The organism is Leucobacter tardus, from assembly GCF_017583045.1.
Lineage (GTDB): Bacteria > Actinomycetota > Actinomycetes > Actinomycetales > Microbacteriaceae > Leucobacter > Leucobacter tardus.
On record NZ_JAGFBF010000002.1, the window covers coordinates 57,672 to 102,167 of the forward strand.

At 68.5% G+C, this 44,496-nt stretch carries 38 protein-coding genes, 2 tRNA genes and 1 pseudogene (1 of these 41 cut by a window edge); 26 read left to right on the forward strand and 15 right to left on the reverse strand.

Features of this window, described 5'->3' with window-relative positions:
• The 5 genes from J4H85_RS04890 to J4H85_RS04910 form a co-directional block, all read right to left on the reverse strand.
• Positions 1-1,494, reverse strand: the 5' portion of a protein-coding gene (locus J4H85_RS04890) for a thiamine pyrophosphate-requiring protein (protein WP_208237460.1). It extends 291 nt beyond the left edge of the window; only the first 1,494 of its 1,785 coding nucleotides appear in the window; the start codon lies at positions 1,492-1,494; its stop codon lies off the left edge, out of view.
• Between the two features lie 81 nt (positions 1,495-1,575).
• Entirely contained in the window at positions 1,576-1,758 is a 183-nt protein-coding gene (locus tag J4H85_RS04895; protein WP_208237462.1) for a hypothetical protein, read from the reverse strand.
• 155 nt (positions 1,759-1,913) lie between these two features.
• Positions 1,914-3,167 carry an alpha-hydroxy acid oxidase gene (locus J4H85_RS04900; protein WP_208237464.1) on the reverse strand — a complete coding sequence of 418 codons (1,254 nt, stop codon included), beginning with the start codon at positions 3,165-3,167 and terminating at the stop codon, positions 1,914-1,916.
• Positions 3,168-3,216: 49 nt separating this feature from the next.
• Positions 3,217-4,539: an MFS transporter gene (locus J4H85_RS04905; protein WP_208237466.1), complete on the reverse strand. Its 1,323-nt coding sequence runs from the start codon at positions 4,537-4,539 to the stop codon at positions 3,217-3,219.
• Positions 4,540-4,699: 160 nt separating this feature from the next.
• The gene (locus J4H85_RS04910; protein ID WP_243893468.1) at positions 4,700-5,395 is read right to left on the reverse strand and encodes a FadR/GntR family transcriptional regulator; all 696 of its coding nucleotides are present in this window, start codon (positions 5,393-5,395) and stop codon (positions 4,700-4,702) included.
• Between the two features lie 111 nt (positions 5,396-5,506).
• On the opposite strand from J4H85_RS04910, the gene J4H85_RS04915 reads away from it, so the two are divergent.
• Together J4H85_RS04915 and J4H85_RS04920 are read left to right on the forward strand one after the other, a co-directional pair.
• Positions 5,507-6,400 (forward strand): ABC transporter ATP-binding protein, encoded by an 894-nt coding sequence (locus J4H85_RS04915; protein WP_208237468.1) that lies wholly within the window; start codon positions 5,507-5,509, stop codon positions 6,398-6,400.
• On the forward strand, positions 6,397-7,257 hold the full coding sequence (locus J4H85_RS04920) for an ABC transporter permease (protein ID WP_208237470.1): 861 nt from the start codon (positions 6,397-6,399) through the stop codon (positions 7,255-7,257). Before J4H85_RS04915 ends, J4H85_RS04920 begins: the two co-directional genes overlap by 4 nt.
• Here the strand turns inward: J4H85_RS04920 and J4H85_RS04925 are convergent.
• The gene (locus J4H85_RS04925; RefSeq protein WP_208237472.1) at positions 7,229-8,788 is read right to left on the reverse strand and encodes a peptide MFS transporter; all 1,560 of its coding nucleotides are present in this window, start codon (positions 8,786-8,788) and stop codon (positions 7,229-7,231) included. The two genes, J4H85_RS04920 and J4H85_RS04925, sit on opposite strands and share 29 nt — an antisense overlap.
• 82 nt (positions 8,789-8,870) lie before the next feature.
• Between J4H85_RS04925 and J4H85_RS04930 the strand changes: the two genes are divergently transcribed.
• From J4H85_RS04930 to J4H85_RS04940, 3 genes and pseudogenes are all read left to right on the forward strand, one after another.
• Complete coding sequence (locus J4H85_RS04930; protein ID WP_208237475.1) at positions 8,871-10,226, forward strand: sensor histidine kinase; 1,356 nt, start codon at positions 8,871-8,873, stop codon at positions 10,224-10,226.
• Complete coding sequence (locus tag J4H85_RS04935; protein WP_208237477.1) at positions 10,223-10,870, forward strand: response regulator; 648 nt, start codon at positions 10,223-10,225, stop codon at positions 10,868-10,870. The genes J4H85_RS04930 and J4H85_RS04935 overlap by 4 nt, the downstream gene beginning before the upstream one ends.
• A 50-nt stretch (positions 10,871-10,920) precedes the next feature.
• A pseudogene (locus J4H85_RS04940) lies at positions 10,921-12,609 on the forward strand (amidase); the annotation flags it as partial.
• A gap of 418 nt (positions 12,610-13,027) precedes the next feature.
• On the opposite strand, the gene J4H85_RS04945 reads toward J4H85_RS04940, so the two are convergent.
• Positions 13,028-13,624 (reverse strand): MarR family winged helix-turn-helix transcriptional regulator, encoded by a 597-nt coding sequence (locus tag J4H85_RS04945; RefSeq protein ID WP_208237481.1) that lies wholly within the window; start codon positions 13,622-13,624, stop codon positions 13,028-13,030.
• Between the two features lie 132 nt (positions 13,625-13,756).
• On the opposite strand from J4H85_RS04945, the gene J4H85_RS04950 reads away from it, so the two are divergent.
• The 3 genes from J4H85_RS04950 (at position 13,757) to J4H85_RS04960 (ending at position 16,310) form a co-directional block, all read left to right on the forward strand.
• Positions 13,757-13,828: transfer RNA gene (locus J4H85_RS04950), tRNA-Gln, on the forward strand.
• A 60-nt stretch (positions 13,829-13,888) separates the two neighbouring features.
• The gene (glmU, locus tag J4H85_RS04955; RefSeq protein WP_208237483.1) at positions 13,889-15,328 is read left to right on the forward strand and encodes a bifunctional UDP-N-acetylglucosamine diphosphorylase/glucosamine-1-phosphate N-acetyltransferase GlmU; all 1,440 of its coding nucleotides are present in this window, start codon (positions 13,889-13,891) and stop codon (positions 15,326-15,328) included.
• A gap of 4 nt (positions 15,329-15,332) precedes the next feature.
• Positions 15,333-16,310, forward strand: a complete 978-nt coding sequence (locus tag J4H85_RS04960; protein ID WP_208237485.1) for a ribose-phosphate diphosphokinase — start codon at positions 15,333-15,335, stop codon at positions 16,308-16,310.
• 222 nt (positions 16,311-16,532) lie between these two features.
• Here the strand turns inward: J4H85_RS04960 and gnd are convergent, their stop codons facing one another.
• Positions 16,533-17,981, reverse strand: coding sequence for an NADP-dependent phosphogluconate dehydrogenase (gnd, locus tag J4H85_RS04965; RefSeq protein ID WP_208237487.1), 1,449 nt, complete (start codon positions 17,979-17,981; stop codon positions 16,533-16,535).
• A 278-nt stretch (positions 17,982-18,259) separates the two neighbouring features.
• Here gnd and J4H85_RS04970 point away from each other — a divergent pair, with 278 nt between their 5' ends.
• The 3 genes from J4H85_RS04970 (at position 18,260) to mfd (ending at position 23,338) form a co-directional block, all read left to right on the forward strand.
• Positions 18,260-18,877 carry a 50S ribosomal protein L25/general stress protein Ctc gene (locus J4H85_RS04970; RefSeq protein WP_208237490.1) on the forward strand — a complete coding sequence of 206 codons (618 nt, stop codon included), beginning with the start codon at positions 18,260-18,262 and terminating at the stop codon, positions 18,875-18,877.
• 202 nt (positions 18,878-19,079) lie between these two features.
• Complete coding sequence (gene pth / locus J4H85_RS04975; RefSeq protein ID WP_307863428.1) at positions 19,080-19,670, forward strand: aminoacyl-tRNA hydrolase; 591 nt, start codon at positions 19,080-19,082, stop codon at positions 19,668-19,670.
• Positions 19,667-23,338: a transcription-repair coupling factor gene (gene mfd / locus J4H85_RS04980; protein ID WP_208237492.1), complete on the forward strand. Its 3,672-nt coding sequence runs from the start codon at positions 19,667-19,669 to the stop codon at positions 23,336-23,338. Before pth ends, mfd begins: the two co-directional genes overlap by 4 nt.
• Positions 23,339-23,375: 37 nt before the next feature.
• On the opposite strand, the gene J4H85_RS04985 is transcribed toward mfd, so the two are convergent.
• Together J4H85_RS04985 and J4H85_RS04990 are read right to left on the reverse strand one after the other, a co-directional pair.
• The gene (locus tag J4H85_RS04985) at positions 23,376-24,599 is read right to left on the reverse strand and encodes an acyl-CoA dehydrogenase family protein (protein ID WP_208237494.1); all 1,224 of its coding nucleotides are present in this window, start codon (positions 24,597-24,599) and stop codon (positions 23,376-23,378) included.
• Between the two features lie 103 nt (positions 24,600-24,702).
• Positions 24,703-25,200 carry a hypothetical protein gene (locus J4H85_RS04990; protein WP_208237496.1) on the reverse strand — a complete coding sequence of 166 codons (498 nt, stop codon included), beginning with the start codon at positions 25,198-25,200 and terminating at the stop codon, positions 24,703-24,705.
• A gap of 140 nt (positions 25,201-25,340) precedes the next feature.
• Between J4H85_RS04990 and J4H85_RS04995 the strand changes: the two genes are divergently transcribed.
• The 11 genes from J4H85_RS04995 (at position 25,341) to J4H85_RS05045 (ending at position 36,007) form a co-directional block, all read left to right on the forward strand.
• On the forward strand, positions 25,341-26,336 hold the full coding sequence (locus J4H85_RS04995) for an MBL fold metallo-hydrolase (protein ID WP_208237497.1): 996 nt from the start codon (positions 25,341-25,343) through the stop codon (positions 26,334-26,336).
• Between the two features lie 99 nt (positions 26,337-26,435).
• Positions 26,436-27,311 carry an SDR family oxidoreductase gene (locus J4H85_RS05000; protein ID WP_208237498.1) on the forward strand — a complete coding sequence of 292 codons (876 nt, stop codon included), beginning with the start codon at positions 26,436-26,438 and terminating at the stop codon, positions 27,309-27,311.
• Positions 27,311-28,099, forward strand: a complete 789-nt coding sequence (locus tag J4H85_RS05005) for an enoyl-CoA hydratase (RefSeq protein WP_208237499.1) — start codon at positions 27,311-27,313, stop codon at positions 28,097-28,099. The genes J4H85_RS05000 and J4H85_RS05005 overlap by 1 nt, the downstream gene beginning before the upstream one ends.
• 58 nt (positions 28,100-28,157) lie before the next feature.
• On the forward strand, positions 28,158-28,937 hold the full coding sequence (locus J4H85_RS05010) for a MazG nucleotide pyrophosphohydrolase domain-containing protein (protein WP_208237500.1): 780 nt from the start codon (positions 28,158-28,160) through the stop codon (positions 28,935-28,937).
• Positions 28,938-29,129: 192 nt separating this feature from the next.
• A complete protein-coding gene (gene hisS, locus J4H85_RS05015) occupies positions 29,130-30,443 on the forward strand; it encodes a histidine--tRNA ligase (protein WP_208237501.1) in 1,314 nt (437 codons plus the stop codon).
• Between the two features lie 148 nt (positions 30,444-30,591).
• On the forward strand, positions 30,592-31,026 hold the full coding sequence (locus tag J4H85_RS05020) for a VOC family protein (protein ID WP_208237502.1): 435 nt from the start codon (positions 30,592-30,594) through the stop codon (positions 31,024-31,026).
• A 69-nt stretch (positions 31,027-31,095) separates the two neighbouring features.
• Positions 31,096-32,394, forward strand: a complete 1,299-nt coding sequence (eno, locus tag J4H85_RS05025; protein WP_208237504.1) for a phosphopyruvate hydratase — start codon at positions 31,096-31,098, stop codon at positions 32,392-32,394.
• A gap of 5 nt (positions 32,395-32,399) precedes the next feature.
• Positions 32,400-32,906, forward strand: a complete 507-nt coding sequence (locus J4H85_RS05030; protein ID WP_208237506.1) for an FtsB family cell division protein — start codon at positions 32,400-32,402, stop codon at positions 32,904-32,906.
• Positions 32,903-33,400 carry a DUF501 domain-containing protein gene (locus J4H85_RS05035; protein WP_208237508.1) on the forward strand — a complete coding sequence of 166 codons (498 nt, stop codon included), beginning with the start codon at positions 32,903-32,905 and terminating at the stop codon, positions 33,398-33,400. The genes J4H85_RS05030 and J4H85_RS05035 overlap by 4 nt, the downstream gene beginning before the upstream one ends.
• A gap of 159 nt (positions 33,401-33,559) precedes the next feature.
• Complete coding sequence (locus J4H85_RS05040) at positions 33,560-34,909, forward strand: NAD(P)/FAD-dependent oxidoreductase (RefSeq protein WP_208237510.1); 1,350 nt, start codon at positions 33,560-33,562, stop codon at positions 34,907-34,909.
• A gap of 96 nt (positions 34,910-35,005) precedes the next feature.
• Positions 35,006-36,007, forward strand: a complete 1,002-nt coding sequence (locus J4H85_RS05045; RefSeq protein ID WP_208237512.1) for a methyltransferase family protein — start codon at positions 35,006-35,008, stop codon at positions 36,005-36,007.
• Here J4H85_RS05045 and J4H85_RS05050 read toward each other — a convergent pair whose 3' ends face one another.
• The gene (locus J4H85_RS05050) at positions 36,008-37,492 is read right to left on the reverse strand and encodes a helix-turn-helix transcriptional regulator (RefSeq protein ID WP_208237514.1); all 1,485 of its coding nucleotides are present in this window, start codon (positions 37,490-37,492) and stop codon (positions 36,008-36,010) included.
• 115 nt (positions 37,493-37,607) lie between these two features.
• On the opposite strand from J4H85_RS05050, the gene J4H85_RS05055 reads away from it, so the two are divergent.
• Both J4H85_RS05055 and J4H85_RS05060 read left to right on the forward strand, forming a co-directional pair.
• A complete protein-coding gene (locus J4H85_RS05055) occupies positions 37,608-39,452 on the forward strand; it encodes a phosphoenolpyruvate carboxykinase (GTP) (protein WP_208237517.1) in 1,845 nt (614 codons plus the stop codon).
• Positions 39,453-39,630: 178 nt separating this feature from the next.
• Positions 39,631-39,704, forward strand: a tRNA-Leu gene (locus J4H85_RS05060).
• A 4-nt stretch (positions 39,705-39,708) separates the two neighbouring features.
• On the opposite strand, the gene J4H85_RS05065 is transcribed toward J4H85_RS05060, so the two are convergent.
• Positions 39,709-40,680 (reverse strand): MFS transporter, encoded by a 972-nt coding sequence (locus J4H85_RS05065; protein WP_208237519.1) that lies wholly within the window; start codon positions 40,678-40,680, stop codon positions 39,709-39,711.
• A 14-nt stretch (positions 40,681-40,694) separates the two neighbouring features.
• Here J4H85_RS05065 and J4H85_RS05070 point away from each other — a divergent pair, with 14 nt between their 5' ends.
• A complete protein-coding gene (locus J4H85_RS05070; protein ID WP_208237521.1) occupies positions 40,695-41,081 on the forward strand; it encodes a DeoR/GlpR family DNA-binding transcription regulator in 387 nt (128 codons plus the stop codon).
• Between the two features lie 8 nt (positions 41,082-41,089).
• On the opposite strand, the gene J4H85_RS05075 is transcribed toward J4H85_RS05070, so the two are convergent.
• Positions 41,090-41,398, reverse strand: a complete 309-nt coding sequence (locus J4H85_RS05075) for a hypothetical protein (RefSeq protein ID WP_208237523.1) — start codon at positions 41,396-41,398, stop codon at positions 41,090-41,092.
• A gap of 195 nt (positions 41,399-41,593) precedes the next feature.
• Between J4H85_RS05075 and J4H85_RS05080 the strand changes: the two genes are divergently transcribed.
• Entirely contained in the window at positions 41,594-42,943 is a 1,350-nt protein-coding gene (locus J4H85_RS05080) for an MFS transporter (RefSeq protein ID WP_208237525.1), read from the forward strand.
• 49 nt (positions 42,944-42,992) lie between these two features.
• On the opposite strand, the gene J4H85_RS05085 is transcribed toward J4H85_RS05080, so the two are convergent.
• Both J4H85_RS05085 and J4H85_RS05090 read right to left on the reverse strand, forming a co-directional pair.
• Positions 42,993-43,718 carry an amino acid ABC transporter ATP-binding protein gene (locus J4H85_RS05085; RefSeq protein ID WP_243893470.1) on the reverse strand — a complete coding sequence of 242 codons (726 nt, stop codon included), beginning with the start codon at positions 43,716-43,718 and terminating at the stop codon, positions 42,993-42,995.
• Complete coding sequence (locus tag J4H85_RS05090) at positions 43,715-44,389, reverse strand: amino acid ABC transporter permease (RefSeq protein WP_208237527.1); 675 nt, start codon at positions 44,387-44,389, stop codon at positions 43,715-43,717. Before J4H85_RS05090 ends, J4H85_RS05085 begins: the two co-directional genes overlap by 4 nt.
• Positions 44,390-44,496: the final 107 nt, after the last annotated feature.

Consider the following 44,496-nt stretch of genomic DNA (forward strand, 5'->3'; position numbering starts at 1 on the left):
CTGCGATGCGGCGAAGCGCGGCTGCGACTCCATCTCGCGCTGCTCCCAGCTCACCTCGGCCAGATCGAGGTTGTGCAAGACGAGCACGATGAACCGCGGGTCGCTCCAGCCCGTCCAGCGTTCGGCGACCGTGATGAGATCGCTGATCCCGAGCATCTGCATCGCACCGTCGCCGGCGACGACCGCGACCGGTCGATCCGGCGCGGACTCCTTCGCGCTGACGCCGAACGGCACGCCGCAGCCCATGCTCGCGAGCGTGCTCGAGAGGTGCGCGGGCACGCCGCGCGGCAGCCGCATCTGACGTACGTAATGGTAGACCGAGCTGCCCACGTCGATCGCCATCCGGCTGTCGGGGGTGAGGCGCTCGCCGAAGCGGCGGACGACAAGCTCGGGGTTCAGGGGGTCCGCGGCAACCTCGGCGCGCAACCGGGCGATCTCCCGCCAGTTCTCGACGTGCCGCTCGACCTCCGTGCGCCACGGAGTGCGGCCCCGCTCCACCAGTCGTGCGATCAGCGCATCGACCGTCGGCCCGCTCTCGCCGATGAGACCCGTCTCGACCGGGTATCGGTTCGCGATGATGGCGGGATCGATGTCGATCTGCACCGCCCTCGCCTGCTCCGGGGCCGGGTAGAACTCGGTCCACGGATCGTTGGACCCGATGATGATGAGCGTGTCGCACTCCTGCAGCACACGGGCCGAAGCCGAGGTGCCGAGATGGCCCATGGTGCCGGCGACCAGCGGATGGGTCTCATCCACGTACGGCTTGCCGAGCAGGCTCGTGGTGACACCGGCTCCGAGGTGCTCGGCGAGCGCGATCACCTCGTTCCAGGCGTGCCGCATGCCCCGGCCGGCGAGAATCGCAATGCGGGCGCCGGATTCGATGACCTGTACCGCGGCGTCGAGATCCTCGTCTCGCGGCCGGACGTGCCCCGTCGTCCAGCGGGGGGCGGTGACGACCTCGCCGTGCGCCTGCCCGAGATCGGGAGCGGGCGCCTGCTGCACGTCATGCGGCAGGATGATGACCGCCGGTTGACGGTTCGCGAGCGCCGAGCGGAAAGCGCGATCGAGCACCATCGGCAACTGCTCGGGCGCGGAGACCTGCTGCACGAAGGGCGAGGCCACGTCGTGGAACAGGTTCGGCAGGTCGATCTCCTGCTGGTAGTCCGAACCGAGCACGCTCGTGTGCTGCTGCGCAACGAGCGCCACGACCGGCGCGCTGTCGAGCTTCGCGTCGTAGAGTGCGGTGAGAAGGTGCACCGCTCCGGGGCCCTGGGTCGATGTCACGACGCCGACGCTCCCGGTGAACTTCGCTTCACCCACCGCCATGAAGGCCGCGCTCTCCTCGTGCTTCGCCTGGACGAAGCGGGGGCCCTGCTGGGCGCGCTGCAGCGCTCCCAGCAGGGGGTTGTTCCCGTCACCCGGGTAGCCGTAGAGGCGCTGCACGCCCCAGTCAGTCAGTCGTGCGACGATGAGGTCTGACGTGGTCTGCTGCATGCCCCTCATCGTCGCAACTGATGACCGCGAGGACGAGGCCCTTGCGTCACACCACGCCGACTGATTGACTGCCGCGTCTGCTCAGTAGTGCGCGGGAGGATCGCTGCTCGGGAAGGATTCCTCGCCCCACTCGTCCGCGAGTTCGTCGTCGCTCTGCACGGCGCCGTCGTTCTGCTGGTCCTCGGTCGTGCCCGGGCGCTCGGCCTGATCGTCCCTGGCCTCCTCGGGAACGCCCTCCGGCGTCGTGTTCGAGTCGTTGCTCATGTCGCACCTCCGTGGTCGATGCGGTCGCGACCCGATTCGTCCGGTCGTGATCCGCGTATCCCTGAGCGTACCGGTGGGCATGCGGGGAGGACACCGTGAGTGGCACGCGTTCGCCCAGAGGAGAATGCCTGCCGCTCACGGCTGGTCGATCCGGATCAGGCGAACTCGTGCGCGTCGTGTCCGGCGACCGGCGTGAGGCGTCGCAACTGCGTGACGTGACGGGGCTCGAGCTCTTCGAGGGAGGCCACCCCGAGGAGCGTCATGGTCCGCTCGATCTCGGTGCGCAGGATCTCGATCGTGTGGTCGACGCCCGCGCGACCACCCGCCATGAGTCCGTAGAGGTACGCGCGCCCGATGAGGCTGAACTGCGCGCCGAGCGCGACGGAGGCCACGATGTCCGCGCCGTTCATGATGCCCGTGTCGACCATGACGGTGGCGTCTCGCCCGACCTCGCGCACCACCTGCGGCAGCAGGTGGAAGGGCACGGGGGCCCGGTCCAGTTGGCGGCCGCCGTGGTTCGAGAGGACGATGCCGTCGACGCCGTCGTCGATGAGGCGCACGGCGTCCGGAAGGTTCTGCACGCCCTTCACGACGAGCTTGCCCGGCCACATCTCTCGGATGATCTTGAGATCCTCGTATGAGATGGTCGGGTCCATCGCCGAGTTCAAGAGTTCACCGACGGTGCCACCGGTGGAGGACAGCGACGCGAACTCGAGCTTCGGCGTGGTGAGGAAGTCGACCCACCACCACGGTCTCGGGATCGCGTTGAGGATGGTGCCGACCGACAGCTGCGGCGGAATCGAGAACCCGTTGCGCTTGTCGCGCAGACGCGCACCGGCGATCGGGGTGTCGACCGTGAACATGAGGGTGTCGAACCCGGCCTGCGCCGCCCGCTCGACGAGGCCGTAGGAGATGTCGCGATCCCGCATGATGTACAGCTGGAACCAGTTGCGTCCGTCGGGGTTCGTCGCTCGCACGTCCTCGATCGAGGTCGTCCCGAGCGTCGACAGGGTGAACGGAATGCCGGCGGCACCCGCCGCTCCGGCGCCGGCGATCTCGCCCTCGGACTGCATGAGTCGCGTGAACCCGGTCGGTGCGATGCCGAACGGCAGCGCTGAGGCGCCGCCGAGAATCCGGGTCGTCGTATCGACCCGGTCGGCCGGCCGCAGCACGTCGGGGTGGAACTCGATGTCCGCGAATGCCTGCCTGGCGCGATGGATCGAGACTTCGCCCTCGGCGGCGCCGTCGGTGTAGTCGAAGGCGGCGGCGGGGGTGCGGCGCTTCGCGATCTTCCGCAGGTCTGCGATGGTGAGCGCCGCGTCGAGCCGACGCTTCTTCCCGTCGAGCTGCGGCTTCTTGAACTGCATGAGCTCGAGGAGTTCTGCGGGCTTCGGGAGCTGACGCTGCATGGGATGGGTCCTTTCGATGCTGGAGCGGGGAGGGGAGGATCGCACGCGGTCAGACCGCTGCGGCCTCGACGGTCTCGGTGTGAGCGACGCGCGAGATGAAGCAGGACGCGACGATCGAGATGCCCGCACACACGCCAACGTACACCGCGATCGGCCACCACTGCCCGCCGCTGATCTCGAGAAGCCAGGCGCCGATCAGTGGTGCGGTGCCGCCGAAGATCGCGGCGCCGAGCTGGTACCCGAGCGAGGCGCCGGTGTAGCGGACCTCGGGTGCGAAGTTCTCGGCGATGAGCGTGCCGAGGATCGCGTTCACACTGCCCCACAGGAACCCGAAGCCGATGATGGTGGCGACGAACAGCGCCCAGGTCTCACCGGTGTTGAGGATCAGGTAGTAGGGCACGATGAGCACGATGGTGGTGATCGCCGACCAGCGGTAGAGCAGGGCGCGCGACACTCGGTCGGAGATGCTGCCGAAGATCGGCATCCAGATGGTGGCGACCAGTGCCGCCGCCGCGATGGCCAGCAGCACGACGTTGTCGCGGGCTCCGAGGATCCCGGTCGCGTACGCCACGACGTAGGTGCCGAAGATGTAGAAGGGGCCGGTCTCCGCCGCCTTCGCTCCGATCGAGACGAGCACGGCGCCCCAGTGCTTCGTGACGACCTCCTTGATCGGCAGCTTCAGTCGCGCGCCGGTCTCGCGGACGCGCCGGAACTCGGGGGTCTCGTCGAGGCCGTTGCGAATCCAGAGTCCGATGAAGACGAGCACGATGCTGGCGACGAACGGAATGCGCCACCCCCAGGTCATGAACTGACCGTCGGGCAGTTGAGTGAGGAGCGCGACGACACCCGCGGCGAGGAGCATGCCCAGGCTGATTCCCATCTGCGGCACGGCACCGTAGAGCCCGCGGCGGTGCTTCGGCGCGTACTCGTAGGCGAGCAGCAGGGCGCCGCCCCACTCGCCGCCGATGCCGAGGCCTTGGAGGATGCGGAAGCAGATGAGCAGGATCGGCGCGGCGATGCCGATCGCCGCGTAATCGGGGAGGAGACCGATCGCGACGGTGCCGCCGCCCATGAGTGTCAGCGTGATGAAGAGCGTCTTCTTGCGCCCGATGCGGTCGCCGATGTGCGAGAAGATGACGCCCCCGAGCGGGCGGAAGAAGAACGTGAGCGAGAACGAGACGAAGGCGAGCATGGTCGAGATGAATTCGCTGTCGCTCGGGAAGTAGAGCTTGTTGAAGACGAGCGCTGCGACGGTGCCGTAGACGAGGAAGTCGAACCACTCGATCACGCTGCCGCTGAGGCTGCCGAGGAGTACCCGATAGTTGAGCTTCTCGGTGGGTTGTGCGCTGTCTGGGGGTGCGGTGGTGGTCACGGTTCTCTCCTTTGAGACAGGTTCATCGGTGAACGGCCGGAAGCGGCGGAATGCGCGAAACGAGGATTGTGTGGTCGAACCATGTGGTCAAACCACAAGGAGTGTACGTCGACGCCGTTCGATCCGTCAACTCATGCTCGATGTCGTGCAGTCGGATCGCTCAGGACTCGAGCGCGGCGGCCGTCTCCTCGTAGTACCCGCGGATGTGCGCGCGGAGCAGCTCGGTGGCGCGTGCGGCGTCGCCCTCGCGGAAGCTGACGAAGATGGCGCGATGCTCGGCGCGGAGCCGCTCCGCGGTGCGCTCCCAGTCGGGGAGCGAGCGGGCGCGAGTAAGGGTGTGATCGGCGATGGAGGTGCGCAGCGCATCCATCAACGTGCTGATGAGGGGGTTTCCCGCCGAACGTGACAGCGCGATGTGGAACTCCGCGTCGAGCTTCAAGAACTCGTCGACGGCGGGGCCCGCGTCGTCCATGAGCGCGAGCGTCCGCTCGGCGTCGCTCCAGTCGCCGCCGACGTGGTCGGCGTGCGACGCCGCCCAGGTCTCGAGGAGCAGACGTACCTCGTACACATCGGCGTGCTGCACATGACTCGTGGCGAGCTGCAGATTGAGCGCCAGGGTGAGGGCCTGCTCCGGTGCTGCCGTGATGACCGTGCCGGACCGGGGGCCGGAACCCGTCGACGTGCGGATCGTGCCCAGCGCCTCGAGCACCCGGAGTGCTTCGCGCAGCGAACCTCTGGAGACCTCGAGCGTCTCTGCGAGGGCGCGCTCGCCAGGCAGATGATCGCCGATGCGCAGGCGGCCGCTCCTGAGCTCCTCGGTCACCCAGCTCATCACCGTCTCGTGCGCCTTCATCATCGGCGATTATCCCAGGCGCGGGTGCGAAAACCCGCATCCACCGACCGGTGGATGCGGAAATCCACCTCCTCACCGCTGCCGCACCGAGCTCTGGACGACGATGCTGGAATCATGGAGACGAGAGACACGGAGTCGACCTCCGCTATTCGGGTGCGCGGGTTGCAGAAGCGCTACGGGGATCGTGTCGTGCTGGATGGCATCGACCTCGACATCGCGCCGGGGGAGACGTACGCGCTCCTCGGTCCGAACGGTGCCGGGAAGAGCACCGCGATCGAGATCCTGGAGGGGCTCAGGCGACCGAGCGCCGGCGAGGTGTCGGTGCTCGGTCGCACCCCGCTCTCGGCGCCGCGATCGTGGCGCGGGCGCATCGGTATCGTGGCGCAGCAGACCGGCGACCTCGGTCCGTTCACGGCCCGCGAGCTGGTGGCGCGGTTCCACCGCGTGTATCCGAACCCGCGACCGGTCGACAAGGTGCTCCACCTCGTCGGACTCACCGAGCGCGCGGGCGTGCGCGCGACGAAGATGTCCGGCGGGCAGCAGCGGCGACTCGATGTCGCGCTCGGGATCGTCGGACGCCCGGACCTCCTGTTCCTCGACGAACCCACGACCGGGTTCGACCCCGATGCCCGACGCCAGTTCTGGAGCATGCTCCGCACGCTGACCGAGGAGGGCACCTCGATCCTGCTCACCACGCACTATCTCGATGAGGCGGCCCACCTCGCCGACCGGGTCGGGGTGCTGTCCGCCGGTGCGATCGTCGCCGAAGCGCCGCCCGAGAGCCTGGGCGGGCCGGAGGCCCGGATCCCCGAGGTGCGCTGGCGCGACGCGAATGGGCGGCAGCGGATCGAACGCACCGACGCGCCAGGGCACCTGGTCGCTCGGCTGCAGCGCGAATGGGGAGCGCAGGAACCACCGGAACTCGAGATCCGGCGCCCCAATCTCGAAGACATCTATCTCGACCTCATCGGTGCGGATGCGCCGGGCCGACAGGGAGTCCCATCATGACCATCGCATCGCATCGCTCATCTCTCGCAGCGACCGACGGGCGCACGCCCGGTGTTCTCCGCGTCGGCGTCGACGCGGTCGGGCACGAGCTCCGCGCCTACTTCCGCACCCCGGACACGGTCTTCTTCACGTTCCTGTTCCCGGTGCTGCTGCTCGGCATCTTCGGGGTGGCCTTCGAGTCGTCGGGCGACGTCGGCGCACGTCCAGACGGCACCGGGGGCATCTCCATGGCGGCGTACTACTTGCCCGGCATGGTCGCTGCCGGACTGCTGCTCACCGGGGTGCAGAACCTCGCCGTCGACATCGCGCGCGAGAAGAGCGAGGGGTGGCTGAGACGTCTCGGCGGGTCCCCGATGTCGCCCGTCAGCTACTTCATCGGCAAAGCCGGGCTGGTGCTCGTCACCTCGCTCGCGCAGCTCGCGCTGCTGCTCGTCTTCGCCGTCGTCGTGTTCGGCATCGACTTGCCCGATGATCCCGAACGCTGGATGCGCTTCGCCTGGCTCTTCTCGCTCGGCATCGTGACGATGACGCTGATCGGCATCGCCCTGTCCGCCGCGCCCCGGTCCTCACGCAGCGCCACCGCCGTCGTGCTCCCGATCGTCCTCGTCCTGCAGTTCATCTCGGGCGTCTACCTGCAGTTCAGCATGCTCCCCGAGTGGCTGCAGAACATCGCATCGCTGTTCCCGTTGAAGTGGTTGGGGCAGGGCATGCGCAGCGTCTTCCTGCCCGAGCACTTCGCCGGTGCGGAAACCGGTGGCGACTGGGATCTCTGGCTCGTCGCGGCGAACCTCATCGGGTGGCTCCTGGTCGCGCTCGTGATCTCGCTGCTCACCTTCCGCTGGGTGCGTCGCTCGTGAGACCGGTCCCGAGTACGCGATGCAGGGGGCGAGCGGCCAGCAGCAGCACTGCACCCGCGAGCACGGCGCCGCCGCCGATGACCGGGAAGAACACCTGCTCGGGCAACCGGGTGTACAGCGTCGCGAACATCGCCGAGAGGGTGGACCCGGCGCCGAGCGTGAGGATCTTCAACGCGACGAGCTGCGTGGCGAAGCGCTCGGGCGCGATCCGCGTCACCACGGAGAACCCGATGGGGCCCACGAACACCTCGGAGACGCCCGCGATGACGAGCGCGATCACCATGAGCCACGGCGAGACGTTCCGCCCGGGAACGAACACGATGCTGATGAGCAGCAGGTACGCGAGTCCGATGCCGCCGAACCCGATCGCGAACTTCTGGATCGGCGGGAGCCGTCCGATCCAGCGCTCCTTCCACGTTCCGGCCACGAGCGGGATCACGAGCACCAGCGCCACGGTTCCGATCACCGCGAACCAACCCTCCGGAAAGGTCCAACCGCCGAGATCGAGGTCGACGCGGGTCGAGACGATGAGCGGCACGGTGGTGAAGAGTTGCAGGTAGAACCCGTAGTACAGCGTCTCGGCAAGCCACATCGGCAGGTATCCGCGCACGCGCATCCGCTCGGCCCGCTCCAGGTGGCGCGAGCGGAGCATCACCGTGAAGTAGGCGGCGGCCGCAGCAGCGATCACGATCCCGACGACCGTGCTCAGATTGTGTGCCCGGACGACCCCGAACGCGATCAGGACGCCGAGCACCAGGGCGCCGATGGCACCCCAACCGACGGCGGCGATGAGCCCGGCTCGGCGGATCGGGTTCGGCACGACCGCCGTCTCCGGCGGCAGCGCGCGCATGCGCACCACGTACTGCACGAGGGCGATCGACATGCCGACCGCTGCGGCGCCGAACGCCCAGTGGAACCCCGCGCTCGACTGCAGCCACCCGGTCGCCAGGGGCCCGAAGATCGCTCCGAGATTGATCGAGAGGTAGAAGTACGAGAATCCGGCGTCGCGGGCGCCCCGTGGCCACCCCCCGAACAGCACACCGATGATGGACGTGATGTTCGTCTTCAGGAGACCGGTGCCGACGGCGATGCAACTGAGGCCTGCGGCGACCCCCGGCGTGCCTGGCAGCAGCGCGAGCGCGAGATGACCGCAGGTGATGACGATGGCGCCCGTCAGCACGAGATGCCGCGCCGGAGCCACGCGATCGGCGAGCCACGCACCGAGCAGCTGCGCCAGGTAGAGGCAGCCGCCGTAGGCGCCGACGATACTCACCGCCACGGTCGGGTCGAGGGCCAGACCGCCATCGACGACCGGGAAGATGAGGTAGTAGGCGAGTACCGCCTGCAGTCCGTAGTAGCTGAAACGCTCCCACATCTCGACGAGCGCGAGGTTCCAGAAGCCGGTCGGTTGCGCCGTCCGACGGCCGCGGGCCTCGGGGTCGCCGGCGACGATCGCCACCGTGCCGGTCGCGAACGCTGCGTCCGCTCCTCGCTCCGGCGGCTCCGCTGGTGCGGAAGCGCGATCCTGCATGCTCGATCATCCTTCCGCCGTGTGCGCGAACCATCATCCCACGCACCGGACCGATCCGACCTGCGCGTGAGAGAGTGAGACCATGAGCGGAGCGGCCGACGACACCCGGATGAGCGGCCGTGCCGCTCGGCCGAGTTCATTGCGGTGGTGGGACGCCGGGGTCGTCACGATCGTGCTGTTCCAGTCCGTGGTCGTCGTGCTCGACGGAGCGCCGGGAGTCACTTCGGCGCTCGGAATCGCATCGGAGTCCGCGCGCATCGCGCTCGTGCTCGCGCCGCTGGCGCTGCTCGTGCTCCTCTATGCGCTGATCGGTCGACGCGCACTCAGGCGCGGCAAGGAGGATGCGCCGCTCGGACCGCTCGGGGCGCTCTTCCTCGTCCTGCTGATCGCCGTGCTCGCCCTGGCCGTGTTCCTCGCTCCGATGAACGCGATTCTGCAGGCGCTCGTCTACCCCATCGTGTGGACCGTGGCGGTGCGATACCGGGAAGCGGTCGCGTGGTCCGGGGCGACCGCGATCTCCATCGGAACCACCATGTACGCGGGGCTCGCACTCGGCGGTGCGTCCGGAGCCGTGTTCACCGCCCTGCTCACCATGGTGAGCTCGTTCGTGTTCGCCGTGGTGATGGGAACCTGGATCACCCGGGTCTTCGAGCAGGGCGAGCGATTCCGGCTCGTCGCCGACCAGTTGCGACAGGCGCAGGGCGAAGTCTCGGCGCTGTCGGAAGCGGCAGGTGCCGCTGCCGAGCGCGAGCGCCTCTCGCGTGAACTGCACGACACCCTCACTCAGACGCTCACCGGTCTCGTGATGCTGAGCGAGCGCGCCGAACGCGCACTGGACGTCTCGGACCTCGACGCGGCACGCGAACGCATGGCCCAGGTGACGTCCGCCGCGCGCACCGCCGTCGGAGAGACGCGGGCGCTCGTCGCCACCGCGCATCCGCTCGCGGACGGCGGTCTGGAGCAGGCCATCGAGCGGCTCGTCGCCCGCATGCGCGCGGAGACCGGGATCGCCGTCGACTGCGCCGTCGCACCGATCGAGTGCGGACGCGAGCAGCAGGTCGTGCTGCTCCGTGCGGCGCAGGAGGGCCTCGCGAACGTCCGCACGCACGCACGCGCTACCGAGGCGAGGGTCACCCTGCGACTGGGGGAGTCCCTCGGACCGCGGTCCGCGCCGACCCGGATCGCGGTGCTCACCGTCGACGACAACGGTGCGGGACCGGGGGAGCGCGCGGCGCACGACCGAGCGGGCGGCGGCTACGGCATCACCGGGCTTCGCGATCGCGCCAGGCACGTGCGCGGTGATCTCAGCTTCGGGCCAGGACCGCGCGGCGGAGCGCGGCTCGAACTCCGACTTCCGGTCACGTCGGCGGAGCGGCCCGCCACCGAACCACCGCGGAACGACCCGCCGCACCGAGCCGAGGAGCCTGACCCCGTATGATCCGACTGCTGATCGCCGACGACCACCCGATCGTGCGAGCGGGAATCGTCGGCCTGTTCGCCGACACCGACGGGTTCGACGTCGTCGCCGAGGCCGCCAGCGGGGAAGCGGCGGTCGCGCTCGCCGCAGCACACCGACCCGCCGTGGTCTTGATGGACCTGCGCATGCCGGGCATCGGCGGCGTCGCCGCGACCCGGGAGATCGTGGCCGCATCCGAGGCGCGGGTGCTCGTGTTCACCACCTACGAGGACGACGACCAGATCCTCGCCGCCATCGAGGCGGGCGCGAGCGGATACCTGCTGAAGGCGGCGCCCGCGGCGGAACTGCTCGCCGGCGTCAACGCGGTCGCCGGCGGCCACACGGTTCTCGCCCCAGAGATCGCCGCGCAGCTGGTGGCGCGGGCGAGCGGTGCCGGTCGCGCGATGAACGCCGAGCCGATCCCCCGTCTCACGTCGCGAGAGGTCGAGATTCTCGACCTCGTCGCTGCGGGGCACAGCAATCCAGGCATTGCCCGACTGCTGTGCATCGGCGAGTCCACCGTGAAGACCCACCTGCTGCACGCCTTCGAGAAGCTGGCGGTGCGCGACCGCACCCGTGCGGTGACGCGCGCCCTCGAACTCGGCATCCTTCCCCGCCAGCCCTGAGCGCTACAGTGGTGACGCACGCGACTCGCGCGAGAGAGACGAGGACTTTCATGACCGCCACGCCGACGCCGTTCACCCTGCTCGAGGCGAGCATCGAACAGATCCTCGAAGCGCTGGCGTCCGGCCGCATCACGAGCGTCGAACTGACCGCGCGGTATCTGTCGAGGATCGGGGCGTTCGACCGCGAGGGCATCCGGCTCAACGCGATTCCCGTCCTCAATCCCGCCGTGCTCAGCGAGGCCGCGGAATCCGATCGTCGTCGTCGCGAGGGGTCGGTCCGGCCGCTCGAGGGGGTGCCGTTCACGGTCAAGGATTCGTACATGGTCGAGGGGCTGACGGTCGCATCGGGGTCGCCCGCCTTCGCGAAGCTCATCGCGCAGTGGGACGCGTTCTCCGTCGAGAAGCTCCGCGACGCAGGGGCGGTGCTCATCGGCAAGACCAACATGCCCCCGATGGCCGACGGCGGCATGCAGCGCGGCGTCTACGGTCGCGCCGAAAGCCCCTACAACCCGCAGTTCCTCGCCGCGGCGTACGCCTCTGGCTCATCGAACGGCTCCGGTGTCTCGACAGCGGCGAACCTCGCGGTCTTCGGCATGGGAGAGGAGACGGTCTCCTCCGGGCGCAGCCCCGCGTCGAACAACGGCCTCTGCGCCTACACGCCGTCGTGGGGCGTGCTGTCGATCCGCGGCAACTGGCCGCTGTTCCCCGCGCGCGACGTCGTCGTGCCGCAGACGCGGTCGATGCCGGACATGCTCCGCGTCCTCGACGTCCTCGTGCAGGACGACCCCGTGACCCGCGGTGATTTCTGGCGCAATCAGAGCGTCGTCGAGCTGCCCCTGCCGAGCGCGCATCGACCCGGCACCTACCTGTCCGCGCAGGATCCCGAGGCGCTCCGCGGCAAGCGCATCGGCGTGCCGAAGATGTACCTCGGGCTGGATCGGGCGTTCCCGATCTCGGTACGACCCTCCGTGACGGTGCTGTGGGAAGCGGCCAGGACGCGACTCGAGGCGCTCGGCGCCGAGGTCGTCGAGGTCGACTTCCCGCTCATCGAGCAGTACGAAGGCGATCACCCCGGCGGCGAGAACGTCGGCAGCCTCGGCGTGCTCCCCGACGGATGGATGGACACCGAGTTCAACCATTTTCTCGCGTACGGGTGGAACGACTTCCTGCTCGCGAACGGAGACCCGTCCGTGCCGTCGCTCGCGACGGTCGACGCCGACCAGATCTTCCCGACCCCCGAAGGGGCGCTCCCCGACCGCTACGAAGAGGTCGAGGACTACGAGAACCGCTACCGAGCCACGGTGGCGCTCGCCGAGGCCGGGATCCCCGACCCGCGTGACCGACCCGACTTCGCCGAGGGACTGCGGGCGCTCGTGCGGCTGCGCGAGTCGCTCTTCGAGGAGTGGCTCGTGGAGCGCGGACTCGACGCCGTGGTGTTCCCGGCCAACGCGGACGTCGCGGCCGAGAACAGCGACATCGACCCGGAGGCCGCCGACCAGGCGTGGTCGAATGGCGTCTTCTTCTCCAACGGCAACTACGCGCTCCGTCACCTCGGCATTCCGACCGTCACCGTGCCCATGGGGCAGATGGCCGACATCGCGATGCCCGTCGGTCTCACCTTCGCGGGAGCGGCGTACTCCGACCCGGCGCTGCTCGCGTACGGGTACGCCTTCGAGCACGGCGGAACCGGATCGTTGCGCCCGCGGCCCGCGTTCGCCCCGGAATTGCCCGGCGACCGGGTGCGGGGGGTCCTCTCCGAATCGCGCGCCGTCGAAGCCGATGTCGATGAACGTACGGCTGACAATGGCGCGGCCGAGCCGATCGCGACGCCCGAGCTCTCGCTCGAAGCCGCACTCGATCCGAAGGACTACGTCGACGGGGCGACGCTGCTCGTGATCGCCGGTGAGCTTCGCGGCGCCGACGCCGGGTCGCTCCGCGTCACCGTCAACGGGGTCCCGGTCGCCGCGACCGCGATCGACGGACACTGGTCGGCCACTGCGGTGCTGCCGGGAACCGTGCACCGCAGCGGACCCGGCACCAACCCGCGCGCCTCGCGGGCACTGGTCGTCGCGGTCGCCGGCGGGGCCGAGCACGGCGTCCCGGCCGTCGGAGCGTACGTCGAGCTGTAGGCCGGGGACCCTGCTGGAGGGCGGCCGGTTACGGTCGTTCGGGGTTCGCGCTGTCCGGCTCGGGTGCCGGCGCCGGAGCGCCATCGACCGGCGCCGGCTCGTCGGGGTCTGCTCCCGCCGCGAGTGGACCGAAGTGCTCGACGCTGAGCGACAGGCGGCGCAGCAGCGTGGCGAGGCGATCGCGTTCGGCGCGGGGCACGCCGCCGAGCAGCAGATCCTCGGCATCGCTCAACCGGGTCATCGCTGCGTCGACGAGCGTCTGACCGCGGGTCGTCATCTCGACGAGCACTCCGCGGCCGTCGTTCGGGTCGGTCAAGCGCCTGACGAGTTCGCGCTGCACCATGCGGTCGATGCGATTCGTCATCGTGCCGCTCGAGACCATCGTCTGCTGCACCAGACGCTTCGGGCTCTGTCGGAACGGGTGCCCGCCGCGGCGCAGGGCTGCGAGCACATCGAACTCCCACGAGGCGAGCCCCGACCGCTCGAACGCCTGCGCCCTGGCTCGGTTCAGGTGCTTCGTGATGCGCGTGATCCGCGAGAAGACCGCCAGCGGCGCGAGATCGAGATCCGGTCGCACGGCGCCCCACTCGGAGAGAATCTGGTCGACCTCATCAGGCTGCTTCATAGCGTCATTATGTCGTCTCGGACGCCGAAAAGCCCGAGAAACCGCCGGTGGACGGCCGTACGGACGGCACAGCGGCCGGTCAGCAGACCCAGGCCGAATCTGGCAAACTGTACAGGTGCCCGCGAGGGACGATCCGCCTTAGTGTAATGGCAGCACGGCAGCCTTTGGAGCTGTAAGGTCTAGGTTCGAGTCCTAGGGGCGGAGCGGCGGTCCGAGTGACCGCGGAGCCAGCGGCTCGGGTATCCGAAGGAAGGACCACACCACATGGCAGAACGGTCGCTCGCGGTCGTCATCCTGGCCGCAGGCCAGGGCACCCGCATGAAGTCCTCGACACCGAAGGTGCTGCACCCCATCGGCGGGCGCTCGCTGATCGCGCACGTGCTCGACGCCGCAGCCGGCCTCGACCCCCGTTCGATCGTGGCGGTCGTCAGGCACGAGCGCGCCCGCGTCTCCGACGCGATCCTCGACCACGCCCCCGACACCGTGATCGTCGATCAAGACGATGTTCCCGGAACCGGCCGCGCCGTGGAGCAGGCCGTCGCCGCGCTGCCGGCCGACTTCGACGGAACCGTGGTCGTGCTCTCGGGCGACGTCCCCCTCATCGAGACGTCGATGCTCGAGCGGCTCGTGCGCGGCCACACCGAGGGCGGCCGCGCCATGACCATGCTCTCCGCGATCTTCGACAACCCCACGGGCCTCGGACGCATCCTGCGCGACGCGTCCGGAGCGGTGACGGGCATCGTCGAAGAGAAGGACGCCTCGGACGCCGAGCGCCGTGTGACCGAGATCAACGGAGGCGTCTACGTCTTCGCGCGTCGCGCCCTCGAGCAGGCACTCGCCGAGATCACCACCGAGAACGCGCAGGGCGAGAAGTACCTCACCGACGCCGCAGCCCGGATCCTCTCCGTGGGAGGCGCCGTCGAGGCCGTGGCGACCGACGACCCGTGGCTCATCGCCGGGGTCAACGACCGCGCCCAACTCTCCGAGGCGGGCCGCGAACTCAACCGCCGCGTCGTGCTGGCGCACCAGCGAGCGGGCGTCACGGTGCAGGATCCGCACTCGACCTGGATCGACGCCGATGTCGCGATCGAGCCGGACGTCACGATCCTGCCGGGCACGCATCTGCGCGGCGCGACGAGTATCGCGACCGGTGCCACCGTCGGCCCCGACACCACGCTCGTCGACTGCGAAGTCGGTCCGGGAGCGCACGTGCGGCGCAGCGAAGCCACCCTGGTCGTCATCGGCGCCGGAGCAGACGTCGGCCCGTTCGCCTACCTGCGACCGGGCACCGAGCTCGGTGCCGCGGGCAAGATCGGCGCGTTCGTCGAGACCAAGAACAGCGTGATCGGCGACGGCAGCAAGATTCCCCACCTCAGCTACGTGGGCGACGCCACGATCGGCACGGGCACGAACATCGGCGCCGGCACCATCGTCGCGAACTACGACGGCGTGCAGAAGCACCGTACCGAGGTCGGCGACGCCGTGCGCATCGGCTCGGACAACGTGCTCATCGCCCCCGTCGCGATCGCGGACGGCGTTTACACCGCCGCCGGCACGGTCGTGCGCAAGAACGTTCCCTCCGGCTCACTCGCCATGAATGTCGCGCCGCAGCGCAACATCGAGGGCTGGGTGGCCGAGAACCGACCGGGGACGACCACCGCTGAAGCGGCCGACCGTTCACAGCACAACACGGGAGAGAAATAACAGCATGAGCGCTATCGAGATGGCCGGGCAGAAGAAGCTGGTCCTCATCTCTGGCCGGGCATACCCGGAGCTCGCAGAGCACGTCGCAGGAGAACTCGGCGCGGAGCTCGTGCCGACCGACTCGCGCACGTTCGCCAACGGCGAGCTGTACGCGAGGTTCGGGGAGAGCGTCCGCGGTGCGGACGCCTTCGTGATCCAGTCGCACACCCACCCCATCAACGAGTGGCTCATGGAGCAGCTCATCATGGTCGACGCGCTGAAGCGCGCCTCGGCCAAGCGGATCACCGTCGTGGCCCCGTTCTACCCGTACTCCCGTCAAGACAAGAAAGGCCGTGGGCGCGAGCCCATCTCGGCCCGTCTCGTAGCCGACCTCTTCAAAGCGGCCGGCGCGAACCGCATCATGACGATCGACCTGCACGCCGCACAGATCCAGGGCTTCTTCGACGGCCCGGTCGACCACCTGTTCGCCATGCCGGTGCTGATGTCGCACTTCCGCAAGACGCTCAATCGAGACGATCTCACCATCGTCTCGCCCGACATGGGCCGGGTGCGCGTCGCCGATATGTGGAGCGACAAGCTCGATGCCCCCCTCGCGATCATCCACAAGCGTCGTGACCCGAAGGTCGCCAACGAGGTCTCGGTGCACGAGATCGTCGGCGACGTGAAAGATCGCTGGTGCCTGCTCGTCGACGACATGATCGACACCGGCGGCACGATCGCGAAGGCCGCCGAGGCGCTCAAGGCGAACGGGGCGCGCGGCGTCACGATCGCGTGCACCCACGCGATCTTCTCGGGCCCGGCGAAGGAACGCCTGTCTGCCGAGTTCATCGATCAGGTGGTCGTCACCGACACGCTGCCGCTCACCGACGAGAAGCGGTTCGACAAGCTCACCGTGCTGTCGATCGCGCCGTTGCTCGCCCAGGCGATCCACGAGGTGTTCGAGGACGGCTCGGTGACCTCGATGTTCGAGGGCGCCGCGTAGGCGAGGCTCGGCTCCCGCGTCGGCGCCGCTCCGGCTCCCGCGCCGGCGCCGCTCCGGCTCCCGCGCGGCTCCCGCCCCCGGTTCTGTGCGGGGTTCTGTGCCGTATTCCGCCGATGAACGCACAAAACCCCGCACTGAAGCGATCAGCAGCGCCGGGTGCCACCACGACGAAACGGGGCGGCCCCACCGTGAGGTGGGACCGCCCCGTTCGTGCGTCCGGCGCTACTCGGAGATCTGCGTCTCCGAGCGGTCGCCCGACCACTCGGTGTGGAACACGCCGGGGCCGTCGACCCTGCGGTAGGTGTGCGCGCCGAAGTAGTCGCGCTGACCCTGGATGAGGGCGGCGGGCAGGCGTGTGGCGCGCAGGCCGTCGTAGTAGGCGAGCGACGACCCGAAGCCCGGGGCGGGCACGCCCGCGAGTGCCGCCGTCGACACGACGCGGCGCCACGAGTCCTGGGCGCGGCCAGTCGCGTCGGCGAAGAACGGCGCCGTCACCAGCGCGACGAGGTCGGCATCGGCCCGGTAGGCATCGGCGATGCGACCGAGGAACCGCGCCTGAATGATGCAGCCGGCCCGCCAGATCTTCGCGATCGCCGAAGGATCGATCCGCCACCCGTACTGGCGCGCAGCGGTGCGGATCACATCGAAGCCCTGCGAGTACGCGACGATCTTCGACGCGTACAGCGCTTGCCGCACGTCCTCGACGAACGCGTCGCGATCCTCGAGCTCGACGGACGTGCTCGGGCCCGCAAGGCGGGCGCCGGAGAGTCGCTGCTCCGGATGCGAGGAGAGACCGCGGGCGAAGACGGCCTCGGCGATCCCGCTGATGGGCGTGCCGAGCGTGAGTGCGGACTGCACCGTCCACGTGCCCGTGCCCTTCTGGCCAGCCTGGTCGAGGACGACGTCGACGAACGGGCGGCCGGTGCGCGTATCGATCTGCTTGAGCACCTCGCCGGTGATCTCGATGAGGTAGCTGTCGAGCTCACCGGTGTTCCACTCGGCGAACACGTCGGCGATCTCCGCCGGCTCGAGGCCGCCGACGCGGCGGAGCAGATCGTAGCTCTCCGCGATGAGCTGCATGTCGGCGTACTCGATGCCGTTGTGCACCATCTTCACGAAGTGACCGGAGCCATCGCTTCCGACATGGGTGACGCACGGTTCGCCGTCGTCGGCGCGGGCCGCGATGGACTCGAAGATGGGGCCGACGGTGGCGTAGGCCTCATCGGAGCCGCCCGGCATGATGCTGGGGCCGTTGAGCGCCCCCTCTTCTCCGCCGGAGATGCCGGCGCCGACGAAGTGCAGTCCGCGCTGACGCATCTCGTGCTCACGGCGGATCGTATCGGTGAACTGGGCGTTGCCGCCGTCGATGATGATGTCGCCGGGTTCGAACACCGCGGCGAGCTCCTGGATCACGGCGTCGGTCGCCGACCCCGCCTGGACCATGATGATCGCGGTGCGGGGCCGGGTGAGGCTGGCCGCGAACTCCGCCATCGACTCGGCCGGGACGAAGTTCGCCTCGGGGTGGGCGTCGACGAGGGTGCGCGTGCGCTCGGGGGAGCGGTTGACCACTGCGACGCGGTTGCCCTCGCGGCTCGCGAGGTTTCGTGCGAGGTTGGCGCCCATGACGGCCAGGCCGACGACTCCGATGTTTGCTTCGGGCGGTGATGTCATGTCTGTCGTTCCATTCCGAGGTAACCGGGTGCGCTGGTCGGGCGCGCGTGAGCGCGCTCCCTATTCACCCTACTGGGTTGCTGCGCGCGGGGTCACTCTCCCCGGCGGGATCGTGTAGACTGGGCCGCTGTACTTCGGCGAGGGATGCGCGAGCATCCGTAATCGACGCGGGACGGGCTGCTCCGAGCGAGCATCGCTGCCGCGAGAGTGCGAATCAACATCGAACCGGGCGGCAGTGCCGCCCCGATGGGCGCGAGCCCGCAAGAAGGAGAACCACGATGAGCGAGCAGTACGATCTCGACGGCGCGGTCCGCGAGAGCTTCGGCAAGGGAGCGGCGCGCAAGCTCCGCGCCGCGGGTCAGACCCCTGCGGTCGTCTACGGCCACGGCACCGACCCGCTTCACGTGTCGGTCAACACCCACGCACTCGGTCTGATCGTCCGTCACGCCAACGCGCTGATCGACCTCGCGGTCGATGGCAAGAAGCACCTGGTGCTGGTGAAGGACGTGCAGAAGGATCCGGTGCGCCAGATCATCGAGCACGTCGACCTCGTGGTCGTGCGCCGCGGCGAAAAGGTCGAGGTCGAGGTTCCCGTGCACGTGACCGGCGAGCCGTTCGCCGGCACCAACGCGCTGCAGGAGCTCACCGGTCTGACGCTCAGCGTTCCGGCGACGTCGATCCCCGATGCGCTCGAGACCTCGGTCGAGGGCTTCGAAGAGGGCACCCAGGTGCTGGCCGGCCAGATCGAGCTGCCGAAGGGCGCCGAGCTCATCGACGATCCCGAGCAGCTCGTCGTCCACATCGTGGTGCCCCGCGCCGCGGTCGCGGAGGAGGACGAAGAGGGTGCCGCCGCCGAGGAGGCGGAGAGCACTTCCGAGGAGTCGGACTCCGAGTAAGCGTTCGTCGCTCACTGTCGGGCCCGTCGGGGTGGTCGTTCGGCCGCTCCGACGGGCTTTGACGTTGACCGGGCGATGACGGGGCATGTCAGAGGTGGGTGAGAAGATGTTGCGGGGTTGGATGGATCGGCTCTTCGACCGCCGGAACGCGGCGAATGAAGACCGGAGGAGCGCCGACGAGCGCAGAACTGAGGGAGATGTCGTGAGCAGCGATGCGTGGCTCGTCGTCGGGCTCGGGAACCCGGGTGCCCGCTACGAGGCGACCCGGCACAACGTCGGTCAGATGGCACTCGACGTGCTCGCCGACCGCATCGGCGCGCGCTTCTCATCCCACCGGACCAATGCCCGCGTCGCCGAGGGGCGTGTCGCTCCCGGCGGCCCGAAGTTCATCCTCGCCAAACCGAACAGTTTCATGAACACCTCGGGCGGACCGGTGTCGTCGCTCGTGCGCTACTTCGACATCGATCCCGAGCGCCTCATCGTGCTGCACGACGAACTCGACCTGCCGTTCGATGCGCTGCGGTTGAAGCGGGGCGGCGGCCACGGCGGACACAACGGCATCCGCGACATCGCTCGTGCGCTCGATACCCCCGAGTTCTCGCGTGTGCGCATCGGGATCGGTCGCCCACCCGGCCAGCAGAGCGCTGCCGATTTCGTGCTGAAGCCGTTCGCTTCGGTGGAGCGCGAGCCGCTCGGCGTGCTGCTCGAAGATGCGGCCGATGCGGCGGAGGCCCTGGCCAACGACGGTCTCACTGCGGCGCAGCAGCGCTTCCACGGAAAGCAGGCGAAATGAGTCTGGCGGGTCTCGACCGCATCCTCGAACGCTCCGATTCGTTCGCTCGCGCCTTGGACGCAGCGGATCGCGACACCGAGTTCGCGGTGACGGAAGGGATGCGCGCACCGCTCGTCGCCGGACTCGTGCGCCGGCGACGCGAGCAGGGACACACCGGTCCGCTGCTCGTCATCGCAGCGACGAGCCGGGAGGCCGACGCGCTGCGCGAGGCGATCGGGTCGGTCCTGCCCGAGGCGGAGACCACCGAGTTCTCGGCCTGGGAGACCCTGCCGCACGAGCGGCTCAGCCCGAGCGCCGAGACCGTGGGGCGCCGCTCGGCGGCCCTGCGTCTGCTGCGCGAGCACGACGGGTCCCGTCCGCTCGTGATGGTGGCCTCGGTGCGCGCGGCGTTGCAGCCGGTGTCCCCGCACGCGTCGGCGGCCGAGCCGGTCGTGCTCACCGCGGGTGAAGACTCGGTCGGCCTCGACAGCATCGCGCGACGCCTCGTGGAGCTCGCGTACACGCGCGTCGACATGGTGACGCGACGCGGTGAGTTCGCGGTCCGCGGTGGGATCCTCGACGTCTTTCCGCCGACGTCGGATCAGGCGATCCGTGTCGACTTCTTCGGCGACGAGGTGGATCAGGTGCGCCGCTTCGGCGTCGCTGATCAGCGCAGTGCCGGCGATCCGCTGCCCTGCGTCGAGCTCTGGCCCGCTCGCGAGCTGCTCCTCACCGACGATGTGCGCGCCCGCGCCGCGGACCTGCTGCCCCGGTTCCCCGCGCTGAGCGGACTGCTGGAGCGCATGAGCGAGGGCATCGCCGTCGAGGGAATGGAGAGCTTGCTGCCGCAGCTCGTGCCCGGTCTGACGCCGCTGACCGGTCTGCTGCCCGCGGGCGGAGCGATCGTGGTGGCGTCCCCCGAGAAGGTGGCGAGTCGTGCCGTGAGTCTCGCCGAGACGAATCGCGAGTTCTTGGAGGCCGCATGGCACGCGGCGACGGCTGGCGCGGACGCGCCCGTGCCGACGGACGACAGCGGGATGTTGACGATGGAGGAGCTGCGCCGGGCCGCTGATGGGCCCTGGTGGAGCGTCTCGAGCTTCGTGCACGATGAAGATCCAGAGTCGCCCGAAGCGCTCGACACCGGCGCCGACGACGGCATCGGCAATGCGCGTCTGCTCCGCACCGAGCTGACGGTGAGCGGGACACCCGTCACGAAGCGGCCGGGAACCGACGCTACGCAGGCGGCGGTGTCGTTGCTGCGCGAGCGCGCGGACGCCGGGTGGGCCGCGGTCGTCTCAGCGCAGGGCAGCGGATACGTGGAACGGGCACGAGACCTGCTCGCCGAGGCGGGCGTCGCGGCGCGTATGGTCGATGAACTGCCGGACGACCCGGAGACGGGGGTCGTCTTCCTGGTCAGGGGTACGGCGTGGACGGGCTTCGAGAGCACCGAGGCCCGAGTGATCTTCACGACCGAGGCCGAGTTCTTCGGCCGCACCGTGTCGAGTCAGGCGCAGACCGGGCAGAAGCTCGCGAAGCGCCGCGGCAAGAACGTCGTCGATCCGCTCAAACTGACTCCCGGCGATTACGTCGTCCATGAGACGCACGGCATCGGCCAGTTCGTCGAGCTGACGCAGCGGATGGTCCCCAACGGTATCGGCAAGAACGCGACGAAATCGCTGCGCGAGTACCTGGTGCTCGAGTACGCCTCGTCGAAGCGGGGGATGCCGAAGGACAAGCTCTACGTGCCGACCGATCAGCTGGACCAGCTCTCCCGCTACGTGGGCGGCGAGGCGCCGGCGCTCTCGAAGATGGGCGGCGGCGACTGGGCCGCGGCGAAGAAGAAGGCCCGCAAGGCGGTTCGCGACATCGCCGTGGAGCTCGTCAAGCTCTACTCGGCGCGCATGGCCTCGAAGGGGCACGCGTTCTCGACCGATACGCCGTGGCAGCACGAGCTGGAGGAGGCCTTCCCCTACGCCGAGACCGTCGACCAGCTGACGACCATCGACGAGGTGAAGCGCGACATGGAGCGCCCCCTTCCCATGGACCGTCTGCTCGCGGGGGACGTGGGCTTCGGCAAGACCGAGGTCGCCGTGCGCGCCGCATTCAAGGCCGTGCAGGACGGCAAACAGGTCGCGATACTCGTGCCGACCACCCTGCTCGTGAATCAGCACATCGAGACGTTCCAGAACCGGTTCGCCGGCTTCCCGGTCCGTATCCGGGCACTCAGCCGCTTCCAGACCGATGCCGAGTCGCGCGACACCTTCGAGGGGCTCGCCGCGGGCACCGTGGACGTCGTCATCGGCACGCACCGTCTGCTCGCGGACAGCATCGTCTACCGCGACCTCGGCCTGCTCATCGTGGACGAGGAGCAGCGGTTCGGCGTCGAGCACAAGGACGCGCTGAAGAAGCTCAAGACGGGTGTCGACATCCTCGCGATGAGCGCGACCCCGATCCCGCGCACGCTCGAGATGGCGGTGACGGGCATCCGCGAGATGTCGACGCTGGCGACCCCGCCCGAGGACCGGCATCCGATCCTGACGTTCGTGGGTGCGCGCAGCGACAAGCAGATGGCGGCGGCGATCCGTCGTGAGATGCTGCGCGAGGGGCAGGTCTTCTTCGTGCACAACCGCGTCTCGTCGATCAACCGGGTCGCCGCGCAGCTCGCCGAACTGGTGCCAGATGCGCGCATCGCGGTCGCGCACGGCAAGCTGTCGGAGTCGCAGCTCGAGCGCGTCGTGCTCGACTTCTGGGAGCGGAAGTACGACGTGCTCGTCTCGACCACGATCGTCGAAACCGGTCTCGATATCGCGAACGCGAACACCATCATCATCGACAACGCCGATAAGTACGGTCTGAGCCAGCTGCACCAGCTCCGCGGGCGCGTCGGGCGCAGCCGCGAGCGTGCGTACGCCTACTTCCTCTACGACCCCGACCGGCCGCTCACCGAGACGGCGCACGAACGTCTCGAGACGCTGGCGACGAACAACGAGCTCGGGTCGGGCATGCAGGTCGCCCTCAAAGATCTCGAGCTGCGCGGCGCGGGCAACCTGCTCGGGGGCGAGCAGTCCGGACACATCGCTGGCGTCGGTTTCGACCTGTATCTGCGCATGATCGGTGAAGCCGTGAGCACGTTCAAGGGCGAGGAGACGCCGGGCACCACCGAGCTCGTGCTCGAGCTGCCGGTCGATGCCCACATTCCCGAGGACTACGTGGAGAGCGAGCGACTCCGTCTCGAGGCGTACCAGAAGTTCTCGGCGGCGGCGCATCCGCAAGCACCAGACGATCACGTCGATCTCGTGCTCGAAGAGCTCACCGACCGCTACGGCGAGCCCCCGGCCGAGGTACGCCAGCTGGCCGCCGTGTCGATGCTCAGGCGGCAGGCATCGCGACTCGGTCTCTCGAAGATGGTCGCGGCGGGTCCAGCGCTGCGCATGGAGCCGGTGGAACTGGCGGGCTCACGCAAGATGCGCATGAATCGCATGTACCCCGGGGCGCGGTACACCGAGACCACGAAGGCGCTGCAGGTGCCGCTCCCGACCGCGGTCGAGTCGAGTGCTGGATCGCGCAGTCCCCTCGCCGGTGTCGCAGCCGGCCGCGGCGCCGACACTGCGGCCGACGGAGACATCGTGGGATGGGCGAGTCGCGTGCTCACACTGCTGCTCGCGGAGGAGGCCCCGGCGTCGTCGTGACACCGGGGCCACGAGCCGGCTCCAGCCGGCTCGCCCGTCAGGCGAAGGCTGACAGGCCGGTGATCTCGCGTCCGATGATGAGCGCCTGTACCGTCTCGGTGCCCTCGTAGGTGTGGATCGCCTCGACATCGGCGAAGTGACGCGCGACGCGGTTCTGCAGCAGAATCCCGTTGCCGCCCAGCAGGTCGCGCGCGTTGCGCACCACGTCTCGAGCGGTGCGCGTCGCAGTGAACTTGCCGAGGGATGCGCCCGGTGCGGTGAGGTCGCCGGCGTCTTCCGCTCGCGTGAGCTGCACGAGCAGCGTCTGCAGTGTGGTCACGGCGCTCAGCATCTCGGAGAGCCGCGTCTGCACCACCGGTGACGCCGCGAGCGGACGTCCGAACTGGATGCGCTGACCGGCGTAGTGAACCGCGGTCTCATACGCGGCGGTGGCGTGGCCGAGCGCGGCCCAGCCCACCCCGAGGCGGGTGGCCCGCAGTACCTTGCCGGTGTCGGCGAACGAGTTCGCCCCCGGCATCTTCGCCGACGCGGGGAGTCGCACGCCGTCGTACGTGATGTGGGCTTGCCAGATCGCCCGCAGGGATCCCTTCCCGGCGATCACCTCGGCACGGTACCCGGCGGTGCCCTGCGGCACGAGCACGCCGTGGACCTGCCCGTCGTCACCGCGGGCCCAGGTGACGGTGACACCGCCGAGGGTGCCATTGCCGATCCACTTCTTGTGCCCGTCGACGATGAGCTCGTCGCCGTCGGTCCGTGCGCGGGTCTCGAGACTGACGGAGTCCGATCCGTGGGTCGGCTCCGTGAGGGCGAACGCGCCGTACTCGGTGCCGCGCGCGAGCGGTTCGAGCCAGCGATCCCGCTGCGCGTCGGAACCGCACATCGCGATCGATCGCAGAGCGAGGCCGCCCTGCACGCCGACGATCGTGCCCACCGATCCGTCTCCGCGACTCAGTTCCATCGCGACGAGGCTCGCGGCGAGCAGGCTCTGCTCCTCGAATCCGGGCACCTGCACACCGTCGCGCAGCAGGTCGAGTTCGCCGAGTCGGCGGATGAGGTGCAGCGGGTAGTCTGCGCGCTCCCAGGCGTCGCCGATAATGGGGCGCACCTCGTCCTGGACGAAGGCGCGCGCCCGGTCGCGGAACGCGCGATCCGCTGCGGGGATGTCGCGGAAGACTCCGGAGACGTCGGGGTCGAGAGGCTCCCACAGATCGTACTCGGGCTCGACCGTGCCGAGAGCGGTGTGAGTGGGCGTTCGCGTCATTGCGGCTCCTCGTGCGAAGGTTCGGGGATCTGAGCGGAATGCGGGGGAGACGAGGGTGGAGCGCCCCCTCGCGCGTCACCGGCGAGGGGGCGTCCGGATACCGTCAGGCGCTGCAGACCTCGTTCAGCTCGGTCGTTGCCGACTGGATGTTCTCGGTGTGGGTCTGCATGGCGGTCTGCAGTTCGGCAGCCTGCGCCTGCATCTCTTCGGCCTGAGCCATCGCCTCGGGGTCGGTGGGGTCGAAGTCGGCCATGTTCGGGATGTCCAGGCCGCTCAGCTCCTCCGTGAGGCCCTGGATCGACGTCGCGAAGTTGTCGACGACCGGCTTGACCTCGTCGTTCGTGACCTCTTCCTGGGTCTTCGCGAGCGCATCGTTCACGGGGGCGAAGAGGCTGTCGAAATCGACGTCCTCGCCGTTCATCATGCCGTCGACTGCGGCCTGCGAGTTGTCCTGGACCTCTTGCTGCACTTCGGCGAAGTTGTCGTTGGCGATCTTGCACGCGTCGGCCGTGCTCTGGCCGCCGGCGCACCCGACGAGCGCGATCGCGAGCCCGGTGGCGGCAATGAGTCCGCTCGCGCGGCCAATCTTCTGGGTGTCCATGGTTTCTCCCCGTGTGTATGAATATCGAGAGCGTGTGACCCGTCCGGCAACGCTCGTGCGGCAGTTTACTGACTTCTGGACGCTTTGCGAATCGCGCGGTCGAATATCGGACCGGCCGGCCGACGATTAGCATGGCTCCAATGACCGTCGTGCGCCCCACTAGTGAATCGCAGCGCCGCGCCTTCTCGCGCGGCGAGATCCCCCCGGTTGAAGAGGTGCGGGCCGGGCTGTGGTCGGTCGCGATGCCGATGGAGGATCATCGTCTGCCGTATTCCTGCTGCACCGTCATCGACGGCGGCGACGGCGCCGTCCACCTCATCGACACCGGAGTCGACGATGCGCTGACCCGCGACGCGCTGACCACCGCCCTCAGCGATATCGGTCGCGAGCTCGCCGATGTCGCGTCGGTGACGCTCACTCACCTGCACGGCGACCACGCGGCGCTCGCCGAGTGGGTGCGCGACGGCTCGGGGGCGACGGTGCGGATGCACCGGGCCGATGCGGAGTCCCACGCAGCCCGTGCGCCGCTGGCGACGTCCGAGGTGCTCGACGCGGTGCTCGCGGGGGCCCCGGGTGAGGCGGTCGGTGACCTGCGCGCAGCGGGATCCCGCCCGGCGACAGGCGCGTTTCCGCTCACCGTCGACGAGGTCCTGAGCGACGGAGACGTGCTGCACCTCGGCAACCGGACGGCGACCGTGCTGCACGTGCCAGGCCACACCCGCGGCAGCATCGCTGTGCGACTCGACGACGGTCTCGTCTGCACCGGCGACCATGTGCTGCCGGTCATCAACTCGGGAGTCGGGCTCGGAGGACGGGCCGCGAACGAGAACCCGCTCGCGGACTATCTGCGATCCCTCGAGATCATGGCCGATCTCGCCCAGCGGGATCCCGAGTCGGAGGTGCTACCCGGCCACGGCTACCGCTTCACGGGACTCGGTGCGCGCTGCGCCGCGCTCCGCGAGCACCACCGGGCGAGAGGCGCCGAAGTGCGTGCGGTGACCGCGTCCCACCCGGACGCGACGGTGTGGGAGGTGGCGTCGCGGCTGACGTGGACCGGGGGCTGGGAGCGCCTCGACCCGGTCTCCCGATTCTCGGCGCTGGGCCAAACGCAGATGCACCTCGGTCATCAGAATTGAGGAATGCTCCAAACGGGTAGCGTGAGCATTATGGTCTCGCGATAATCGGGGCCGAGTCGGCGCGACCGACACCGAAGCGCAGCAGAGCAAAGGAGCACGATGACGAGCACACCGACGCTGGCGGGGAAGACGCTCCTGATGTCCGGAGGCAGTCGCGGCATCGGCCTCGCGATCGCGCTGCGCGCCGCACGCGATGGAGCGAACGTGGCGATCCTCGCGAAGACCGATCGGCCGCACCCGAGGCTCGAGGGCACGATCCACACGGCCGCCGAGGCGATCCGCTCGGCGGGCGGTACGGCGCTGCCCGTCCTCGGTGATGTGCGGGAGGACGCCGATATCGCTCGCGCGGTCGACGCCACGGTCGCGGAGTTCGGTGGGATCGACATCGTCGTGAACAATGCGAGCGTCATCGATCTCTCGCAGTCGGAGGCGCTGACCGAGAAGAAGTACGACCTCATGCAGGACGTGAACGTGCGCGGCACATTCATGCTCTCGCGCGCCGCCGTTCCCGCCCTGCGGCGATCGGAGAACCCGCACATCCTCTCCCTCTCGCCACCGGTCAATCTGCGCCCTCACTGGCTCGGCGCGCACACCGGCTACACCCTGGCGAAGTACGGCATGACGCTCGCCACCCTCGGCTTCGCCGCGGAGTTCGCCGACGCGGGGATCGCCGCGAACACGCTGTGGCCGCGCACCACCATCGCCACGGCGGCCGTGCAGAACGTGATCGGAGGCGACCGGCTCATGGCGGCGTCGCGCACTCCCGAGATCTACGCCGACGCGGCATACCGGGTACTCATCGCAGGGGCGCGCGACCGGACCGGCCAGACGCTCATCGTGGAAGACGTCCTCGCGGAAGCGGGGCTCACCGACTTCTCCGGGTACGCCGCCGTGCCGGGCACCCCCGACGAAGCCCTCTTCCCCGATATCTTTCTCGATGAAGCGGAACCCGAGACCCGGACGACAGGAGCATGATGACCGCGAACGCTGAGCCCACTGAGACGATCCGCGTCGACGAGCGCGGACGCGTCGGCATCATCACCCTGCACCGACCCGAAGCGATGAATGCGCTCAACCGCACCATGGTCCGCGAAATCGCGGCAGCGGCGCGGGCGTTCGACGACCGCGACGACATCGGCGCCATCGTGCTCACCGGGTCGGAGCGCGCGTTCGCCGCGGGAGCCGACATCAAGGAGATGGCGGATCTCTCAGCCAGGGACGCCTACGTCGGCGGTCTGTTCGCCGAGTTCGCCGAGATCGAGCGTCTGCGCACCCCGGTCATCGCGGCGGTCGCGGGATACGCCCTCGGCGGAGGGTGCGAACTCGCCATGGCCTGCGACTTCATTCTTGCGGCCGACACCGCCCAGTTCGGGCAACCCGAGATCAAGCTCGGGATCCTTCCCGGCCTCGGAGGCAGTCAGCGCTTGCCGCGCGCCATCGGGAAAGCCAAAGCCGCCGAGATGGTCCTGACGGGGCGCACGATGGGTGCGGACGAAGCCGAGCGGTCGGGGCTCGTCGCCCGTGTCGTGGCGGCCGACGCGCTCGTCGACGACGCGATGCGCACCGCCGAGACGATCGCCGCGAAATCCCTCCCTGCCGTCTACTCCGCGAAGGAATCGCTGCAGGTGGCCTGGGAGAGCACGCTTGCCGAGGGGCTGCGCTTCGAACGCCGCTCGTTCGCCGCGGCGTTCGCGCATGAGGATCAGTCGGAGGGCATGCGCGCCTTCGTGGACAAGCGCGATCCGGACTTCCGCCACCGCTGACGGCCGCCCTACCGGGCCCGCCAGGGGCCTCACGGGCGGGACGGATAGGCTCGAAGGCATGAACACGTCGGACGACGGAGGCAATGGGGCAGTGGTGGAGCAGGACGCACCCGAACGGATCGACCGGGACGACCAGCCCGAGGGGGCGTCCGGGGGCGATCCTCTCGAACGTGTGGTGCAGACGGTGCGGCGTCTCGTCTGGCCCGGAGGGTGCGCGTGGCACGAGGCGCAGACGCACGAGTCGCTCACTCCGTATCTCGTCGAGGAGACGGCCGAGTTCATCGACGCGGTCGAGCGTGCGCAACCGGCCGGAGAAGTGCGCGGGGAGCTCGGCGATGTGCTCTATCAGGTGCTCTTCCACGCGGCGATCGCGGAACGCGACGGCGAGGGATACGACTTGCAGACCGTCGCCGATTCCCTCGATGAGAAACTGCGGGCCCGCCACCCCCACGTCTTCGGCGATCGGGGGCACATGACCGTCGAAGAGTTGAATGCCGAGTGGCAGCAACTCAAGGAGGACGCCGCGGGCGAGCAGCGCGGAAGTCGCGGCGTGCTCGACGGGATCCCCGCCGGGATGCCGTCCCTCGCACGCGCCGCAAAAGTCGTGGAACGTTTGAAGCGCGCCCGCCTCATCAACCCCGCGGAGGCGGTGGGCGTCGATCGGGATCCGCTCTCCGCCGCGCTCGGACCCGACGCCGAACGGATCGCCGAGGTCGGGATCGGTGACGCTCTGCTGAACCTCGTCACTCGCGCGAATGCGGCGGGTGTGGATCCGGACCGGGCGCTCCGGGGAGCGATCGACCGTCTGGCCGCCCGGGTGCTGCACCAGGAGCAGTAGCGCACACCGGGGCACGCGGGCTCGCGGCGACGCCTCCGAGATCCCGCAAACTCACCCTTCGCCCGCTCTCACTCCGCCGAGATCCCGCAAATTCACCCTTCTCGCCGTGTGAAAGCAGTCGAAGTGCGCTCTCGATGAAGAGTCGGGGTGCCCGCCCCGCGCCGCCCCGCCGCTCATGAGAGGATGGAACTCATGGCAAGTCAGGTGAATCCTCCGCGCGGCATGCGCGACTTTCTCCCCGCAGACAAGGCCCGTCGCGAGCACGCGCTCAGCGTGATCCGAGGCGTCTACCGGGCCCACGGTTTCGACGAGATCGAGACTCCCGTCGTGGAGGATTACGATCGCCTGCACGCCGGTCTCGGCGGGGACAACGAGAAGCTGTCGTTCTCCATCCTCAAGCGGGGTATCCGTCCCGAGCAGTTCGCCGCGGCGGCGGAGCAGGGCGACGCCGAGGCGCTCGCCGACCTCGGGTTGCGCTTCGACCTCACGGTCCCGCTGTCGCGCTTCTACGCGACCCATCGTGCAGAGCTGCCCCCCGTGTTTCGGTCGATCCAGATCGCCCCGGTCTGGCGCGCAGAGCGCCCGCAGCGCGGCAGGTACCGGCAGTTCGTCCAAGCGGACATCGACATCATCGGCGAGCCGGGTCTGCTCGCCGAGGTCGAGCTCATCTCGGCGTCGTCGCAGGCGCTCGCCGAGCTGGGACTCGAGGGCTGCGTCATCCGCGTCAACGACCGCCGGATCCTCTTCGGACTGCTCGAGCACTGCGGGTTCGCGGCGGACGACCATGATCGCGCGCTCATCACCATCGACAAGCTCGACAAGATCGGCGCCCCAGGAGTGGTGGCCGAGCTCTCCGAGATCGACGCGGCTGCGGCTGAGCGCGTCGGCGAGGTGCTGCTCGGCGTGGAACCGCGGCTCGCGGGAGACGGCATCGCTTTGCGCCGTGCCGATATCGCGGCCGTGCTGCCGGACGCGGAGGACGGATCCGACCTCGAGCTCGGCATCGGGAACCTTGCGACACTCGGCGATGCGATCGCCGAGGCGCTCCCCGCGGGTGTCGCCGTGAGGTTCGATCCGACGCTCGTCCGCGGCATGGGGTACTACACGGGGACCATCTTCGAGGTCGCCCACCCGGGCTCCGGGAGTTCGGTCGGCGGCGGCGGCCGCTACGACGGCATGATCGGTCGGTTCCTCGGCCAGGACGTGCCGGCGGTCGGGTTCTCGATCGGGTTCGAGCGGATCGTCGATCTCATCGAACTCCCGGACGCCGACGGGGCGGACGCGGTGGTCCTCGTGCACGACGCCGAGGTGCCGCTCGAGACGCTCGGGGCGTTGAAGCGCGAGCTCGTGGCCGGAGGGCATCGGGTGCGGCTCGAGAAGCGCCAGAAGAACATGAAGGCGCTGCTCGCGCGAGTCGCGGCAGAGGGGTGGTCGCGGTTCGCCGCCGTGCGCGCCGACACCGACCCGACGGCCGCGTCGCTCGAGTTCCGCGCATTGGCCGACTGAGGCCGGTGCCCGTCTGAGGCCGGTACCGGTCCGAGTCGGGCGACCGGCCGGAACGGGTTCCCCTCCCGTTCCCTTGACGGACGCGGGGGCCGGAGCGACACTGTTCACAGCGTCGCGCTCCGCGCGGCCGTGAGCGAGGGAGCCGCGCATGAGCACCGAAGTCTTCGTCAACATCGTCACCGACGATCTCGAGCGTTCGCAGGCGTTCTACACGGCGCTCGGGTGCACGATCAATCCGGACTTCACCGACGAGAACGCCGCTTGCGTCGTGTGGACGGAGCAGATCTACTTCATGGTGCTGCGTCGCGACTTCTTCGCCACGTTCACCGAGAAGGCGGTCGCCGATCCGCGGACCACGGCGCAGGCGATCATCGCGCTGTCGCGGGAATCGCGCGACGCGGTCAACTCGACGGTTGACGCCGGGCTCGCGGCTGGAGGCATCGAGCCGCGTGATCCTCAGGACTACGGCTTCATGTTCTCGCGCACGCTCGAGGATCCCGACGGCAACATTCTCGAGTTCCTCTACATGGATCCGGTGGCGTCCGAGCAGGGCCCGGCGGCGTGGGAAGCTCAGCAGGGGTGACGGTAGACTGTGCTGCGGTGGGATCTCCCGCCCGAACCTGAAGCATCGGCCCGACCTTAGGAGTGCATGGTGGCATTTATCGACGCAGTGATCGCCCGCGAGATCCTCGATTCCCGTGGCAACCCGACCGTCGAGGTCGAGGTGGGCCTGAGCGACGACTCGGTCGGTCGTGCGGGGGTGCCGTCCGGTGCGTCCACCGGAGCGTTCGAGGCCTACGAGCTGCGCGACGGCGATCAGGATCGCTACCTCGGCAAGGGTGTCGAGAAGGCGGTCGAGGCGGTCTTCACCGAGCTCGCCCCGGCGGTCGAGGAGCTTCCCGCCGATGATCAGCGGGTCGTCGATGCCATGCTGATCGAAGCCGATGGAACGGCGAACAAGCAGCGCACCGGTGCGAACGCGATCCTCGGTGTGAGCCTTGCGGTGGCCAAGGCGGCTGCGGAGTCCGCCGGTCTGCCCCTGTACCGCTACCTCGGGGGTCCGACCGCGTGCACGCTGCCCGTGCCGCTCATGAACATCATCAACGGCGGCGCGCACGCCGACACCGGCGTCGATATCCAGGAGTTCATGGCCGTCCCGCTCGGCGCCGATTCCTTCGCCGAGGGCCTGCGCTGGGGTGTCGAGGTCTACCACTCGCTGAAGGCGCTCATGAAGGAGCAGGGGCTCTCGACCGCGCTCGGCGACGAGGGCGGTTTCGCCCCTGATCTGCCGAACAACGCGGCGGCGCTCGACCTCATCGTCGAAGCGATCACCCGCGCGGGGTACGAGCCGGGTCGCGATGTCGCGCTCGCGCTCGACGTGGCATCCACCGAGTTCTTCGAGAACGGCGTCTACCGGTTCGAGGGTCAGGATCGCTCGGCCACCGAGATGACCGAGTACTACCGCGATCTCGCGGCCAAGTACCCTCTCGTCTCGATCGAGGATCCGCTCGCCGAGGACGACTGGGAGGGGTGGCAGCAGCTCACCGCTGAGCTCGGCGACCGTGTCCAGCTCGTGGGCGACGACCTGTTCGTGACGAACCCCGAGCGCCTGGCCGACGGCATCGCCAAGGGTGCGGCGAACTCGCTGCTCGTGAAGGTGAACCAGATCGGCACGCTGACCGAGACGCTCGACGCTGTGCAGATGGCGCAGCGCGCGGGGTACACCGCGATCCTGTCGCACCGCTCGGGTGAGACCGAGGACGTCACGATCGCCGATCTCGCGGTCGCCACCGACTGCGGTCAGATCAAGACGGGCGCCCCCGCGCGCAGCGAGCGCGTCGCGAAGTACAACCAGCTGCTCCGCATCGCCGAAGACCTCGGTCCCGCCGCCCGCTACGCGGGTCGCAGCGCGTTCCCGAAGTTCTCCGCGAACGCCTCGCACGACTCCTGACCCCGATGGCGAAGCGCTGGACCGAAGACGTCGGGGCGTGGGCCTCGAGTCTTCGGTTCAGCGGGTTCACGATCCTGATCGTGGCGCTCGTCATCGCCGGCGCGTTGATCCTGAGCCCGACGTTGACCACGTTCGTGCAGCAGCAGCGTGAGATCACGGAGCTCCGCGAGAGCGTGCAGTTGCACCGGGACGCGGTCAACGAGATCGACGCCGAGCGCGAGAAGTGGAAGGACCCGACGTACATCCGATCCCAGGCGCGGGATCGCCTGTTCTACGTGCTGCCGGGTGAGACGCAGTTGAGCGTGATCGACGACGCCGAGATTCCCGAGGACGTCGCCGAAACCACGGAGGCGGAACTCACTCAGATCGACCGCGACTGGGTGAGCAGCCTGGCCGGATCCTTGATCGCGGCGGGAACCACCGACGCCGGCCCCGAAGAACTCACCCGTGCGGGTTTGGGAGACGATCCGCCCGCAGAGCCAGCAGACCCTTCCGAGGAGGAAGCCGAATGACCCGACCCCCCTACGCTGAGCCGACGGCGGAAGACATCGCGACCGTCAGCGAACAGCTCGGACGCGAGGCTCGCGGTGTCGTGGGGATCGCGGCTCGCGACCGGGACGGCGCCCCCGCGGTCGTCGCCACGGCGCCCCGGTTGCCCGACGGGTCGCCGTTCCCGACGTTCTACTACCTGTGCCACCCGGGGGCCGTCGCGGCGGCGTCCCGGCTCGAGGCTGCGGGCGTGATGGCCGAGTTCAACGCCATGCTGGCGGAGGACGACGACCTGCGGGCGCAGTATGCGCGCGCGCACGAGGCGTACATTCGGGATCGCGACGCACTCGACGACGTTCCCGAGATCGCCGGCGTGAGCGCCGGCGGCATGCCGACACGGGTGAAGTGCCTGCACGCCCTCATGGGGCACGCGCTCGCGGCAGGTCCCGGGGTGAATCCGATCGGTGATCTCGCCCTCGAGCGCGGCGACTGGCACGACTACCCGTCGGGTCGGTAACGAATTTTCTGCGGAAATCCGGGTGTTTTCGCCGGATCCGTCATGGAGTGTCGGCGTGCCGATGTAGGCTAAGGAGGTCGGGCAAACCTTGCCCGACATTGGCGCGCCCAAGATTCGACTTGAGTGCGTTCCGGCTGTGTGTTCCAAGGAGACTGCTTCGTGGCGAAGAAGATTCTGATCGTTGGTGGCGGCTATGCGGGCTTCTACACTGCGTGGAAGCTCGAGAAGCTGCTCCGTTCCGGTGAGGCCGAGGTCACGATTGTCGACCCGCTTCCCTACATGGCGTACCTGCCGTTCCTGCCCGAGGTGGCGTCCGGTTCCATCGAGCCGCGTCACGCGCTCGTGGCGCGCCGCAGGCACCTGAAGAGCACCGTGAACATCGCGGGCAAGGTGACGGACATCTCGAACGCGACGCGCACCGTGACCATCGCGCCGAACGATGGTGAGCCGTTCGACTTCCACTACGACCAGTTGGTCATCACGACCGGGTCGGTCTCCCGCACGTTCCCGATCCCCGGCGTCGCCGACAACGCGATCGGCATGAAGACCATCGAAGAAGCGGTCGCGGTGCGCGATCGCATGGTCGCGAATTACGAAGAAGCGGCGTCGCTGCCGAAGGGGTCGCCGGAGCGGGAGCGACTGCTCACGGTGACGGTGGTCGGTGGTGGGTTCGCCGGTATCGAATCGATCGCCGAGCTGCGCTCGTTCGGCACGTCGATACTGCGCAACTACCCGGAGATCGGATTCGACGAGACCAAGTTCCACTTGGTCGAGGCGATGGGGCGCATCATGCCCGAGGTCTCCGAGGGCATGGCCGACTGGGTCGTGAAGGACCAGACCAGGCGCGGCGTGGACATCCACCTGAACACGCAGCTCACCTCCGCCGTCGACGGCAAGATGGAGCTCTCGACCGGTGAGGTCTTCGAATCCGAGCTCATCGTCTGGACGGCGGGCGTCATGCCGCGTCCGTTCCTCCGCGGCACCGATTTGCCGATCGGCCCCCGAGGTCACGTGATCGGCAGCCCGACGCTGCAGGTCAACACCGAGGACGGCGAGGTCGTCGAGGGCGTCTGGACGGCCGGCGACACGTCGCAGACTCCCGACATCTCCTCGACCCCCGGGCCCGGCGGCTTCTGCGTGCCCAACGCGCAGCACGCGGTGCGCCAGGGCCGGTTGCTGGCGAAGAACATCGTCGCAACGCTCCGCGGCGAGGGCGTGCACGAGTACAACCACAAGAACGCGGGTGCCGTCGCCGGTCTGGGCGTCAACAACGGCGTCTTCCAGTCGGGCAACTTCGCGATGAAGGGCTACATGGCCTGGCTCGCGCACCGCATGTACCACGGCCTCGCGATGCCGACGTGGGAGCGTAAGCTGCGCGTGTTCGGCGGTTGGGTCGGCCACTTCTTCCTGGGTCGCGACATCGTGAACATCGAGATGACGCAGCAGCCCCAGGCGATCTTCCAGGAGTTCGCCTCGCGTCCGAAGCCCGCGGAGGAGAAGGTCCAGTAAGACCGTCCGCTTCGTGAGGGGCCCCGCAGCTGGTGCTGCGGGGCCCCTCGAAGTTTTGGATCCCACGTTCACCACCGACGGCAGGAGCGAGGTCTGATGCGCGATCGCGACGCGGTTCCCCCAGACTCGCGGATCCCCGCTCCGGTGCGCGGGTTCTGGGTGGTGGCATCGGCTCAGGCGCGGATCCTCGGGCGCGCGTACTTCGCCGCACAAGCGGTGCTCGGAGCCGCATGGTGGATCGGGGTCGCCGTGTGGTCAGAGGTGGGCCGGGTCACGTTGGGTGCGCTCGATCCGCGATGGGTGGCCGTCCTCGACATTCCCCTCTTCGTCGTCGCCTCGGGCGCGGCAGCGCTGGGCTTCACCTGGCCGCGTCGTGTCGCCGTCGTGTGGACGGTGCTCGTCGCGGCCGCGATGGTCGGGTACGCGACGGCCACGGGCCTTGCCGGCTGGGGTGCGCTCCTCATGATCGCCGCCGCGGTCGGAAGCGTGCTCGCGGCGATGCTCGTCGCGCACGGCAGAGTTCCCGCCGAACGACTGCTCCGCGGTCCGCTGGCGTTCCAGGTCGCCCCCGCTCGCGGACCCGACCAGCAGTTCGTGCGCACACTGCTCCAGCTCACGGGGTTCTGGGTGCTGTTCCTCGCGATCATTCCTGCGGTCCTGGTGTTCGTCGAGATCCGCTGGGGGATCCGGGTCGCGTGGGTGCCCGCGGTGCGGTCGGCTGGAGCGGTGATGCTGGTGCTCGCCAGCGGTCTCGGGCTCTGGGCAGCGCGCACGATGGCGCGACTGGGCGACGGGACGCCGCTGCCGTCGGCCTCGCCCAATCGTCTGGTGATCGCTGGACCGTATCGGTGGGTGCGCAACCCGATGGCGGCCGCGGGCATCGCGCAGGCGATCGGGGTCGGACTGCTCATGAGCTCGTGGACCACCGTCGTCTACGCCGTGTGCGGTGCGCTGTACTGGCACGCTCTCGTGCGACCGCTCGAGGAGGCAGATCTCGAGGTCCGCTTCGGCGAGGCGTTCCGCAGGTATCGGGAGTGCGTCGGGCTCTGGGTGCCGTGGCGCGGCGCGCTTCGGCAGCGCTGCGCCACGCGACGCTGATCAGTCGGTCTCGGGGGCCTCGGTCGGTGCGTGCTTCGACAGGAACCGGTACATGTCGCTGTCGTCGACTCCGGGGAACGAACCGGTCGGCAGGGGGGCGAGTACGTGCGCGTGCATGCGGGCACTCGGCCAGGCTTTTCCTTCCCACCGGGAGAGGAGCTCCTCGCCCGGCGTGCGGCAGCATCGCGGATCCGGGCAGGTGGACGTCGTGCGGATCGGCGTATCGCGACCGCGGAACCAGCGGGCGTCATCGAACCGCACTCCGAAAGCGATGGAGAACGCGCCGTCCTCGGATTCCCCGGTCTGCACGCTCGACCAGTAGGTGCCCGCGGGGGTGTCGGTGTACTGGTAGTACTCCGTCGTCCGGTTCTGGCGGTTGAAGGCGGTACGCCCCGCCCACTTGTGGCACAGGGACTGACCCTCGATGGACCCGGAGTGGTCCGCGGGAAACGGCATCCCATCGTTCTGGTAGCCGCGGTGCAGTGCACCGGCGGAATCCGTGCGATAGAAGTGCGCATGCAGGTCGAGATGCTCGGTGGCGAGGTTGGTGAATCGGTGGGCCGCCGTCTCGTGCGTGACGCCGAAGGCGTCGCGCAGATCCTCGATCGCGATGTTCCGGTTCCGCTTCGCCTGCTGCAAGAACTCGACGGCACGGGCCTCGGGCAGCAGGCACGCAGCCGCGAAGTAGTTGATCTGCAGACGCTGCTCGAGGAACTCGGCGTAACTCGCAGGCCGCTCGTGCGAGAGCACCCGGTGCGCCATCGCCTGCAACGCCAGCGAGCGCAGGCCGTGACCACCGGGGATCGACGCCGGTGGCAGATAGATGCGCCCGTTCTCGAGATCGGTGATGCTCCGGGTGTTCGACGGGAGGTCGTCGGCGAAGATGAGCGTGAACCCGAGCATCTCGGCCATGAGAGCGACTTCGCGGTGCGTCACGGCTCCGGTGGTGTGGCCGACCCGCCGCATCAGGTCGGACGCGATGTGCTCGATCTCTCCGATGTAGTTGTTCCGCTCGAGCATCTGCATACGGATCGCGGTGTTGGCGCGCCGTGCCTCCTCCGGCGTGGCCGCCGCCGCACGCGACCGGCGCGCGAGTTCTCGATGCAGTCCGACGAGCGCCTCGAGCGCTTCATCGCTCAGGGACCGCGGTGACCGGATGCGGGGGAGAGCGAGCCCGGCGTACGCCGGCGACGACTGTGCGCGTTCGAGGTCGAGTTCGAGTTCACTGCGTCGGTCGGGTGCCTCTTCGCGCAGGAGTTCGGTGACGTCGACATCGAATGCGGCGGCAAAATTCTGCAGATGTGACAAGCGGGGTTCGCGCTTGCCGTTCTCGAACAACGAGATCTGACTGGTCCCGACATCGGTGCGCACGCTCAACTCCTCAAGCGTCAGGCCGGAGCGGACGCGAAAATGCCGGAGACGCTTGCCGAGAACCATGCGACGCAGGTCGGTGTCGGAGAGGTTGGACAGCAGATCAGGTGCCATGAACTTGACTATACGTGAAAAAATGGAGAAATTGACACGCGAAATGGCGATCCTGGACGTGGGACGGTCCTCAGAATAGGAGAGAGGCAACTTTCCACGTGAAGGAGATCACCCGATGAGTTCAGCCGCACTGATTGAGATTCCCTCGATCGCGGACCTCGTGACCGAGGATGCGAAGACCGACAACCCCGAAGTCCTGCAGTGGGTGACGGAGATCGCTGAACTCACCGAACCCGACGCAGTGGTCTGGTGCGACGGTTCCCAGGAGGAGTGGACGCGGCTGACCGGCGAGATGGTGGCAACGGGGTCGCTGATCCCGCTCGACATGAACCTCCGGCCTGGAAGCTTCCTGGCACGCTCTCACCCGAGTGACGTCGCTCGAGTCGAGGATCGAACGTTCATCTGCTCCGAGCGCGAAGCAGATGCCGGGCCGACCAACAACTGGAAGGCACCCGCCGAGATGAAGACCGAGCTGGAGCCGCTGTTCCGCGGATCCATGCACGGGCGCACCATGTACGTCGTGCCGTTCTCGATGGGGCCTGTCGGCGGAGCGATCTCGCAGCTCGGCATCGAGATCACGGATTCACCGTACGCCGTGCTCAACATGCGCATCATGACGCGCATGGGCCAGCCGGCCCTCGACGGCATCGTGCCGGGCAGCGAGTGGGTGCGGACCGTCCACTCGGTCGGGGCACCGCTGTCCGCCGGCCAGACCGATTCGGCGTGGCCGTGCAACGATGTGAAGTACATCACCCACTTCCCGGAGACCCTCGAGGTCTGGTCCTACGGCTCCGGCTACGGCGGCAACGCGCTGCTCTCGAAGAAGTGCTTCGCGCTGCGCATCGCGAGCGTCATGGGACGCAACGAAGGCTGGCTCGCCGAGCACATGCTGCTGTTGAAGCTGAGCAACACCGTCTCGGGCGAGTCGTACCACCTCGCGGCCGCGTTCCCGTCCGCCTGCGGCAAGACGAATCTCGCCATGCTGCAGCCCACCATTCCCGGATGGAAGGTGGAGACGATCGGTGACGACATCGCCTGGCTGCGTCCCGGACCGGACGGGCGCCTGTACGCGATCAACCCCGAGGCGGGCTTCTTCGGCGTCGCTCCCGGAACCGGTGAGTCGACGAACCCGACCGCCATGGACACCCTGTGGGGCAACACGATCTTCACGAACGTGGCACTCACCGATGACGGTGACGTGTGGTGGGAGGGGAAGACCGATGAGGTCCCCGAACACTTGATCGATTGGCAGGGCAACGATTGGACCCCGGAGGCGGGAACTCCGGCAGCTCACCCGAATTCGCGTTTCACGGTGCCGATCCAGCAGACCCCGATGCTCGCGCAGGACTGGTACGAGCAGGACGGCGTGCCGATCGATGCGATCCTCTTCGGCGGACGACGCGCCACCAACGTGCCGCTCGTGGCCCAGTCGCTCTCGTGGGAGCACGGCGTGTTCATCGGCGCGACCGTGTCGTCCGAGAAGACCGCCGCGCAGGAGGGCACGGTCGGCGAGTTGCGCCGCGACCCGTTCGCCATGCTGCCGTTCTGCGGCTACAACATGGCCGACTACTGGGGTCACTGGCTCGAGATGGGTGAGCGCCTCGGCGAGGACGCCCCCGAGATCTTCCAGGTCAACTGGTTCCGCAAGGGTGACGACGGCCGGTTCCTATGGCCGGGGTTCGGCGAGAACTCACGCGTCATCGACTGGATCGTTCGCCGCGTCTCCGGTGAGCACCAGGGGCGCGAGACCGCGGTCGGCACCGTGCCGGCTGCGGGCGAGCTGAACCTCGACGGCATCGCCGTTCCCGCCGATGACATGGCTGAACTCTTCGCGATCGACGCCGACTCATGGCTTGCCGAGGCCGACCTCACCGAGGAGTTCTTCGCCCAGTTCGGTGATCGCGTCCCGGCGCAGCTGCGCGAGCAGCTCGGTTCGCTGCGCGAGCGCCTCGGCGCCTGAGCCGCGCCCTGCACAGACTTGCGGGTGGTTGACTCCGCCCGCTTCCAGACGTGGACCCCGTGTTCTGCCCAGCACGGGGTCCACTATTTTCTTGCCGGCGTCCGGAGTCCGGCGTCCGCCGTCCGGCGCCCAGTGCCCGACCACGACCGGGGTTTCGCGCCGCTAGGATTGCAGCGTCGCCCCTATAGCCCAATCGGCAGAGGCAGTCGACTTAAAATCGACTCAGTCTGGGTTCGAATCCCAGTGGGGGCACCGGTCACTTCGAGGGAGTCGTGCCGGAGTCGCCCGACGTGAGGGCGCCGGAGCAGAGGAACGTCGCCACGCCGATGGGGATGAGCAGCGCGATGCCCAAGCGGATACTGCCGGCTTCGGTCAGCGCACCGATGACCGGGCTCGTGGCGAGAAACCCGAGTCGCATCAACCAGCTGAAGAGGGTGACTCCGGCACCCTCCTGCAGTCCCGGAAGTCGGCTGGCCACGGCCAGGGCGCTCGGGACGATCGTGGCTGAACCGAATCCGGCGAGTCCGAGCCCGATCAGCACCTGCGCGGCACTGCCCGGCGTACTGACCACCACGATCCCGCCGATGGCGATCGCGGTTCCGCCCATCCGCGCGATGGCCGCGCGACCGAAGCGCGAGATGAGGGCGTCGCCGGTGAATCGCCCGATGCACTGACTGGCGATCATGACGGTGAACGCGATTCCGGCGGCTTCGATGTCCAGCGACCCGAGTTGCGTTCCGGCGAGGGCGGCCCAGTTGTTCGCGACGTCCTCGACCATCGTGCCGCCCATCGCGACGACGACAAGTGGCACGGCGCCGATGGCGACCGCTCTCCATCGGCTCCGACTCGCCTGGGGGTGCGGGGCATCGGGGGCGACGACCGGCTGATCTGCGCCCCTCCCGAGGATGACTGCTCCCAGACTGACGAGGGCCACGGCGCTGAGGGCCGCCGCGACCAGGTACACGCGCGCATCGACACCGACCGCAGCCGCTGCTGTAGAGGCGACCCCTCCGGCGACGCCGCCGAGACTCCAGAGGGCATGCATCGACGACAGGATGGACCGGCCCGCGGTGTGCTCGATCCGGATTCCGGCGACGTTCTGCGCGACATCGACCACCGCATCGAAGACTCCGGTGAGGAAGAGGCTCGCGGCGAGCACGATCCCTGTGGTGCCCCATGGTGCACTCGCGACCGCAGCTGCCAGCAGAATCGTGCCGATGATCGTCACTCTTATCGGCCCTCGTGTCGCACGCGCAGAACGAGGTGATCGTTCCCGGCGGGACGGTGAATGCGGACGACCTGTCGTTCTCGGGCAGTGAGGCGGTGGACGCCGTCCGTGCAATGAGGTTCGATGTCGCGTTCTTGGGAGCGTGCTCTGCTGATCCGAGCCACGGTCTTTCGGTGGCGACCCGCGCCGATGCGATCGTCAAGCGCGCGGTGATCGCTGCGTCGGCACGGGTGGTCCTGGTCGTGACCGCTGAGAAGCTCACGCGGACATCGGCGCACCGTTTCGGATCGTTCGCCGATGTCGATGTGCTGGTCACGACTGCGGATGCTCCTGCGGCAGTGTTGCACGAGGCCAGAAGTCAGGGGATCAGCGTTGTCACGGCGTCCACGCCGCCCCGATGAGCAGCGGATCAGCGTCGCTTCACGGCGTTCGCCCACACCCAGACGAAACTGGGGGAGTGGCCGGGTTGCAGAACGGCTTTCACGAGGACGGCACGTGGCGTCCATGCCACGACCTCGCCCTGCACCTGCAGAACATCGGAGTACTGGTAGGTGACCGGGATCAGTGCGTCCACCGGCACGGGATCTGCGGCGTCCTGGCGAGAGCCGGTCATTGCGACCACGTCGTCCGGCACGGGGTTCGGGCGAGGGTAGCGCTCGACCCGTTTGATCATGCGATTCGTGTCGACCTCTTGCATGTGGTTGGATCGCTTCGCCATCAGCACCCCCGTTCGAATGTATGTTCGAGTATAGGCGAAGTCATCGACGCGGAAGTTCCGGTGGCGGGTGGGTGGACCGGGCGTCGCCCACCCGACGACACTTGACGTTCGGCGAACGGTCCTCATACAATCATCTCTGCGACATGTGAAATGTCACATGGGCAAACTCAAGGATGAGATAGGAACTCAATCAAGATGAACGAACAGGCGCCCGCGAAACCGCGAGGCATCCGTAAGGTGATGGCGGCCTCTGCCATCGGTCACTTCGTCGAATGGTTCGATTTCGCGGTGTACGCCTACGCGGCTCCGGTCATCGCCGTGCTGTTCTTTCCCGACGTGGACCCCGCAGCGGCGTTGCTGTCGGTCTTCGCGGTGTATGCGGTGGGCTTCGTCGCTCGGCCCATCGGGGCGTTCCTCATCGGGGCGCTCGGGGATCGGTACGGGCGCAAGCGCGTGCTCGCCGGGGTCATCCTCCTGATGGGCATCGCGACGACCTTGATCGGGCTGCTGCCGACGTACGCCACCATCGGCGTGGCGGCACCGATCCTGCTGATCGTGCTCCGCATGCTCCAGGGGCTCTCGGCAGCGGGTGAGACCATCGGATCCTGCTCGTTCATGGCGGAGCACTCGCCCATCCGCACGCGCGGTCGCAACGTGGGGTTCGTCTACACCGCGTCGAACCTTCCCCCGGTTCTCGCCGCCCTGCTGGTGCTGGGTCTCACGGCCGTGATGACACCGGACGCCTATCAGGACTGGGGCTGGCGCGTGCCGTTCCTGCTCGGAGCTCCGCTCGCATTCGTGGGGCTCTACATTCGCACGAAGGTCGATGAGTCGCCGGCCTTCGTCGAGATGCGAGCCACGAAAGAGGTCGAGCGGGCGCCCATCCGCTCGGTGTTCGCCCACCACTGGCGTTCGATGCTCATCGTCTTCTCGATGGCCGCGGTCGCGAGTCTCGGGTACTACTCGCTGACGGGCTACTTCTACTCGTACATGACGGTGACGCTCGGGCTCTCCTCATCGCACGCGCTCATCTCGAACAGCATCGCACTGCTCATCACGTTCGTCGTCGTGCCGATTTCCGCGGCGATCTCGGATCGCATCGGGCGACGGCCGATGCTGATCGCCTCGATCGTGTTCGGTGCGATCGTCTGCGTCCCGGCCTATCTCCTCGTCGGCACCGGGACGCTTGCCGCGGCGATCACGGCCCAGAGCCTGCTCGGTCTCGCCCTCGGACTCGTGTTCGGCCCGGCCGGTCCCGCGTACGTGGAGATGTTCCCGGCACGCGTGCGCTTCACCGGCGCCTCGATCAGCTACAACCTGGCATTCACGATCTTCGGCGGCACGGCCCCGCTGCTCGCGACAGCCCTCATCGCCTGGACCGGCTCGAACATCGCGCCGGCCTGGTACATCGTCGGCGTCACGGTGTCCGCGCTGATCGTGCTGATCATCTTCCTGCCCGAGACCAGTCGTCGCTCCATGCAGCACGTCGAGAACGATGCGGAGGCCGGTGCGCCGCTCCGGGGTGAGCGCGCTTCCGCAGGGTAGGGGAGCGGATCGCGTTCCGGGAGGAGACTCCCGGAACGCGATCCCGAACTCAGAGCACCTTGTTCAGGAATGCCTGCGTGCGCTCGTGCTGCGGCGCATCGAAGATCGCCGCAGGCTCACCGGACTCCACGACCACGCCACCGTCCATGAAGATGACGCGATCGCCGACCTCCCGTGCGAAGCCCATCTCGTGGGTCACGACGACCATCGTCATGCCTTCCTCAGCGAGCGACTTCATCACGGCGAGCACATCCCCGACGAGCTCCGGGTCGAGGGCGCTGGTCGGCTCGTCGAAGAGCAGGATCTTCGGCTCCATCGCGAGCGCTCGCGCGATGGCCACGCGCTGCTGCTGGCCACCCGAGAGCTGGCCTGGGTAGGCGTTCTCCTTCTCTGCGAGCCCGACTTTCTCGAGCAGGGCCCGGCCCCGCTCGCGCGCAGCGCTCTTCGAGATGCGGCGCACCTGAGTGGGGGCGAGCATGACGTTCTCGATGACCGACTTGTGCGGGAACAGGTTGAACTGCTGGAACACCATGCCGATCTCGGTGCGCACATCGTCGATGTTGATGCGTTTGTCGGTGAGGTTGTTGCCATCGATGATCACTTCGCCGCTGGTGATCTTCTCCAGCATGTTGAGGCACCGGAGAAACGTGCTCTTGCCTGATCCGGACGGGCCGATGACGCACACGACCTCGGACTCGGCGATGCTGCAGTCGATGCCGGCGAGCACCTCGTTGTCGCCGAACGACTTGTGCAGGTCTTTCACTTCGATGATCATGCGACTCTCCGCTCCAAGCGCTTCTCGAGCACGTTCAGAATCTTCGACAGGGTCAGGGTGATGACGAGGTAGAACAGTGCGACCGTGGTGTAGATCTCGACGGCGTTGAAGTTGCTCGCCGCGATCATGCGGCCCTGGAAGATCAACTCGGGGACCAGGATGACGGACAGCAGCGACGTGTCCTTGATGCTGATGATGAACTGGTTGCCGAGCGGTGGGATCATGCGTCTGAAGGCCTGCGGCCAGATCACCTGGAGCATGGTCTTGTGGTGGCTCATGCCGAGCGAACGACCCGCTTCCATCTGCCCCTTATCGATGGACTGCACGGCGCCGCGCACGACCTCGGCGATGTACGCGCCGGAATTGAGCGCGATGACGATGATGCCGGCGACGATCGACGGGAGCGTGTAGTTGATGATCAGCGGCAGAGCGAAGTAGATCCAGATCGCCTGAACGAGGACCGGGGTGCCGCGGATCAGTTCGACGTATCCGGTGCAGAGCCAGTAGAGCGGCTTGAAGCGGGTGAGCCTGCCGAGTCCGACGAATGCGCCGATGACGAAGCCGATGCCGATGCCGACGATCGAGACGAGGAGGGTGTAGTACAGGCCGGTGAGGAGGGCGGGAAGGAAGTCGATGACTCCGGCCCAGTTGAAGTTGGCGAGTGCGTGCATGGGGGTGACCTCTCGCGTCGGGGGGGGGGGGGGGGGGGCCCCCCCCCCCCCCCCGGGGTGGGGGGAGTTGTCGTCTGCCCCGGGGGCGGCCGCGGCGAGCCCCCGGG

Excerpts from the sequence above, each read along its gene's own strand:
- J4H85_RS04895 (WP_208237462.1), bottom strand. The coding sequence starts at position 1,758 with ATGAGCAACGACTCGAACACGACGCCGGAGGGCGTTCCCGAGGAGGCC.
- J4H85_RS04900 (WP_208237464.1), bottom strand. The coding sequence starts at position 3,167 with ATGCAGCGTCAGCTCCCGAAGCCCGCAGAACTCCTCGAGCTCATGCAG.
- J4H85_RS04910 (WP_243893468.1), bottom strand. The coding sequence starts at position 5,395 with ATGATGAAGGCGCACGAGACGGTGATGAGCTGGGTGACCGAGGAGCTC.
- J4H85_RS04915 (WP_208237468.1), top strand. The coding sequence starts at position 5,507 with ATGGAGACGAGAGACACGGAGTCGACCTCCGCTATTCGGGTGCGCGGG.
- J4H85_RS04920 (WP_208237470.1), top strand. The coding sequence starts at position 6,397 with ATGACCATCGCATCGCATCGCTCATCTCTCGCAGCGACCGACGGGCGC.
- J4H85_RS04925 (WP_208237472.1), bottom strand. The coding sequence starts at position 8,788 with ATGCAGGATCGCGCTTCCGCACCAGCGGAGCCGCCGGAGCGAGGAGCG.
- J4H85_RS04930 (WP_208237475.1), top strand. The coding sequence starts at position 8,871 with ATGAGCGGAGCGGCCGACGACACCCGGATGAGCGGCCGTGCCGCTCGG.
- J4H85_RS04935 (WP_208237477.1), top strand. The coding sequence starts at position 10,223 with ATGATCCGACTGCTGATCGCCGACGACCACCCGATCGTGCGAGCGGGA.
- J4H85_RS04945 (WP_208237481.1), bottom strand. The coding sequence starts at position 13,624 with ATGAAGCAGCCTGATGAGGTCGACCAGATTCTCTCCGAGTGGGGCGCC.
- glmU (WP_208237483.1), top strand. The coding sequence starts at position 13,889 with ATGGCAGAACGGTCGCTCGCGGTCGTCATCCTGGCCGCAGGCCAGGGC.
- J4H85_RS04960 (WP_208237485.1), top strand. The coding sequence starts at position 15,333 with ATGAGCGCTATCGAGATGGCCGGGCAGAAGAAGCTGGTCCTCATCTCT.
- gnd (WP_208237487.1), bottom strand. The coding sequence starts at position 17,981 with ATGACATCACCGCCCGAAGCAAACATCGGAGTCGTCGGCCTGGCCGTC.
- J4H85_RS04970 (WP_208237490.1), top strand. The coding sequence starts at position 18,260 with ATGAGCGAGCAGTACGATCTCGACGGCGCGGTCCGCGAGAGCTTCGGC.
- mfd (WP_208237492.1), top strand. The coding sequence starts at position 19,667 with ATGAGTCTGGCGGGTCTCGACCGCATCCTCGAACGCTCCGATTCGTTC.
- J4H85_RS04985 (WP_208237494.1), bottom strand. The coding sequence starts at position 24,599 with ATGACGCGAACGCCCACTCACACCGCTCTCGGCACGGTCGAGCCCGAG.
- J4H85_RS04990 (WP_208237496.1), bottom strand. The coding sequence starts at position 25,200 with ATGGACACCCAGAAGATTGGCCGCGCGAGCGGACTCATTGCCGCCACC.
- J4H85_RS04995 (WP_208237497.1), top strand. The coding sequence starts at position 25,341 with ATGACCGTCGTGCGCCCCACTAGTGAATCGCAGCGCCGCGCCTTCTCG.
- J4H85_RS05000 (WP_208237498.1), top strand. The coding sequence starts at position 26,436 with ATGACGAGCACACCGACGCTGGCGGGGAAGACGCTCCTGATGTCCGGA.
- J4H85_RS05005 (WP_208237499.1), top strand. The coding sequence starts at position 27,311 with ATGACCGCGAACGCTGAGCCCACTGAGACGATCCGCGTCGACGAGCGC.
- J4H85_RS05010 (WP_208237500.1), top strand. The coding sequence starts at position 28,158 with ATGAACACGTCGGACGACGGAGGCAATGGGGCAGTGGTGGAGCAGGAC.
- hisS (WP_208237501.1), top strand. The coding sequence starts at position 29,130 with ATGGCAAGTCAGGTGAATCCTCCGCGCGGCATGCGCGACTTTCTCCCC.
- J4H85_RS05020 (WP_208237502.1), top strand. The coding sequence starts at position 30,592 with ATGAGCACCGAAGTCTTCGTCAACATCGTCACCGACGATCTCGAGCGT.
- J4H85_RS05030 (WP_208237506.1), top strand. The coding sequence starts at position 32,400 with ATGGCGAAGCGCTGGACCGAAGACGTCGGGGCGTGGGCCTCGAGTCTT.
- J4H85_RS05035 (WP_208237508.1), top strand. The coding sequence starts at position 32,903 with ATGACCCGACCCCCCTACGCTGAGCCGACGGCGGAAGACATCGCGACC.
- J4H85_RS05045 (WP_208237512.1), top strand. The coding sequence starts at position 35,006 with ATGCGCGATCGCGACGCGGTTCCCCCAGACTCGCGGATCCCCGCTCCG.
- J4H85_RS05050 (WP_208237514.1), bottom strand. The coding sequence starts at position 37,492 with ATGGCACCTGATCTGCTGTCCAACCTCTCCGACACCGACCTGCGTCGC.
- J4H85_RS05055 (WP_208237517.1), top strand. The coding sequence starts at position 37,608 with ATGAGTTCAGCCGCACTGATTGAGATTCCCTCGATCGCGGACCTCGTG.
- J4H85_RS05075 (WP_208237523.1), bottom strand. The coding sequence starts at position 41,398 with ATGGCGAAGCGATCCAACCACATGCAAGAGGTCGACACGAATCGCATG.
- J4H85_RS05080 (WP_208237525.1), top strand. The coding sequence starts at position 41,594 with ATGAACGAACAGGCGCCCGCGAAACCGCGAGGCATCCGTAAGGTGATG.
- J4H85_RS05085 (WP_243893470.1), bottom strand. The coding sequence starts at position 43,718 with ATGATCATCGAAGTGAAAGACCTGCACAAGTCGTTCGGCGACAACGAG.
- J4H85_RS05090 (WP_208237527.1), bottom strand. The coding sequence starts at position 44,389 with ATGCACGCACTCGCCAACTTCAACTGGGCCGGAGTCATCGACTTCCTT.